Raw genomic sequence first — 57671 nt, forward strand, 5'->3', positions numbered from 1 at the left:
TCCACTGGCTGAAGGGCTGTTTCACAAAGGTATTGTGCAGAGCGCCTACAGCTTGCCGGATATGCCTAGACAGCAGGCACAACAGCTGGGACTGCAGGTTGCCGCCCATTTTGGTTTGCCAGAAAATGCCAGCGCAGAACAGCTGCGCGAACTGGCTGCCGACCAATTTTGGCCGCTAGAACGTCCGTTAGCGCTCGGTCCCGTGCCGATCAGCGGTGATGCCGTGCTGCCCAAACCGATGTTGAATACCTTTATGAGCGGCAAACAGCATCGCATCCCTTTAATGATTGGCAGCAACAGCGATGAGGCTAGCGTGCTGGACTATTTTGGTGTTGATGCCACCGCCGTATTGAAGCAGATGCGCAGCAAAAACCGCGTCAGTTATCGCCTGATGAAATGGCTTTACGACCTCCACGATGACGCGCTGCTAGGACGTGCAGTGGCGCGCGATATGGCTTTTACCGTGTTGCCGTTTATCGTTGCGCAGGCACAGCACAAAATCGGCTTGCCTGCCTGGCGCTACTGGTTTGATTACGTCTCTGAAAATGCCCGTGACCTTTATCCGCATGGCACCTGGCATGGCAATGAAATCCCCTATGTCTTCAACACGCTCGATACGCTTACGCCGGTGGCTGAACGCACTTACAGCGAGCAGGATAAAGCGTTTGCCGTTGAGGTGAGCCGCTATTGGGTCACCTTCGCACGGGAGGCCAGCGAATTTAGCTCGCATTTGCCCGGAGCCGTGGATTGGCCGGTCTGGCGCTCGGGTGAAGATCTGACGCTGGCGCTTGGCGATCGCGGCAGAGCACAAGCGGTGGTAAAGACGCGATTTATGCGTGGCAGGCTGCGCTTATTCCGCTTAATGATGCGCAGTCACGTGAAACTTTAGTGAGGCTGCTAATGGTGTAATTGCGCAAATGATTTTATAAGGCAAATTTGCGCCTATGCTGCTGATAAATCGTAGAAGTGCTTTTTACTCACCTCAATCAGTAAGCAATTAATTAGCTTACAAAACCGTTACATTTTCCCTATCCGATGCCGATAAACGCAATATGCCCGATTTTATCGGGCCTCCTTCGCGTTTCACACCAAGGGATTATGTATGGGTATCTTAAAAAACTTCACCATCCGCGCCGTAATGCTCACCATTCTCGGGCTGTTTTGCCTGCTGTGGTGTGCCGTTGGGCTGTTTAGCGTCCACTCACTGAACGCCCTCGGCGAGGGCAACGAGATTGACCGCCAGCTGGTTAATCAAATGACGGTATTGAGCAAAGGGAATGACCAGTATTTTCGTGTAGTTACGCGTCTGTCGCGCGTGATGGAAGGCCGTGCGTCGGGAGCCGCTGTCAATGGCGATGCTTTCGCACCGGTGCAGCAAGCGCTCGACAATATGAAAAATTTGCTGGCGCAGTTCAAAACCATGGCGCCCGGTCCAATGGACGAAGCGACCGCCAACAGCGTGATTGCCAACTGGCAAAAGCTGCTGGATGAAGGCATCGCCCCGCAGGTTGCTCTGGCGCAACAGGGCACGGTGGATGCGTATCGCGCGCAGGCCAATAACGTTACGCCGCCGCTGAGCCGCGCTTTTGGTGCCAGCGCAGAAGCCTTCAACCAAGCCGCAGGCAACAAACTGGATCAGACGCGCGTCACCGTCGATCATCTCACCAGCATTACCAAAGTGATTATTTTAGTGGCGGTGGTGATTGGCTTGTTCATCCTGCTGTTTACCGATCGTTACCTGGTCGCGATGCTGGTAAAACCGCTGGAGCGCGTGCGCAACCACTTCGCCATCATTGCGCAGGGCGATCTCAGCCAGCCGGTGGCCGAGTTTGGCCGTAACTGCGTCGGCAAACTGGTGCCGTTACTCAGTGCAATGCAGGACAGCCTGCGTGAAGCGGTAAGCGCCATTCGCAGCGGCACCGAGAATATCTATCGCGGCGCCGCAGAAATTTCGTCCGGTAACAACGATCTCTCATCACGTACTGAAGAGCAGGCGGCAGCGCTGGAGCAGACGGCAGCCAGCATGGAGCAGCTCACCGCCACGGTGAAATTTAACGCCGATAATGCGCGTCAGGCCAGTTCGTTAGCAGAAACCGCTACCGGCACCGCGCAACAGGGCGGACGTCTGGTGGGTGAAGTCGTCACCACCATGCAAGGCATTTCCGGCAGTTCGAAGAAGATTGCTGAAATCACCAATGTGATTAACAGCATCGCTTTCCAGACCAACATTCTGGCACTGAATGCTGCGGTGGAAGCCGCGCGCGCCGGTGAACAGGGGCGTGGTTTTGCCGTGGTGGCCAGCGAAGTGCGCAATCTGGCACAGCGCAGCGCCGGTGCCGCAAAAGAGATTGCCACATTGATTGAAGACTCCGTGCAGCGCGTGGAGAGAGGCTCGGAGCTGGTGAGCAGCGCGGGCAGCACCATGCACGATATTCTTAAGTCGGTGCAGGACGTCAATGAAATCATGAAGCACATCGCTGCGGCTTCGGAAGAGCAGAGCAAAGGCATTTCGCAGGTCGGCACCGCCGTCACCGAGATGGACAGCGTGACGCAACAGAACGCCTCGCTGGTTGAAGAAGTGTCTGCCGCTGCCAGCGCGCTGGAGCGTCAAACCCAGGAGCTGCAGGCATCAGTAGCCAGATTCCGTCTGTCGGACAGTACGCCGGTCAGCAGCGCCGTTGTCGCACCGGCGGCCACCGCGCTGCGTCGTCCGGTACTGGCAGGCGCCGTTGGCGCTCAGCCGAAATCCACGACTGACGAATGGGTCTCTTTCTAAACGTCCGATAACCACGCCACCAGTTCCGGCAGGAACGGTGGCGCATCCTGTTCCGCCCGCTGTAACAGGCTGTAGCTCGCGCCGGTTGCCACACTGGCGGCAAACGGCGCAATCAAGCGTCCATGCGCCAGATCATTCTGCACTAAGGTGACATCCGCCACCGTGACACCAAAACCCTGAATCGCTGCGCTGATGGCTAAATCCATGGTGGCGAAATGCTGATTGCGCGCCATTGGCAGCGCCGCAGATTGCTTTGTCAGCCACAGCTGCCAGTCGCGCACATCCTGTGTGGGATGCAGGAAGGTAAACTTCGCCAATTCACTAATCTGTCCAGGCGGCGTGACGCTGCTGGCCATCACCGGCGTTAAACGCTCCTCGAACAGACAAATTGCCCCCGCAGGCGTTGGTCCAAACACAATCGCCGCGTCAAAATTCTCCAGCTGCGAGCCATGATCGAGCGTGGTAGTGAGAGCGACGTGAATGTCAGGGCGCTGCTGCTCCAGCGCCACCAGTCGCGGCACCAGCCAGCGCATCGCGCAGGTCGGTGCCTTGAGCCGAATGGAGGCGTTGCTGCGGCTGGCTTTTTCGGTGGCATTGACCAGCAAGGTGAATCCTTGCTGCAGCTCCGGCAGCAGGGCAGCGCCCTGCTCGGTGAGATGCAATCCGCGGGCATGGCGCGTAAACAAAGCGAATCCTAACCAATTTTCCAGCGTAGCAATTTTGCGGCTCACCGCGCCCTGAGTGATGCACAGTTCGCTAGCCGCGCGCGTTAAATTAAGATGACGTGCGGTAACCAGAAACGCATGAATGGCATTAAGCGGCAGAGCGGAACGGGACATAACAACCTCAAGCTATGATTTTTAATCATGGCTATTATGACAACAATTCGCTTGTCGACTCAAGCCACACGCCGTTGAATAGAAATCTATTTTCATTACGTGGTTATGCAACTTTCCGAGGCAACGATGACCCTGAATAGCAGTGTTAACATCTCTTCCAAACAGCCTGATGTCGGCACGACGATTTTTAGCGTCATTGGCCAGCTGTCGGCGCAACATCAGGCTATTAACCTTTCGCAAGGCGCACCGAATTTCCCCTGCGATCCGCAGTTGGTGGAGCTGGTGAGTAAAGCGATGCGTGAAGGGCACAACCAATACGCCTCGATGACCGGCTTGCCGGCGCTACGTGAAGCGCTGGCCGAGAAAGTCCACACGCTGTATGGCCAGCAATATGATGCTGGCAGCGAAGTATTGATCACCGGCAGCGCCAGCCAGGGCATTTACATGGCGATCTCGGCGCTGGTGCATCCCGGCGATGAAGTGATCTTCTTCGAACCGGCCTTCGATAGCTACGCGCCGGTGGTGCGTTTGCAGGGCGCCACGCCAATCGGCCTGAAGTTGCAGGTACCTGATTTCGCCATCGACTGGGACGAACTGCGCGCTACCATTACTCCGCGCACCCGCATGATCATCATCAACACGCCGCATAACCCTAGCGCACAGGTGCTGTCAGCGGCGGATTTGGATCAGCTCGCGGCGTTGACGCGCAACACCGATATTGTGGTGCTGTCTGATGAAGTCTACGAACACATTCTGTTTGATGGCCGCACGCATTGCGGTATGGCGACGCATCCGGAACTGGCGCAGCGCAGCGTGGTGGTTTCCTCCTTTGGCAAAACCTTCCACGTTACCGGCTGGCGCGTCGGTTATGCGCTGGCACCGGCCGCGTTGATGGAGGAGATCGTCAAAGTGCATCAGTTCATGATGTACGCCGCTGATACGCCGATGCAGGTCGGCTTTGCTCACTATCTGCAACAGCCGCAAAACTATCTGCAGCTATCGCCGTTCTATCAGGAGAAGCGCGATCGCCTGCTGACATTGCTGCAGGATTCGCCATTTAAGCTGCTGCCGAGCGCCGGCTCATTCTTTATGTTGGCCAGCTACGGACATTTCAGTGACGAAAGCGATAGCGAAATGGTAAAACGTCTCATCGTCGATCACGGTGTGGCCACCATTCCGTTGTCGGCGTTTTATATGGACGGCACTGACAATAAATTAATTCGCCTGTCATTCGCAAAAGACGACGCAACACTTCAGGCCGGTGCAGAAGCGCTCTGCCGGGTCAAAGGGTAACTTAGGGGTAAATATAATGAAAAAATTTAACGCACTGTTTGTCGCTCTCGGTATGCTGACCTCGGCGCACGCGCTGGCGCAGGAAACCTTACGCTACGGTCTGGAATCGCAGTATCCGCCGTTTGAAAGCCGCAACGCGCAGGGCGAACTGGAAGGTTTTGATATCGAACTGGGCAAAGCGATTTGTCAGGTTGGCAACTTCGACTGTAAGTGGGTGGAAAGCAGCTTTGATGCGCTGATCCCGGCGCTGCAGGCGAAAAAGTTTGATGCCATCAACTCAGCGATGAACATCACCGAAGCCCGCGCCAAAAGCATCGACTTCACCAAGCCGATTTACCGCATTCCCACCATGCTGATCGTGAAAGAGGGCGAGAAGCTGCAGCCAACGGCGGAATCGCTGAAAGGCAAAAATATCGGTGTGCTGCAGGGTTCGATTCAGGAAACCTATGCGAAGAAACATTGGGAAGCGCAGGGCGTAACCGTTACCTCTTACCAGGATCAGAACCAGGTTTATAACGATATGGTGGCAGGTCGTCTCGACGGTACGTTGGTGATGTCGGCGGCGGGGCAATCGGGCTTCCTGGAAAAGCCGCAGGGTAAAGGCTTCGCCTTTGCCGGTAAGCCGGTTGAGGATGACACCATTCTCGGCACCGGTATCGGTTTTGGCCTGCGTAAAGGTGATGCCACACTGAAGCAAGCGCTGGATGCGGCTATCACCAAGGTGCAGACCGACGGTACCGTTACCAAACTGGCGGCGAAATTCTTCCCAGGCATTGACGTGTCAGCGAGCAAATAATGTAAAAAAGGTCGCCAAAAAAGGCGACCTCCTTTTAATCGTAAGGTCGTCTTTTATGACGACCTTTTTGGTGTTATTTCGCCGCTAAATAACACAGCGCTTCCGCTACCTGATACGACTTCACAAACGATGGAACCGGTAAAAACTCAAAGCGCGAATGGAAATTGTGCGCGCCGGTAAAGAAATTCGGCGTCAGCAGACCTTTCGCTGACAGCGCTGCACCATCGGTGCCACCGCGCATTGGAATCACTTTTGGTTCTACGCCCACTTGTTCCAGCGCGGCAAAAATCAAGTCAATTGCGCGACGATCCTCACCAATTGCATTACTGATATTGCTGTACGTATCGTTAATGGTCAGCGCCACATGTCCGGTGGGATAACGCGCGGCAATCTCATCGGCCACTTCCACCAGTTGCTGCTTCCGCTTATCAAAACCCTGCAGATCGAAATCGCGAATCGAGGCTTTCAGGATGGCGCGGCTGGCATTGGCATGCATATCATTGAACCAGATATAGCCTTCGCGGCCTTCAGTATGCTCGGGTGTTTGCAAGCGATCAAAGCGCGAGATGAAGTCATGCGCCATCAGCAGTGGATTAACTAACACGCCTTTGCCCGACATCGGATGCGCCGGTACGCCGGTGAACACCAATTCAGCGGCGGCGGCGTTGAAGTTTTCATATACCACTTCACCCAACTCGCAGCAGTCGATGGTCCAGGCAAAATCGACGTTAAAGCGTTGCTCCAGATCGAGCGCTTTCGCACCGCGCAGGCCAATCTCCTCATCGGGCACAAAGGCCACCACGATATCACCGTGATCGCCACGCAGGTTTTCCAGCAGCGTCATCACCACCGTCACCGCCGCTTTGTTGTCGGCACCAAGCACGCTGGTGCCATCACTAAAGATAATCTCTTGCCCCAGATAAGGTTGGATTTCCGGGTGTTCCGCCACGCGCAGCCAGATGTCCTGCGTACGATTCAGGCACAGATCTTCCCCGTTAAACGTCAGGGTTTGCGGGTGAATGTCCGGCGACAAGCCCACATCCACGGTATCAATGTGGGTGATAAAGCCAATGCGCGGTGCAGCAGGACGATTGCCGGGTTTGACGGCGGTAACCGTGGCGTGCTGGTCAATCACAATCTCTTGCAATCCCAGTTCGCCCAGCTCCTTTGCCAGTAATTCCGCCATCGCATGTTGGGACGGCGTACTCGGCAGCGTGGTTGATTTGGCATCGCTCTGGCTGGAAACCGCCAGATAACGGTAAAAACGCTGGGTCAATTGGCTGGCAAGTTGGTCTGTCATCACAATTCCTTATTAGCATTGCGGCGTCGGTAGTACGCGTGCTGGTTAAATCATGTTATTTATTAGTCAGATGAACATTAAATAACGAAGCTGACTCATGGAAGTCAATAAAAAGCGAGGATCTTAATGAAAAAAGTGATGGCAAAACTGACGCTGACGGCACTCGGATTAGCGGTAGCAGGCGGCGTTTCGGCGAAAACGCTGGTTTATTGTTCAGAGGGATCGCCCGAGAACTTCAACCCGCAGCTGTACACGTCGGGCACCAGCGTGGATGCCAGCGCCGTGCCGATTTTCAACCGCCTGGTTGATTTCACTCCGGGCACAACCGAACTGGTGCCGAGCCTGGCCGAGAGCTGGGACATCAGCCCGGATGGCACGGTTTACACCTTCCATCTGCGCAAAGGGGTGAAATTCCAGAGCAACAAACTGTTTAAGCCTTCGCGCGACTTCAATGCGGATGACGTGATCTTCTCGTTTATGCGTCAGATGGACGCCAAAAATCCCTACCACAACGTCTCGGGCGGCAACTACGCCAACTTTGAAAGCCTTGAGCTGGCGAAGCTGATCAAAGGCATTGATAAGGTTGATGACAACACCGTGCGCATCACCTTAGCGCATGCCGAAGCGCCATTCCTCGCTGACCTGGCCTGGTATTTTGCCTCGATCCACTCGGCAGAATATGCCGACCAGATGTTGAAAGCGGGTACGCCAGAAAAAGTCGATATGGAGCCCATTGGCACCGGCCCGTTTGAGCTGGTGCAGTATCAAAAAGATTCGCGCATTCTCTATAAAGCCTTCCCGGAATACTGGCAGGGCAAGGCGAAACTCGATCGCATCGTGTTCTCTATCACCCCGGATGCGTCGGTGCGTTACGCCAAGCTGGAGAAAAATGAGTGCCAGATTATGCCGTTCCCCAATCCGGCCGATCTGGAGAAGATGCGCAGCAATCCTGATCTGACCCTTGAGCAGAAATCGGGTCTGAACACCGGCTTCCTGTCATTCAACACCACCAAAGCGCCGCTGGATAACGTCAAAGTGCGTCAGGCGCTGGCGATGGCGATGGCGATTAACAAGCAGGCGATCATTGATGCCATTTTCAAAGGCACCGGCACGGTGGCAAAAAACATTCTGCCGTCCGACGTGTGGAGCGCGGATAAAGACCTGAAGGATTACGACTACGATCCCACCAAAGCCAAAGCGCTGCTGCAGGAAGCGGGAATTAAACCGGGTACCGAAATTGCGCTGTGGGCGATGCCGGTGCAGCGACCATATAACCCGAATGCACGACGGATGGCTGAGATGATTCAGGCCGATTGGGCCCAGGTGGGCATCAAAGCCAATATCGTTAGCTATGAGTGGGGCGAGTACCTTAAGCGCGTGAAGGGCGGCGAACACCAGGCAGCATTGATGGGCTGGACCACCGCGACCGGCGATCCGGATAACTTCTTCGGCCCGCTGTATAGCTGTACGTCGGCGAATGGCGGTTCCAACTCATCCAAATGGTGTTATCAGCCGTTTGAGAAAATCATCACCGAAGCCCGCGCCGAGCAAAATCATGATAAACGCGTCGCGCTCTATCAGCAGGCACAGCAAATGATGCACGACCAAATGCCAGCGGTGATGATTGCGCACTCAACCATTTTCGAGCCGGTACGCAAATCGGTGAGCGGTTATCAGGTCGATCCGTTCGGTAAACACATCTTCTATCCGGTGGATATCAAGAACTAAGCTACGGACGCCAGCGCTGGCGCAGCGGCTTCTCCAGCGCATCCAGCTGCTGTAACAGAAACGAAAGAAACACATTCAGGGCAGCGCTACGGGGCCGCCCTGATTGCGCCTGTAGCTGCAACGTGCGTTGGCTGAGTTGATCAATGCCCACCGAGCGCAATATCAAACCGTGCGTTTCAGCTTCCTGCAGCACGGTAAAGGCGCTGCAAATGGTCACTGCCTGCGGCGTGCGTAGCAGGAATTGAAACAGCATCGAGAAGGTATCGCAGGTCATTACCGGTTCCACCAGGCAGCCGCTCATGTGGCTGGCGAGTTCAAACAGCTGACGTACCGTGGTGTTCTGCTGCGGTAATGCCAGCGGATAGTGGCTGAGGTCGGCCAGCGTGACCTGTGGCGCGGTAGCTAAAGGATGCGACTGATGCATCACAATTAACACCGGTGCCGGCCAGGATCCCATCACTTCCACACCGCGTTCGGCATGCAGGCTAAACTGCAACGCCACATCACACTCGCCGTTGCGCAGCGCTTCGGCCACGCCTTGCGTACTTGCCACTTTTATCTCGAACAACACGCCAGGATTGTCATTACGAAAATCAGCAATCATGCGCGGCAACAGGGTAAACGCCAGTCCATCGGTACAGGCCACGCGAATCAGCGTGCGGCGCACCGCTTTCAGGCCTTTAATTTCCGCCAGCGCATACTCCATATCCAGCAGGTTCTTGCGCACATGATGGGCGAAAATTTCGCCCGCCTCATTCAACACCATGCCGCGCGCGTGGCGGGAAAACAGCGGCACGCCGACCTGATTCTCCAGCCGTTGAATTTGTCGACTAATCGCCGACACCGCCACAAACAGCTGTTCGCTGGCGGCGCTGAGCGAGCCGGTATTCGCGACGGCGAGAAAATAGCGGATTTCACTGCTTAACATGCGGGTGCCTCATCGTGGTGCATGCCTCGAAAGTGGGCAGGCTAGCTTTGCCATAAAAGCAAATCTTACTCGATAAATTGATAATTGTGGCAAAGCAGTGTTTCCGCAAAGATGACTTAACGACAAAACAATAAAAGACAGGGCAAACATGACAGCACACCAGGCGGTTCAACAGGCCAGCGCTTATTTCGACAGCGGAGAATTTCAACGTATTTTGGCGCGTCGTGTGGCGCAACGCACGGAAAGCCAGCGTCAGGATCGTGATAACGAATTACAGCGCTATCTGCAGGACGAAATCGGTCCGCAGCTGATTGCGCTTGGCTTCACGCTGCACTTTATCGACAACCCGGAAGCCGCCAATCGACCGTTCCTCGTGGCGATCCGCATTGAAGATCCGGCGCTGCCAACCCTGCTCAGTTATGGTCACGGCGACGTGGTATTTGGCGATGATGAAAACTGGCGCGCGGGCTTATCGCCATGGCATATGGTTGAAGAGGGCGATCGCTGGTATGCGCGCGGCAGCGCGGATAACAAAGGCCAGCACTGCGTCAATCTGGCGGCGCTTGAGCAGGTGTTTAAGGTGCGCGGCGGAAGTCTGGGCTTCAACTGCAAAATGCTGTTCGAGATGGGCGAAGAGATCAGCTCGCCGGGTCTGGCGCAGCTGTGCCAGCAACATGGCGAACTGCTGCAAGCCGACCTGTTTATTGCTTCCGACGGCCCGCGTCTGAATGCGATTCGTCCAACGCTGTTCCTCGGCTCACGCGGCGCGGTTAACTTCCGTTTGACGATTAACGCGCGCGACAACGCTTATCACTCCGGTAACTGGGGCGGACTGTTAACCAATCCGGGTACGCAACTGGCTAGCGCCATCGCTGCACTGGTTAACGCACAGGGGGTGTTGCAGGTTGCTGCGTTGAAACCTAACTCGCTCACGCCGCAGGTGCGTGACATTCTGGCGGATATCGAGGTCGGCGGCATGCCGGACGATCCCGCTATTGATGTCAACTGGGGCGAGCCGGGGCTGTCACCTACGGAACGCCTGTATGGCTGGAACACGCTGGAAGTGCTGTCATTCCTGACGGGCAATCCGGCTCAGCCGATGAATGCGATACCGGGCAGCGCGACAGCGGTATGCCAGCTGCGCTTTGTGGTCGGTACCGATTGGGAAAACCTCGCACAGCATGTGCGCGCCCATCTGCAACAGCACGGTTTTGGCTATGTTGAGGTTGAATTCATGCGCGGATCGCCCGCCACACGGCTCGATCCGACCGATCCCCTCGTCGATTGGGTATTAACCAGCATGGCGGAAACCAGCGGCAAGAAACCGGCGCTGCTGCCCAATCTCGGCGGTTCGCTGCCAAATGAAGTGTTCTCCGATATTCTTGGTTTGCCCACGCTGTGGGTTCCGCATTCGTACCCGGCCTGTGGGCAGCATGGCGTCAACGAACACATGTTGAAATCGATCGCGCGCGAAGGTTTGCAGATCATGACGCGGCTGCTGTGGGATTTAGGTGAGCAGGGTACGCAACTGGTGGCACAGCATCGTGCGCATGTCGGAGGTGGGCAATGAGTACGCTGAATAGCACCCTGCCGCTGAACACCACCAAGCCCAGCCTGCACAAAACGCTATTTGCCACTTGTATCGGCAACGCGCTCGAGTGGTTCGATATCGCCGTCTACGGCTTTTTCGCCAGCTACATTGCCCATGCCTTTTTCCCTACCAGCGATCCCTCGGTCTCAATGCTGCTGACATTTGGTAGTTTTGGCGTGTCGTTTCTGATTCGTCCTTTAGGCGCGATTGTGCTAGGCAACTATGCCGATCGTCATGGTCGGAAAAAAGCGCTGCTGCTGTCGATCAACCTGATGATGCTTGGCGGTGCCGTCATCACCTTTATGCCAGGCTACAGCAGCATTGGTCTGATGGCGCCGCTGCTGATTTTGCTGGCACGTCTGGTGCAGGGTTTCTCGGCGGGGGGGGGGTTTGGCAGCTCAACGGCATTCCTGGGGGGGCACTTCCCGGAACGTAAAGCGTTTATCGCCAGCTGGCAGTTTGCTACCCAGGGCGCCAGTACCTTGATGGCATCAGCATTTGGTCTGGGATTGACGCAGATCCTGACGGAAAGCCAGATTCAGGAGTGGGGCTGGCGGATTCCCTTCGCCTTCGGCCTGCTGATTGGTCCGCTGGGGATTTACATTCGTCGTCATGTCCACGAACCGGCAAGTTTTGCTGAGCACAAACCGGAAGCCGCGCCGCTGAAAAGCCTGTTTGGTCGCCAGAAGGAGCTAATGCTGTTGGCGATCGGGCTGATGGTGATCTCAACGGCCGTTAACTACATGCTGAATTACGTGCCGACCTATGCCACCAAAAATCTGCACCTCTCTGGCAGCGTCGCGTTCACAGCAACGCTGCTGGCGGGGGTGATTTTGACCGTGGTAACCCCGATTATGGGGCTATGGGCAGAACGCGTAGGACGTGTGCCGCTGATGTGGGGTTCACTGCTTCTGCTGATCGTCACCATTTATCCCGCCTTTAAGCTGGTGGTTGAACACACCACGCCCACCACGCTGATTCTGCTGGTGTGCTGGATGGCGCTGCTGAAATCGATTTACTTCTCGACGGTGCCGTCAGTGATGGCGGATCTGTTCCCGATTGGCACGCGTGCCAGCGGCATGGCAATCAGCTATAACGTGGCGGTAACGGTGTTTGGTGGCTTTGCACCGCTGATTTGTACGCTATTGATTAGCGCCACCGGTACCAGCCTGGCGCCGGGTTATTATCTGATGGCGATGTCGGTATTAAGCGGTCTGGCCTTGCTGCGCAGCCAGAAGCGCGTCTCGTAATGATTTCCCGGTGCGCAGCAATGCGCACCGGGTTTTCCTTATGAGAACTGTAAATAGGCCACGTGCGTCTGTAAAAACTCTTCTAACCCGTGACGTCCATCGGCGCCCCCGATCCCCGACTTACGCCAGCCCGCGTGGAACCCTTGCATCGCCTCAAAATTCTCACGATTGATGTAGGTTTCACCAAACTTCAGCTTACGTAGCGCTACCATTGCGGTGTTCAGATTCTGGGTATAAATCGAAGACGTTAGCCCATATGCGCAATCGTTGGCCAGCGTCACCGCTTCGTCGAGAGTTTTGAAGCGCATTACCGGCAGTACCGGGCCAAAAATCTCTTCCTGCATAATCTCCATATCCTGACGCACGCCGGTGATGATGGTCGGCTCAAAATAGAAGCCTTTATTACCGGCACGTTTGCCGCCCAGCAGCACCTTGCCGCCATCCGCTACCGCTTTTGCGACTTTCTGCTCAACCCGTTCTAATGCGGCCGCAGTGATGAGCGGTCCCATATCAATGTCGTTGTGCTCCGCCGGGTTACCGAACTTCACCTGCTGCATAGCCGAAGTCAGTGCGCTGATAAAGCGATCGTAAATGCCCTCCTGCACGTAAACACGCTCGGCACAGTTACACACCTGTCCGGTGTTGATGACGCGGGAACTAACAATTGCTTTCACCGCTAAATCCAGGTCGGCATCATCCATCACGATAGCCGGCGCTTTGCCACCGAGTTCCAGCGACACTTTGGTGACATTTTTTGCCGCGGCTTCCATGGTGGCGATACCGGCATTAACGCTGCCGGTCAGGCTCACCAGGCCCACTTTCGGGTTGCCTGCCAGCTCCTGACCAATTTCCGGACCATAGCCGTAAACCATGTTGATCACGCCCTTTGGCAGGCCAATGTCATCAATGATTTGCGCGAAGATCGCCGCATTATTTGGCGTCAGCTCACTGGGTTTGATCACGATAGTGTTACCGGTCACCAGTGCAGGTGCCGCTTTACGTGCAATCAGGAAGAAGGGGAAGTTCCACGGCAGAATACCGGTGGTGACACCAATGGCTTTTTTGAAGACAAAAATGTTTTCATTTGGACGGTCACTGTTAATGATCTCTCCATCATAACGACGCGCCCATTCGGCCATATACTCCAGATAGTCGGCAGTAAACAGGACTTCGGTTTGTGCCAGACCCTGCGTTTTACCGCCCTCGGCAACGATAGTGGCGGACAGTTCTGCTTCACGCTGGCGTATCCCAGCGGCAATTTTACGTAACCAGTTGCCACGCTCTACCGCCGGTAGCGCTTCCCAACCCGGCTGTGCCGCTTCGGCGGCGTTGATCGCCTGTGCGGCGTCTTGCTTACTGCCTTCCGGCACGCGCGACAGCAGCGCTTCCGTTGCCGGATTAATCACTTCAATCCACTTGTCGTGGTGATCGGCCACAAACGCGCCATTAATATAATGTTGGTGATGTGTTGTCATTTGCAGGGGCTCCGCGATCTTCTTCGTTAAAAGTTTGTGAAGTGCAGAGTGAAACAGAATGCGGTGTCGCACCTTTTTGTCACTGCCAGGGCGCAGAAAGGGATGGCAAAGAAGGGAAGATCAACACGACAGACGCAGCATTCCTGGCGAAATGCCGCGCTTTCAGCGGGTTAGCAGCAAAATACGCGTGTTAACAGCGTGTCATGAACCGGGCATCGCCGCGCCGCTGGCAATAAACCAGGCCAGAAAACTGATGCCTGCAATGATGATAGCAATGGGGAATAGCAGTCCGATTTTCATAATAATCCCGAGAGTTAGGCGAGCTGAACAATAGCGCGATGGGTTTTCATCATACTAAACAGTTGGAATTGCGTCGCGTCGTCCACCTGACGCAGATGTTCACCTTTCTGATAATGAATATGGTGAACCTGCCCCAACTGTCGCCAGACGACAATCACCGAGGCCAGCAAAGCGCAATTCTCTTCGCTCTGCACGCAATCCAGCGTGGCGTAGTGTGCCTCATCCAATCCATTAATAAAGACGTTTAACGCCTGCGCCGGCACGATAGCGCGGATGTCATCCAGCATCACGCGACTCACTGATTGCGACAGCAGTAGTCTCAATCTTTTGGTATTCATCTCAATCCTTCGTCTTGATGATTTTCCCAACGTTATACGGATTATTTGCCATAGGGGAAAGTCTGGCTGGCGGCTTTGTGTGACTGCCATGTTAATAGACACGGTGGCAGTAAACCAAAAACTGTGCTGATCAACACAACACATTGAGAAAAAATTCCGAATAATAAGCAACTTATGAAAATCTGAACGTGACCTGCCTGCAAATGCGATTTTGTGATCCTTATGTTGACGACCCCCCGAATTTTGCCAGCTACCTGCGCTTTCCGGCAGCCATCCAAAGGCTGAAGAAAAGCTGCCCACCGTAGACTGCCGGTAATCGGGAAACCGCCGGTTTCCTGTTGGCCTCAACCTTACGAAGGAATAACAATGAACAGTGCCATCATTGCAGGTATTTTCTGGCATCTGGTGGGTGCCGCCAGTGCCGCCTGTTTTTATGCTCCATTTAAGCAGGTGAAAAAGTGGTCTTGGGAAACGATGTGGTCGGTGGGCGGCATCATGTCGTGGCTGATCCTGCCGTGGGCAGTCAGCGCGGTGTTGCTGCCAAATTTCTGGGCCTATTACAGCAGTTTTAGCTTCTCCCAACTGCTGCCCGTATTTCTGTTTGGTGCCATGTGGGGCATCGGCAACATCAACTATGGACTGACCATGCGCTACCTCGGCATGTCGATGGGGATTGGGATTGCCATCGGCATTACCCTGGTGGTGGGAACCTTGATGACGCCGCTGTTGCAAGGCCGCTTTGTCGAGCTGTTCAGCTCAGCAGGTGGACGCATGACGCTGCTCGGCGTGTTCGTGGCGTTAATCGGCGTAGCGATTGTTTCACGTGCTGGTCTGTTAAAAGAGCGCGCGCTGGGCATCAATGCGGAAGAGTTTAATCTGAAGAAGGGACTGGTGCTGGCGATCTTATGCGGCATCTTCTCCGCCGGCATGTCGTTCGCCATGGACGCTGCGAAGCCGATGCATGCAGCCGCCGCGAATCTGGGTATCAATCCACTTTACGTGGCGCTGCCGAGCTATGTCGTGATCATGGGCGGTGGTGCGCTGGTGAATCTGGCTTATTGCTTTATTCGGCTGGCGGTGAAAAGCGATCTTTCGGTGCGTCGTGATTTCTCCGTGGCCAAGCCGATGCTGCTTGCCAATATCGCCTTTGCGGTATTAGGCGGCACCATGTGGTATCTGCAATTTTTCTTTTATGCCTGGGGCCACGCCAAAATCCCAGCACAATATGACTTTGTCAGCTGGATGCTGCATATGAGTCTTTATGTACTGTGCGGTGGGTTAGTGGGACTGGTGCTGAAAGAGTGGAAGTCGGTGGGGCAACGTCCGGTACGCGTGCTGTCACTGGGTTGCGTGGTGATTATTATTGCCGCCAACATTGTTGGCCTGGGAATGGCGGCCTGATGAAAAGCCTGACGCATAGATGATGCGTCAGGCTTTGGCCTTCTCAGTTGAGGGTTCGCGCTGCGGCAGGAAACGCTGCCGCCACGCACTTGGCGTTAAACCTGTTTCTCGCGTAAACACCACGGAAAAGTAGTTACTGTCATCAAAGCCGCAGCGCGCGGCCACTTCACTGATTAAGCCATCCTGGGTTCTCAACAGGTACTTTGCCTGGCAGAGCTGTAGTTGTCGCAAATAGTGCCCTACGGTCATACCGGTTTGCTGACGAAAAAGCTGTTTTAACGCCCGCTCGCTCAACTGATTCTGCTGGCAAAACACCGCCAAATCGAATGGTCGGCTGATTGCACCCTGCAATGCTGACATCAGCAGATCCAGCTGCTCGCCCTCCGGCAGTGCCCAGGGGCGGTCGGCGGCATAACCATGACGACGCAAAATCAGCGCAAGCTGTAAAAACAGCGCTTCAGAGAGTTGAACGGATAGCGAATCGCTTTTGCGGCTTTCTCGCTCCAGTTGGCTAATGACACCGCGAGCCAATGCCATACCGCGGGTGGTTAAACGCCAACATGCCGGCGAGTTCTCCTCCTGCGGTGGCAACAACTGGCTCCAGTCGAGCTCAAGACGAAAACGATCGCGGCAGTAAAGAATGTTATCCAGCGCCAAATCGTTGACGCTGTCATAACTGTGGCAATCATTATCGCGGATGTAAAACACGTCGCCGCAGGTGATCAACCACGGGCGATCGTTTAACACGTGCAGGCCGTTGCCACGCCAGACAATCACAATTTCACTGAACTCATGGCGATGCGGAGGGAAGGAGGGCTGCGGCATGCGCTCGGCCACCGCAATCGGCAGATTGGTGGCCGGAAAATAGTCTTCGCGCGTAAGGATCAGCGACATGAGGAAACGCTCCCGTTATAGCATCTGCTGGCGCTCCGCTCTGGGCGCACAGCCAAATTCCCGCCGGAACAGCGTGGAAAAGTGGTTGCTGTCACCAAATCCACACTGATAGGCGATGTCTGTAATGCGCATATCACTATGCCGCAGTAAATGCCGCGCCTGTAGCAGGCGAAGCCGATTGAGGTAGCGCTGCGGCGTATTGCCGGTTTGCTGCTTCATCTGGCGGTGCAGGGTACGCAATGACAGCGAAAAGCGGTCGGCCAGCGCATCCCACACAATATCTTCACTGTAGTGCTCATTGAGCCAGTCGAGCAACCGATGCAACCGCGCTTCCTGATCCTGCAATTGATCGTTATGAGCCGCTTCGCGCAACACAATCAGCAGCTGTAGAAACAGCTGCTCCTGATGCGCGTGCCGCTCCAGTGACCAACCATCCTGCTGCTTCATCTGCGTCACTATCTGCAATGCCTGCGCCATGACTTTGTGATTAATGCGCCAGTGCGAAGCATATTTGTCCTCTTCTTCGCGTGGCAGCAGATCCTGCAAACCCGAGAGAAAACGAAACGCTGCCGGGCTGCGGTAGAGCACATTGGTCAGACACAAATTCTCCGTCTGCTCATAGAGATGGCGATCGTGATCGCGCACAAAGCAAACGCAGCCAGCAGATAACGCCTGCGGCTGACCGTTAAACACATGGATACCTGAACCGTGCTCAACCAACACAATTTCATGGAAATCATGATGATGTTCGGGAAATGCCTGCTGCGGCACGCGCGGCTCAATGGCGATGGCGTAATTCCCTTCAGGGAAGAAATCTGCGCTATGTAAAACGGTCATGATTTGCCTCTCAACTCACTTAACTGCAGCCGAGTCTACGCAGGCGTTCAGCACCTTACCTTGAATTTTGATCTGAGTGACGCAGGAAAATGGCTAATTTTTCAAGATCTCAGCCCGGATTGACGGAAATGCGGCAAGGCTCACAACTCTCTCCTTATGTGGTTCTGTGAGCTTTCTCACGAACTTCTTTGTCAGTCTGCCAGCGACTATTACGCACTGGCAGTAAGGGGAAGGTGGCAAAAAGCAGAGATTTCTAAGCTGTAGCCATCTCATTACAGGAAGAGCACGCCATGAGTATGCGTAACATTGTTGCCATTGATTTAGGCGCATCCAGCGGGCGCGTGATGCTCGCACAATGGAATTCAGCGAATCAGCACATCAGCCTGCGTGAAGTCCGCCGCTTTGCGAATCAGCGGGTGCGCCGTGCCGACTATGATTGTTGGGATTTGGACCGTCTCGAGCAGGAAATTCGTCTCGGGCTGGCTCAGTTAGATGAGGAAGGTATTGTGCCGGACAGCATTGGGATCGACACCTGGGGTGTTGATCTGGTGTTGCTGGATGCCAACGGGGAGCGTGTCGGTGAAGCGGTGAGCTATCGCGATAAGCGGACGGAAGGTCATATGGCTCAGGCCATCAAGGACTTGGGTAAAGGCGCAATCTATCAGCGTACCGGTATTCAATTTTTGCCCTTCAACACCCTTTATCAACTGCGTGCGCTGCATCTGCAGCAGCCGGATTGGCAGGCGCAGGTTAAGCATGCATTGATGATTCCTGATTATCTGCATTATCGCCTTACTGGCCAGATGAATTGGGAATATACCAATGCCACTACTACCCAGTTGCTTAACATTCACAGCGGCGAATGGGATAGCGATTTGCTCGCCTGGGCTGGCGTCCCTGCAACGTGGTTGGGTAAACCGACGGCTCCGGGCAATACCGTGGGTTACTGGACCAGCGCCAGTGGCAATCAGATTCCGGTGGTGGCCGTCGCTACACATGACACGGCCAGTGCCGTGTTGGCTACGCCGTTGATGCAGGATGATGCCGCCTATCTGAGTTCAGGCACCTGGTCGCTGATGGGCATTGAGAGTTTGCAGCCTTGTGTCAGCGCTGCCGCGCTTGACGCCAACATTACCAATGAAGGTGGCGCAGAGGGTTACCGCGTCCTGAAAAACATCATGGGCTTATGGTTATTACAACGTGTCTGCAGCGAACTGCAAATAACCGATCTCTGCACGCTCATCGCCCAGGCCGAAAAAGAGCCTCTCTGCCGCGCATTGGTTAATCCCAATCACAGTCGTTTTATCAACCCAGACAGCATGGTGCAGGAGATTCAAAACGCCTGTGCCGAGCAGCACATGCCGGTTCCGCAAACTCCAGCCGCCCTGGCCCGTACCATTTTCGATAGCCTGGCATTGCTGTATCGCCAGGTGATTGGCGAACTCGGCCAACTGCGTGGTGCGCCGCTGCGTCAGCTGCATGTGGTGGGGGGAGGTAGTCAAAATCCGTTGCTAAATCAACTCTGTGCCGATGCCTGCCAGCTGCCCGTGTTGGCCGGACCCATCGAGGCTTCAACGCTCGGTAACATCGGTTGCCAGCTGATTGCCTTAGGCGAATTGCGTGACGTTAGCGATCTGCGCCGCTGCATTAGCCAAAACTTCCCGTTAGAAAAATTTGAACCGCTGAACAACGGCGCCTTCGCTGCCCATCAGGCACGCTTCGCGGCGCTGAGCCAACCTGCTAAGGAACTTGCATATGACTAAGCTGATTGAACAGGCCTTCGAACTGGCCAAACAACGCTACGCAGCAATTGGCGTAGATGTGGAACAGGTAATGGCACAACTGGATGGCATTCCTGTCTCGATGCACTGCTGGCAGGGTGATGACGTACGCGGTTTCGAAAATCCCAACGGTGAGTTGACCGGCGGTATTCAGGCCACCGGCAACTATCCGGGCCGTGCCCGCAATGCGGATGAACTGCGTGCTGACGTTGAAAAAGCGATGTCATTAATTCCGGGCGCCAAACGCCTCAACCTGCACGCAATTTATCTGGAGAGCGATACACCCGTTGAACGTGATGCGATCGAACCTAAGCATTTCAGCAACTGGGTTGAGTGGGCTAAAACGCATAAATTGGGTCTCGATTTTAATCCAAGCTGCTTCTCCCACCCGTTGAGTGCGGATGGCTTTACGTTATCGCACGCGGATAAAGGTATTCGGCAGTTCTGGATCGACCACTGTAAAGCCAGCCGCCGCATCTCCGCCCACTTTGGTGAGCAGCTTGGTAGCCCTTCCGTGATGAATATCTGGGTGCCGGATGGCATGAAGGATCTTACGGTTGATCGCCTGGCTCCCCGTCAACGTCTGGCCAGCGCACTGGATGACGTGATCAGTGAAAAACTCAATCCCGCGCATCATATTGATGCGGTAGAGAGCAAGCTGTTTGGTATCGGTGCCGAAAGTTACACCGTGGGTTCCAATGAATTCTGCCTCGGTTACGCCAGCAGCCGCCAAACTGCACTAACGCTTGATGCGGGTCACTTCCATCCAACTGAAGTCATTTCCGACAAGATCTCTACGGCAATGCTGTATGTGCCACGCCTGCTGCTGCACGTGAGCCGTCCGGTGCGCTGGGATAGCGATCACGTGGTGATTCTCGACGATGAAACACAAGCCATTGCCACCGAGATTGCCCGCCACAAGCTGTTTGACAAAGTGCATATCGGCCTCGACTTTTTTGACGCCTCGATTAACCGCATCGCGGCCTGGGTTATCGGCACGCGCAATGCCAAAAAAGCGCTGCTACGCGCACTGCTGGAGCCCACGGATCAGTTACGCAAGCTCGAGAGCGAAGGGGATTACACCGGGCGTCTGGCGATGCTGGAAGAGCAAAAATCCCTGCCGTGGCAAGCCGTTTGGGAAGCCTGGTGCCTGCGCCACGATGTCCCGGCTGATGCCAGCTGGCTGAGCGAAGTCCGTCATTACGAACAACAAACACTGCGTCAACGTTAAGGGACAAACTATGCAAAAAATTCTCTCTTCCGCTTTTGTTCAGGGAATGGTTAAAGCGACTAGCGACATGTGGTTAAAGGGCTGGGATGAGCGTAACGGCGGCAACGTCAGCCTGCGTTTATTACCAGAAGAAGTTCAGGATTTCACCACTGATTTCTACGCAGAACCGCGTTGTATCGAATTGACCAAACCAGCTCCGGCGCTGGCCAATGATTGGTTCCTGGTAACCGGTTCGGGCAAATTTTTCCGCAACGTGCAGATCGATCCTGCTGATTGCCTCGCGCTGCTGCAGGTGGATGACAAAGGGTTGTCTTACAAAATCCATTGGGGATTAAGTAATGGCGGCTTGCCCACTTCCGAGCTGGCGGCGCACTTCCAGTCACATAGCGTGCGTAAGCAGATCTCAAACGGCGTTGATCGCGTCATTATGCACTGCCATGCCACCAACTTTATGGCGCTGAGCTATGTGGTGGATCTGGATTCCGCGCGTTTCACGCGTTTGCTTTGGGAAGGCAGCACCGAATGCCTGGTGGTGTTCCCGGATGGGGTAGGGATCCTGCCGTGGATGGTGCCGGGTACCGATGGTATTGGTCAGGCTACCGCCGATGCCATGGCAAATCACAGTATTGTGATGTGGCCGTTCCACGGCATATTTGGTGCGGGTCCAAATCTTGATGAGACCTTTGGACTGATCGATACCGCTGAGAAGTCATCCGAAGTGGTGGTTAAAGCGCTTTCGATGGGCGGCATTCGTCAAAGCATCACGACTGAACAGTTGATTGCGTTGGGCGAGCGTTTCAACGTTAAACCGTGGCAGGCTGCGCTGCAGGCGGAGCGCAGTGATGTTGCGTAAAGCCTTTGTGATGCAGGTACATGCTCACTGCCATGATGAGTATCTGCGTCGTCACTCACCGATTTGGCCGGAGCTGGCAGAAACGCTGAAAGCACATGGCGCGCACAACTACGCCATCTGGCTGGATGAGGAGCGTAATCTGCTGTTCGCTAGCGTGGAAATTGAATCTGAAGCGCGCTGGGATGCGGTGGCGAAAACGGAAGTGTGCCAGCGCTGGTGGGCATCGATGAAAGATTTGATGCCTTCGAATGCGGATCACAGTCCGCTGAGTGCGGCATTGAAACCGATGTTTTTCTTGCCGTAACTCTGATTTGCCTCTGCATGCAGTAAGCGAGCAGAGGCAATATTCAGGCCGGCAATGACGTCGGCCTGAATAATATTAAGCACTTAATTCACAATATCCTGCCAGAGCGGGCCATATCGCCATCTGCGTATCGACAATCTGGTCAAGATCTGCACGATCGGCGCCTTCCCGAGCGCGAACCGACATTCCTTGTAATAAGCAGGCCAGATAGCGGGCTAACGTGGTGCTGTTGGCACATTGCGGCAATTCGCTGCGCTGCTGCCTTGTATCAAGAAAAGCCTTCAAGGCTGATTCCTGCGCATGGTGCTGTTGAGCAAGCATTTGCGCCACTTCTTCTGAGCCTGAAGATAACGCGCTGGACGTACAAATAAAGAAGCAGCCAGCGGGTTTGTCACATTCAGTGAAACAAGCGGCAGTCGCGCGGAAATAGGCTTCAATCGCCGTTTTCACATCCAGAGCATCATCATTCAGCACGGCATTACGCTGCGCGCTAAATGTCTCGATGTAACGCTGCATTGCCGCGCGGAATAAACCTTCTTTATTTTCAAACTCTGCGTAAAGCGTAGGGGCTTTCGCGCCGGTTGCATTGACCAAATCGGACAGCGACGTGCCTTCGTAACCATGCGCCCAGAACAGCATCAATGCCTTATCAAGAGCATCGTTGCGATCAAACACTTTCGGGCGGCCACGCGTTTTACGGTTCACCGCATCGATAATTTCTGTCATTGGGCACCTCAAACTTTAAAAACACTCAATTAAATTACCGATCACTAACTAAATATGCAAGCGCAGCCGGAAATGTGCGGGGAGCACTTTGCCCGTTTGTGCTTTTAACCTGGCAAAGCACCCGAATGGATAAGTCAAAAAGGGCGCGGAAGCCCATAATCACGCCACTTCCCATTAAAATAATGACCGTTAATAAAATGATTGACGCGGCCACCCTTTCGGCAGTAGCATTTAATTAACGGTTGTTAACTTAATCGCAACCGACCCCAATTCATCTGTGAAAGAGAGAAAATTATGAAAAGCATTAAACTGACCCTGGCCGCTGTAGCCCTGTCTTCAATCGCATTTGGTAGCATGGCTGCCGATCTGGTGAACGAGGCTCCACTGAATCAACAACAAGTTGGCGTGATTAGCGCATCAGGCAGTACTAACCTGACATCGCTGGAGAATCAGCTAGCGGAAAAGGCCAATGCTGCCGGAGCAAAGTCTTTCCGCATCACTTCGACCTCTGGCAACAACAAGTTAAATGGCACAGCGGTAATTTATAACTAGTTGATTATTGTGCGAAGCGCGGAAACGCGCGGCGGGCGAGGCAAGTAAAAGGCTTCAGAAGATTATCCTTCTGAAGCCTTTTTTATTATCCGTTAGAACGTAACTGCGGATAGCGGCGGAAGATAGCAATGCACCAGAACAACGCGGCAAGACCAATAATGCCACCCACGTTACCAACATCTGACATATTCATATGCAGGCTAACCTGGTTGCCCAGCAAGGCACCGGCGCCAATACCGATGTTGTAAATACCCGAGAATAGCGACATGGCGACGTCGGTAGCGTCTGGCGCCAGCGCCAGTACGCGCACCTGCATTGCCAGGCCAATCATCATCATCGCCATGCCCCAGATGATGCACAACACGGTGATAGCTGCGGGACGCACCGCAGCAAACACCAGCAGCCCCATGCTGAGTGTGATCATCGCAATTGCGGCGATCAGCATTGCCGAAGGGAATTTGTTGCCCAGGGTACTGAACAATATGCTGCCGATAATCCCAGCCGATCCAAACAGCAGCAGAAGTAGGGTGGTGAAATTAGCATCAGCATTCGCGACCACTTGCATAAAGGGTTCGATGTAGCTGTAAGCGGTGTAATGCGCGGTTACCACGACTGTGACCAGGATGTACATGGCCACCAGCGCGGGTCTGCGGAACAGCATCGGCACGCTGCTCAGCGAACCGGTATGTTCGCTTGGCAGACGTGGCAAGACGCGCATCAGCAAAATCATCAGGACTAATGCCGAAAGACCAATCATGCCAAAAGTCGTGCGCCAGCCAAGATACTGACCAACGATACGACCAATCGGTACGCCCAGCACCATCGCCAGCGCCGTACCGGTTGCCAGCATACTTAATGCCTGGGTTTTCTTACCGGCAGGCGCTACGCGAATGGCCAGCGAAGCGGTAATCGACCAAAACACCGCATGTGCTAAGGCAATACCAATGCGCGAGATTACCAATGAGGTGAAATCCCACGCCACGGAGGAGAGCACATGGCTGGCGACGAAGACGATAAACAGGATTGACAGCAGCAAACGCCGCTCAATGTTGCGGGTCAGCAACATTAACGGTAGCGATAAGAGTGCCACGACCCACGCATAGATAGTCAGCATGATGCCGACATCGGCAGTCTTCATGGCATAACTGGCGGCAATATCCGACAGCAAACCGACCGGAACAAATTCGGTGGTATTGAAAACAAAAGCGGCAATAGCCAGCAGCACGACGCGCAGCCAGGCTGTTTTACGGGAGACGGTAGTAGATTGCATGGAGTTCAAATCTGTCAGACAGCGAGTGAAAGGGCCGGCGTTGCACCCAATTTAAGTGACCGGTGTCACAAATTGCCGCTATTGTGGAGCATTAATGAGCTGAGGGAAACCTTTTGTCGGGCTTTTATTACTGAATATTTTTTATCGCCGAAAGCGTGGTTAATAGCCTGAGGTTATTATTGTTTCTTGCTGCAACGTATCGACCTTAGCGCTGAGAATGGACGGCTGGATCTTACCGCTTAAAAGCTGCAGGAAGATCCAGTGAATATTAAGCTGAATTTTATCGTTATTATGAAACGCCTCAGTACTGCTTAACAAAATGACTTCGCTGTCCGGCCATTCTCAGACCACTATTATCAGAGTCTCACCATATGTTTTAGTGCCACGCTATTCTGGGTTGTCATGTTTTTTTTTAGCCCAATCGGGCAGCAGTGCTCACATCCTAACGCGCTGGCATAAAATTTACGCGCCTGCTGAATAGCCGCGTTGGGCGTGTAGAAGGTACCCAGAAAACGCCGTGCATTATCGGAAGGTAAGAACGGGCATCCCGTTGCATGTACTACATGGTTGTCGTTATAGCCGGCATGCTTATCGACGTAATAATAGAGTTCCATCTTACGGCCTCATTGCTGTGAAATAATAAAAAGTCTAACTATTGTTGGAATGGAATGAATTATAGCGATGAATGGACGTTTTGTTTTATCTGGGACTGGCAGAATGCCGGATGACGTGGGCCGCAGAAGAGAACGGGGCGCTAACGCCCCGCTTAAAAGATGAAAGGTATTACAGTTTTCGGCACTGCAAACGCCAGCCAACCAGCAAAGCCATTAACAATAGCAGGCTAATGAAGGCGGTGACGCCGCTCCAACCATAGCTGTGCCAGAAAACCCCGCCCAGCGTACCCGCCACGCTAGAGCCAACGTAATAACTGAACAGATAGAGTGACGATGCCTGGCCTTTAGCGCGGCGCGCGCGTGGGCCAATCCAGCCGCTGGCCACCGAGTGTGCGGCAAAGAAGCCGGCGGTGAACAGCATCATGCCAGGTAAGATTAGCCACAGCGAGTTGAACGCCGTGAGCAGTAGACCAGCCAGCATGATCGCGGTGGCAGCAATCATTACCGGGCCGCGCCCGAAGCGGCTGGTCATGGCACCGGCTTTCGGCGAACTCCATGACCCCGTCAAATACACCACCGAGAGTAAACCCACCACCGCCTGGCTCAAAGACCACGGCGCGCTGAGCAGACGATATCCGATGTAGTTGAATAGCGTGACGAACGCGCCCATTAGCAGGAAGCCTTCGGCAAACAGCAGCGGCAGACCTTTATCACGCCAGTGCAGGCGGAAATTGATCAATAAACTGCGCGGACGAAGCGAGGCGGGCCTAAAGGGGCGTGATGCCGGCAGAATTTCCCAGACCCCCAGCGCCCCCGCCAGCGCGAAGCAGCCAATCACTCCAACCGCGACACGCCAGGAGAAGAAGTCGGTGAGTACGCCGGTGAGCAGACGTCCACTCATGCCGCCAATCGAGTTACCGCTGATATACAGCCCCATTGAAAAGGCGATAACCCGCGGATGAATCTCTTCACTCAAATAGGTCATGCCAACCGCCGCGACGCCACTCAGCGATAAACCGATCAATGCGCGCATCAGCAAAATGCCTTGCCAACTGCTCATGGTCGCCGAGATTAGGGTACAAATGGCGGCCAGTAACAGAGCGGTGACCATTACCGATTTACGGCCAATCGCATCAGATAATGGACCGGTAAACAGCAATCCCAACGCCATTAAGCCGGTCGAAAGCGAGAGCGAGATGCTGCTTTGCGCCGGGGAAACGCCAAACTGCTGTGACAGCACCGGCAAAATGGGCTGCACGCAATAAAGCAGAGCAAAAGTGGCAAGGCCGGCGGAGAACAGGGCAAGCGTCACGCGCATAAACTGCGGCGATCCGCGTTCAATCCATTCTGAAGGGGTTGCAGTTGAAGCAGGCTTTACCGATATCTCGTCTTCATCGAATATCACCGCCTGGGAAGAGCGACTCACGGAACATCCTCGGTTTGGGAAGCATAGCGTTACTGTAGGAAAGGGCGAATAGGTTGTACAATATATTAATAATCTCAAATGAAACGTTTAACATATGAATATAGAGTTACGTCATTTGCGCTATTTCATCGCGGTCGCCGAAGAGTTGCATTTTGGTCGTGCCGCGCAGCGTCTGAATATTTCACAGCCGCCGCTCAGCCAGCAGATTCAACAGCTGGAGCAGGAGATTGGCGCGCAACTGTTCACGCGCACCAATCGCAGCGTGCAAATTACGCCGGCTGGCGAACTGTTTTTGCAGGATGCGCGCACGATATTACTGCAGGTTGATCAAGCCGCTCGCCGCGCCGCGCGTGTACATAGTGGTCAGGAGGGCGAGTTGCGGATTGGTTTTACCTCTTCGGCTCCTTTTACCGGATTAGTCTCGGATGCGCTCTATCAATTTCGTCAGCGCTGGCCGGACGTGCACATTCAGATGCAGGAGAACAATACGCGTCAGCAGCTGGCGCCTCTGCATGATAACCGGCTGGATCTGGGGGTAATGCGCAATACGCCGTTACCGGCTGATCTGCAGCATCGCGTGTTGCTGCGTGAGCCGCTTTGCGCGGTGGTGCACTGGGCGCATCCACTGGCCGATGCTGAATCGATCTCCATTCAGGCGCTGGCCAAAGAACCCTTTGTGTTTTTCGATCCGCAGGGTGGAACTGCGCTGTATGGTGAAATTCTGGCACTGCTGCATCGCTATCAAATCAAACCCTTTATTACCCAGGAAGTGGGCGAAGCGATGACTATTCTTGGACTGGTGGCGACCGGTCTTGGCGTTTCGATTTTACCCGCTTCATTCCGGCGCGCGCGCCTGGCAGATGTGGTGTGGATTCCGTTACAGGAGAGTGACGCGATTTCTGAAGTTTGGCTGGTGTGGTCAGCAATGCGCGAACCCAGTGCGCAGATGACTCATATGATGTCGTTGATGCTACAAAACGCAGAAATTTGAACCACCTTGCAGGCAGCGGCATAAACTTTATGTGCGATAAATCACATTTCTAATCAAATATTTGACGCTGCCGGTCAATCTGCATCACCATAGCTGCTGTTTATTTAGAAGCGCGAAAATAATGGGAGCAGGGCGTGAATCTGTACAGTCAACCTGGCCATATTGACCAGATAAAACAGACCAACGCAGGTGTGGTTTACCGACTGATTGACCTTTACGGCCCGATTTCGCGTATTGAGCTTTCTAAACGTGCCCAGTTAGCACCCGCCAGTATTACCAAAATCGTGCGTGAAATGCTCGATGCCCATCTGGTACAGGAAACCGAATTTCAGGAGCCGGGCAGCCGCGGTCGTCCAGCGATTGGTCTCATTCTCGATACGTTAGCCTGGCACTATCTCGCCGTTCGCATTCAACCGGGACAGATTACGCTGACGCTGCGCGATCTCAGCACGCGCGCGTTGCAGGAAGATCGTTTGCCGTTACACGCCACCGCTGAAAAACCGCTGCTGCAAACGCTGCATGATGTAGTGAATGACTTCTTTATTCGCCACCAAAGCAAGCTGGAGCGTTTAACGGCCATCGCCATTACCTTGCCGGGATTAATTAACGCCGCATCCGGTGTGGTGCATCGTATGCCAGGTTATGACGTACAGGATATGCCCTTAGGCGAAACGCTGGCAGAGCGCACCGGTTTACCGGTTTTTGTGCAGCATGATATTTCTGCCTGGACGTTAGCCGAAGCGCTGTTTGGTGCCTCAAGCGGTGCACAGCATGTGATTCAGATTGTGATCAATGAAACCGTTGGCGCCGGTGTGATCAGCGGAGGACAGCTGCTGCATAAAAGTGGCCGCACTCTGGTGGAGATCGGGCATACGCAAATCGATCCTTATGGCCAGCAGTGTTATTGCGGCAATAATGGCTGTCTCGAAACCGTGGCCAGCACCGGAAGTCTGTTGAATCTGACGGCGCAGCGCTTGCCATCACAGCCAGATAGCCTCTTGCATCAGGCACCACTCACCATTGACACGCTTTGTGCCGCTGCGCAGCAGGGCGATCGTTTGGCGCGCGACGTCATCGCCGGTGTCGGGCATCATGTTGGCCGCATGCTGGCGATGATGGTCAACATCTTTAATCCTCAACAAATACTTATCGGTTCGCCGCTTAATCAGGCGGCTGATGTCCTGTTTCCTGCGGTGAGCAGTACCATCCGTCAGCAGGCATTGCCGGCTTACAGTAGCGAGATTCAGCTGACACCAACGGCTTTCAGCGATCCTGGCACCTTCGGCGGCGCTGCGCTGATAAAAGACGCGCTTTATAGCGGCCATTTATTGGTAAAACTGTTGCAGGGATAATGACAGCCCGCCTTAAGTTTGCGCTAACGCAATCTGCCGTTAAAAACATTTCCTTAAACTGCCTCCTTCGCACGTTACACATCGCTTTAATGAAGGAGGAGAAAGGTGAAAACGCTTTTTGTCACCGGTACCGACACCGCGGTGGGTAAAACCGTGGTTTCACGCGCGTTGTTGCAGTGCTTTGCCCAAGCGAATGTCTGCGCCGCAGGTTTCAAGCCTGTTGCCAGAAGCGCGCATATCACGCCGGAAGGATTACGCAATAAAGATGCAGTGTTACTACAGCACTCTTCCGGTCTCACTCTGCCTTATCACGCCGTTAACCCTATCATTCTGGAAGAGGATGCGATTAGCACCGGCTCGTCACAGCACGTTGATTATGCACAGCTAAGTCAGGGGTTGAAGGAGTTACAGGAGTGCGCGGCCCGCGTGGTGGTGGAAGGCACCGGCGGCTGGCGCAGTTTAATGAACAATCGGCAGCCTTTATCACAATGGGTGCAACAAGAGCATCTGCCGGTGGTGCTGGTGGTGGGAATTAAAGAGGGTTGCATCAGCCACGCTTTACTGACCGCCGATGCCATTGCGCTTGATGGATTGCAATTAGTGGGTTGGGTCGCGAATCGTATTAATCCCGGCTTAGCGCATTACGCTGAAATCATTGCGGTTTTACGCGAAAAATTGGCTGCGCCACTGCTCGGCGAGTTGCCTTATCTTCCACGCGCCGAACAGCGCGAACTGAGCGGCTACCTGGATATTTCTTTACTGAATACGGTGTTGTCGCACGACGATAGTGCAAAGCCCGCCGCCTGATGAAACAAAATGCAGCAAATGATCAATGGCTGAACCCATGGTTTCATGGCTCGGCCATTCCTACTCTTCAGTTAAATCCTCATGATTTCAATTTCTTATTATAAAAAACGCACTGTTTCTTTCGCGATGGCGTGATTCATGCATCAGCTCCTCTGATGAATATCTTGCCGGAGCCGCGTTATGTCGCAATCAGATGAAAAAGGTTTGTTATATGGGCTGAATGACCGCATCGGTCCATTGCCTGCATTTTGTGCCGCACTGCAGCATGTACTGGCCAGCGTCGTTGGCATTATTACGCCACCGCTGATTATCGGTTCCGTACTGGGACTCCAGGCGTGGATTCCTTACCTGATCAGCATGTCGCTGGTGGTTTCTGGTCTGGGGACATTTCTGCAGGCGCGTCGCTTTATGGGGATTGGCGCCGGGATGATTTGCCTGCAGGGCACCAGTTTTGCTTTTCTCGGGGTAATTTTATCGGGAGGGTTAATGGTCAAGGCACGCGGTGGATCGCCCGAAGAGATCATGGCGATGATCTTTGGTTGCAACCTGGTCGCGGCCATGATTCCGATGCTGATCAGCCGCTGCATTGCGCCATTGCGTAAAGTGCTGACGCCGGTGGTGACCGGCACCGTGATTACCTTAATTGGTATCAGCCTGATTAAGGTCAGCATCACCGATTGGGCCGGGGGACATAACGCCACCAATTTCGGTGCACCCGGCAACCTGGCGCTGGGGGCGCTGACGCTTCTGGTGATTATTGTGTTAAACCGTTCGCAAAATCGCTGGACGCGCCTTGTCGCGGTGGTTGCCGGTATTGCCGTGGGTTGTATCGCGGCAGCGTTAACCGGACATCTCAGCCTGAAGCCGATGGCGGAGACGCCCTGGCTGATGATGCCTGAACTGTTTCGTTTTGGTTTTGCTTTCGACTGGACCATCTTCGTGCCCATTGCGCTGGTCTCTGTGATTGCGGTGATTGAAGCGGTTGGCGATCTCACGGCCAACTGCATGCTGTCGCAACAGCCGATTGAGGGCGAGGAGTTTGAGCGCCGTATGCAGGGCGGCATTTTTGCCGACGGGATTAGTTGCTTACTCGCTGCGGTTTTTTCTGCCTTTCCAAATACCACTTTCGCGCAAAATAACGGCGTCATCCAGATGACCGGCGTGGCCAGTCGCTATGTTGGCATGGTGATTGGTGTGATGTTGCTGCTGCTCGGGATGTTCCCAACCATTGGTTATTTGCTGCAGCAGATTCCGCCGCCGGTGCTAGGCGGAGCAACTATTGTGATGTTTGGTAGCGTAGTTGCGGCAGGTATTCGCGTGATGACGCAAACGCCGCTCGGACGTCGCGAGATGTTGATTGTCGCGGTTTCGTTCGGTATCGGCTTAGGCGTAGAAGCGGTACCTGAAGTGCTGAAACAGTTTCCTTCACTAGTAAGCAACCTGTTTGGTCATGCGGTAACTACGGGTGGGATACTGGCGATTGTGCTTAATGTGATTCTGCCAGCTGAACGTGGTGAAGTGGTTGCAGTTAAAACGGTGGAGGAATCGCCCTAACTAAACGCACCGAGTCAAAGAGCCGAGGGGCATATGGCAGAGGAGTAAAGCATCCCGCGCCAGGGAAGGCGCGGGCTGAGCCTCAGGGACGATTTATGGCGACTTTACTTTCTGCCATATGCCCCTCGGCGACTGCACAAAATTTTACGGATTCAACCGACGACGCGTGCGTCCAGAGCTCAGATAATCAGCAATATAATCCTGCGATATCTCGCCGCTGTAACGCCCATCCTCATCAACAATCGGCATCCACACTGTGTTGTGCTCATAGAGTTTCGATAACACTACGCGCAGGTTTTCTTCCGCTTTGCCCGTCACTTTAAAGGTATGCAGCATCTCTTCGCAGCGGCCCGTTGCGGCACGCGCTTCGCGACGCTTTACAAAACCCAGTGGCTTGCCATCTTCATCCACCACCGTCACCGAACGCATATCGTTATCATCCATGGTGGCGAAAGCTTCCTGCAATGGCGTATTACGCTGCACGGTGATGGTAGGTTGTTGATCGGTGACATCGCCCGCTTGCACCAGCAACAAACGTTTCAGCGTACGGTCCTGTCCGACAAAAGAGCCGACAAAATCGTTGGCGGGTTTTGCCAGCAGCTCATCCGGGCTGGCGCACTGCACAATTTTACCCTGACCAAACACCGCAATGCGGTCGCCGAGCTTCAGCGCTTCATCGATATCGTGGCTTACCAGCATCACGGTTTTCTTCAGCTGACGCTGCATCTCAAGGAATTCGTTCTGAATCACTTCACGGTTAATTGGATCGACCGCACCGAAAGGTTCATCCATCAGCAATACCGGTGGATCAGCGGCCAGCGCGCGAATCACGCCGATACGCTGCTGTTGCCCACCGGACATTTCACGCGGGTAACGATGCAAGAACTTGGTCGGATCGAGTGCCACCATGCTCATCAGCTCCGTGGCGCGTTCGCGGCAGCGCTTTTTATCCCAACCGAGCATGCGCGGCACCACGGTGATGTTCTCTTCGATAGTCATGTTCGGAAACAGACCAATCTGCTGGATGACATAGCCAATGTTACGGCGCAGGGTCACGGTATCCTGTCCGCTGGTGTCTTCACCGTTGATTAAAATTCTGCCGCTTGAAGACGGGATCAAGCGGTTAATCATCTTCAGCGTCGTGGTTTTGCCACAGCCCGATGGGCCGAGCAGCACACACATTTCCCCGGCAGGGACTTCCAGGCTGACGTTATCTACGGCATTTAATGACGTGCCGTTCTTTTGCGTAAAGGTTTTCGTCAGGTTTTCCAGTTTTATCATTATCGAATCCCCTTAGGAGTCAGCGCCGACTGCAAACGGTGCAGTAGCCAATCAAGCACAATCGCGAGCAAACAAATCATTAAAGCACCAGCAATCAACATGCGCACATCGCTGCCGCTGATACCGTCGAGTAGCTGCAGGCCCAGGCCGCCGGCACCAATGACCGCAGCAATCGCCATGACACCTACGTTCATCACTACCGCAGTACGAATACCGCCGAAAATCACCGGCAGCGCCATCGGAATTTCTACCCAGCGCAGGCGTTGCCAGAAGGTCATGCCAATCCCGCGACCGGCTTCACGCAGGCCCGGCGACAAATTCTCCAGTGCGGTATGGGTATTGCGCACAATCGGCAATAACGAATAGAGGAAAACCGCAGTAATCGCGGGAAGGGCGCCGATGCCCTGGCCGATCATCGAAAACAGCGGAATCATCAAGCCAAACAATGCAATGGTCGGAATGGTTAACACAATGGTGGCAATACCCAATACCGGCGTCGCCAGCCATTTGAAGCGCACAATCAAAATGCCCAGCGGCACGCCAACCATGATCGCGAAACCGACCGCTACCAGCACCAGCCACGTATGTTGCCAGGTGAGCGTCATCAAGGTGTGCCAGTTATTCATGATGTAATGCAAGGTATCCACAGCGCCTCCTTACAGCATGTTTTTAGATTGAAGGAAATCACGCGCCACCTGTTGCGGTGACTGATGATCGATATCGACGCGCTTGTTCATCTCGGTGATGGCTTCGTCATTAATCAATGCCGACAGCTGATTGAGCGCGCTATCTAACCCTGGATGGCTCTCAAGCACATCCTGACGCACCACAGGCGTGACGTTGTAACTTGGGAAGAAGTGCTTATCATCTTCTAATACCTTGAGTTCGAAGCCTTTCACCCGGCCATCGGTGGTATAGATCAGGCCGGCATCAACAAACCCATCGCGAATCGCGTTGTACACCAGGCCGGGATCCATCTGGCGAATCTGCGGTCTGTCGAGCGGCATGTTGTAAGCTTTTTGCAGCGGCTTCAGGCCATCGGAGCGTCCTGAGAATTCGAGATCCAAACCGAGTTTCCAGTTGTGGTCCGGATCGTTCTTGCGCACCTCTTCCAGCTTCGCCACCAGCTGCGACATGGTGTTGATGCCTTCTTTGTCCGCGCGGTCACGCTGCATAGCAAACGCATAGGTGTTGTTCATCGGGGCAGGATTGAGCCACACCAATCCCAGTTTGGCGTCCAGCTGTTTCACCGTCTTATAGGCGTCTTCGGTCGACATCGGCTTATTGATGTGATTAAAGATGATCAGTGAAGTCCCGGTGTACTCCCAGGTCATATCAATCTGTTTATTGATCATCGCGTTACGACCAATAGTGGTGGCGATATTGGTCTTCGGAATCACCTGAAAACCTTTCTTCTGCAGCCACAGCACCGTCATCGCAGACAGGATGTGTTGCTCAGTAAAACTTTTGGTCGCCATGGTAATGGGGGTTGCAGCGGCGGCGCTTTGGCTGATTAGCAGCGTCGCGCTCAGTGCCAGCGCAGTACGTTTTACCCAGCGCGCCAGCTTATTGGCAGTGGCCATCACAAAACTCCTTGTGTTAAGCCGCAGAGTGCGGGCTGAGATAACGTCCCAATGCCGCAAGCAGCATGTCGAGAATCAGGGCAACTAGCGCCGTTGCGACTGCGCCCAGAATCAGCGTTGGGAAGTCGTTGAGGTAAATGCCAGGGAAGATCAGCTCACCAAAGCTGCTGGCGCCAATCAGGAAGGCTAAGGGCGCAGTACCCACGTTAATCGCGGTAGCGATGCGTACACCGGCTAAAATCACCGGTAACGCGTTGGGAATCTCTACCTGACGCAAACGCTGAAACTTAGTCATACCTATACCGTTGGCGGCTTCAATCAGCGACGGCGGAACCGCACTTAAACCGGCAAAAGTATTACGCACAATCGGCAGCAGCGAGGCGAGGAACAGGGCAATCAGCGCAGGTCGATCGCCAATACCCACGATCACCATGGCCAGCGCCAATACCGCCAGCGGTGGCAGCGTGTTACCCACGTTGAAGATCTGCATCACGTATTCTGCCCAGCGACGGGCGAAAGGACGGCTGAGTAAAATGCCGCTGGGAATACCGACCAGTAGCGCGAAGAACATCGACCAAAACACTAAAAACAGATGCTGCTGCGCGAGATAAATTAAATCCTCTCGGCGATCGCGCAGCGTATTCAGGCCCAGCCCCCACACCAGCAGGGCTATCACCGCAATGATTGCGAGCAATGCCAGTCCAGCACGGCGGGCGAGCGATGCATTTTGCATAGCAAGTATCTCCCTGATTTAAAAAATCGTTCGATCGGGTTATGTCATTCTCAGGATGACGGCGCAGTGCAGAAACACACACCTACGAAAATCCTTCATCCTTTTAAATTGCAGTTAAAATGACTGTTAGCAGATGCTTTTGCAGCGAATAACTGGAAAGCACCGTAAAAAGCTATAGCAATGCTTGCCGATAAGCGCCAGTTTTTGCGGCAAAATCAGACAGATAGAAACGATAAAAAATTGTGCTTAACCCGCGTGGAATAAGGCATTATCCGACAATAAAAAATTTTCATCGAAATAGGTGACGGCGTCACAAAGTGGCGCACACAGAGGAAACTGCTGCGGTGAATTTTGAGCTAGCCTTGTTAGAAATTAGGGAGACGTATGACTGAAACTGCAGAATTGAACACGGAACATCGTCACTGGATTCTCATCGGCTGCATGCTAGCGATGTTTATGGCGGCGATTGAAGTCACCATCGTGGCCACCGCGATGCCAACCATCATTGCCGATCTTGGCGGCTTTGCGCAGTTCGGTTGGGTATTTTCCATCTATCTGCTGACACAGGCGGTCAGTGTGCCGCTGTATGGCCGCTTAGCCGATATGTGGGGGCGCAAACGGCTACTGTTTATCGGCGTGTCGCTGTTTTTGGTCGGCTCCATTCTATGCGGATTTGCCCACAGTATGACGTGGCTGATCCTGTTCCGTGCCTTTCAGGGATTGGGCGCAGGCGCGATTATGCCGCTTACCTCAACCATCGTGGCGGACGTCTACTCGCCGCGCGAACGCGCGAATGTGCAGGGCTGGCTCTCCAGCGTCTGGGGCGTCGCGGCGATCATTGGCCCGCTCAGCGGCGCCTGGCTGGTGCAACACTTTAGCTGGTCGGTGATTTTCTGGGTCAACGTGCCGATTGGCCTCATCGCCATGCTGCTGCTGGCGCGTTTCCTACCGACACGTGAGCAGAACCAGCAAACCACGCTTAACCTCACCGGCAGTTGCTGGCTGATGATCTGCGTCACGGCGCTGTTGGTGGCGCTGTTGCAAGCCGAGGTACTGGGTTATTGGCTGCTGCCGTTCCTGCTGTTAGCGCTGGTTGCTGCCTGGCGCCTGAAACATCATGAACAGCGCGCCGATGCGCCGCTCTTCCCGCTAGAGATTTGGCGCAGTCGGCTGATTGTCGCCGGCAACGTCGGCAATCTGATTATCGGTGCCAGCATGATGGGCATCAGCGCTTTTTTGCCGACGTGGATTCAGGGGATTACCGGCGGCACGCCGCTGCAGGCGGGTAGCGCATTGGCGATGATGTCGATTGGCTGGCCGCTGGCGAGCACCCTGAGCGGACGATTGATGCTGGTGACATCGTACCGCTTCACTGCGCAAATGGGGGCGTTACTGCTGATCGCTGGTAGCGCATTACTGCTGCTACTGCGCAGCGATAGCTCGATCATGCAGGCCGGTTTAACCGCCTTTGTGATTGGCACCGGCATGGGCATGACCAGCACCACCTTTTTGGTGTCGGTACAGAACCATGCCCATTACGATATTCGTGGCATTTGCACCGCCTCAATCATGTTCAGTCGCATGATCGGCTCGGCAATTGGAACGGCATTATTAGGCGCGGTGCTCAATCTCAACCTCTCGCTGCGTCTGCCGCAGGCCGACGATCCGATGCAAAAAATCATGTCGCACCAGAGCCGCCAGGCGCTGCCGGAGGCGACGCTGCATGACTGGACCGGGCAAATTGCCAGCTCTTTACATTGGGTGTTTGTGGTTTCACTGCTGATTGCGCTGTTAACGCTGTGGGTAGCGTGGATGATGCCGCGTCAAAGGCCGGAAGTGGAGTAAAGCAGGGCGGCCTGAGAGCCGCCCGAAGGTTTACTGCGCTGGCGTATCCTGCGAGCTGCCAGCGCTATCTGGTACGCTGCTGTCGCCGTCACGACCATTTTTCTTGTAGACGATTTTCTGTGTGTCGTTCTCACAATGGCCCACAACCTGACCGCCGACCTGATCGGCTTGATCATTGGCCACGATATCCAGCGTGAAGTCCGATTCGGCAACGCCGTTATTAATAATTTTTTTGCTGATGTCCGCTTTAACACTTTCACAAGATGCCTGCGCCAGAACCGGCAGCGCCAGCATCGCCATCAACAGAACTGCATTACGTTTTTTCATCATTCACTCCGTTGGTCAGAATTCCTATCAAAACTATAGCAGTGATGACCGATTATGGCGCCAGCGGACGTCCGGTACGACGATCAAGGCAGCGCAGCGTATTGGGTTCCCAGTAAGCGTTAACGTTGTAGCTCTTCTCGCAGGAGTCGCGGGTATCAAAGGCTTTATCGGCTTTGTCGAACTCTTTCTCAACGCGCGTATTCACTTTGTTACGCAGGTTTTTGGTATCGTTCCATTGCTCTTTACTTTGGCGAGCGGCTTCGTTGCTGGATGCGCTGCTACCATCTTCAATAATCAGGCGATCGGTTTTGGCGGAAGCCATTGGCGCAGCCAGCAACACGCTGGAAGTCAGCACGGTAGCCAGCAGGGCAGAAAACAGTTTTTTCATTGTCATTTCCTTCAGTTAACACCAGCACAGCCGGGATCGCGGCTGTAACAACCTTAGGCGCTAGTATATCATCGCTGCTTCTTTGCTCACCAGCGGTGAGCACTCTGTTTAGCTTAGTGAGAGATTTACCATGCTGGTGAAAACCACCTTGCTGTTTTTTATCACTGCGATCGCGGAAATTGTGGGTTGTTTCCTGCCGTGGCTGTGGCTGAAGAGGGGCATGACGGCCTGGCTGCTGGTGCCGGCGGCGGCGAGCCTGGCGCTGTTCGTCTGGTTATTGACGCTGCATCCAGCGGCAAGCGGACGCGTCTATGCGGCGTATGGCGGCGTGTATGTGTTGACCGCGCTAATCTGGCTGCGTGTGGTGGATGGTGTGAAGCTGAGTACGTGGGATTGGGTCGGCGCGCTGGTTGCTTTTAGCGGTATGCTGATCATCGTTGCAGGCTGGAGCCGTGTTTAATCACCGACAACATGAAAGTACGATATTAGGGGAAACATCCCGATGAGGTCGTAGCGGCGAAAGCCGCCGGAGCGCCTCACGGGATGGTCGCCCCGGATATCTCGATGGCGCAGCGTGCAACTGCTGTTAGCCTTTATGCACCTTCAAACCTGCGGTGGTTTGCGTTACGGGCATAATCTCGAGCGTATTGATGTTGACGTGTTTTGGCAGTGTGGTCACCCAATATACCGCTTCGGTAACATCTTCGGCCGTCAGTGCGGTGGTGCCTTCATATACCTGTTCCGCTTTGCCATCATCGCCTTTGAAGCGCACGTTAGAAAATTCGGTGCCGCCAACTAAACCTGGCTCAATATCGGTTACGCGCAGCGCGGTGCCGTGCAGGTCGGTACGCAGATTCAGGCTGAACTGACGCACGAAGGCTTTGGTCGCGCCATAAACGTTACCGCCTAAATATGGCCAGCTGCCGGCAATTGAACCGATATTCACAATATGCCCCACGTTGCGCTCAACCATCGCAGGCAGCACTGCGCGCGTCATATACACCAAGCCTTTATTGTTGGTGTCGATCATATTTTCCCAATCTTCAATATTGGCTTTATGCGCCGGTTCAACGCCCAGCGCCAGGCCGGCATTGTTCACCAGCACATCAATATCGCGCCATTCGGCGGGCAGGGCGGCAATCACTTCGTCGATGGCGGCGCGATTGCGCACGTCCAGCTGCACGGTATATAGATTGTCGCCCAGCTCTTCTTTCAACTCTTTTAAGCGCTCAGCGCGACGTCCGCTGGCGATCACCTTGTGACCTGTAGCAATGAAGCGGCGGGTGATACTTTGACCAAAACCAGCAGTTGCGCCAGTAACAAAAATAATCATCTCACTGTTCCTTAAACGATTTCAGGTTATCAGCCACACCTTAGCATTAACCTTGAACCCATGCTCATGAAAACCAAATGCAAGCTGTTGCAGGATTTTGCCTGCACGTTGAGAGTGCAATCGCGCACCACAAAGACGCACGTCCTTGGGTTAAAAACAGGCGTATTGAGGCAAAACTCACCGCAATGTTAAATAGCAACCGTTTGCCACTATAAGCAACCGGTTGCGCATACGATTGCGATGCCAGCTTGACACATAAACCAGTAAAATCAACCTATTATATTGAATTTAAACAGTATTTTTTGTTCTTTGCGTTGGCATGCGCTTTGCAAACTATCTTTAAGCAATTACCTGCACATAAAAAGCACCAAGGAACCGTTATGCCTTACGCATCCGAAACGCTGCTGCGCGCCAGCTTCTTTGATATCACCGCTCTGGCCGCGCAGCCGGACGACATCGCCGCTAACGCGCGCTATCTCGAAGATGGCTTATTAACGCTGCGCGACGGCAAAGTGGTCAGCCTCGAAAGCTGGCAGATCGCGGAAGGGCGCGTCAATCCGGCAGAGGTTACCGATCTGCGCGGCAAACTGATTGTGCCGGGCTTTATCGATACCCATATTCATTACCCGCAAACTGAGATGATTGGTGCCTTCGGTGAGCAGTTACTCGAATGGCTGAATCACTATACCTTCCCGGTGGAAAGCCAATATCACTGTCCCGATCACTCCGCAAAAATGTCGGCGTTCTTCCTGCAGCAACTGTTATCAAACGGCACCACCACCGCGCTGGTGTTTGGTACTGTGCACAAGCAGTCGGTGGATGCATTATTTAGCGCGGCGCATCAGTTGGATATGCGCCTGATTGCCGGCAAAGTGATGATGGATCGCAACGCGCCGGAATACCTAACCGAAACGCCGGAACAGAGCTACCAGCACTCGCGTGAACTGATTGAACGCTGGCATCAACGTGGTCGCCTGAGCTATGCGCTCACGCCGCGCTTTGCGCCCACATCCTCGCCGGCGCTGCTGGACAAAGTGCGTCAGCTGCGCGAAGAGTTTCCGGATGTCTGGATGCACACGCACTTGAGTGAAAACCAGCAGGAGATCGCCTGGGTAAAAACACTGTTCCCGGAGCGTGACGGTTATCTCGACGTCTACCATCATCACCAACTCACCGGCAAACGCAGCGTGTTCGCCCACTGTTTGCATCTGGAAGATAAAGAGTGGCAATGCCTGCACGACACCGATTCGTCGATTGCTTTCTGCCCGACCTCAAACCTGTTTCTCGGCAGCGGCTTGTTCAATATCAAACGCTGCTGGCAGCAGGGCGTGCGCATGGGCATCGGCACCGACGTTGGCGCGGGAACCACTTTTAATTTGCTGCAAACGCTCGGCGAAGCCTACAAAGTCGGTCAGTTACAGCAGTACAAACTCAGCGCCTGCGAAGCGTTCTATCACGCCACCTTAGGCGGCGCGCACGCGCTCGATCTGGATGACGTCATCGGCAACTTTAATCCCGGTAAAGAGGCCGATTTCGTGGTGCTCGACCCGGCAGTCTCGCCGCTGCAGCAGCTGCGCCATGCCAACAGCAAAGATATCTGGGAGCGCCTGTTCGTGCTGATGACGCTGGGCGATGACCGCAACATCGCGCAGACCTGGGTGAGCGGCAAGCCGGTATGGCAGCGCGAAAGTGAGGAGCAAATCGCATGATTCAGTTTTTACTCAACAATCGTTTAGTCACCGAACACGCGCTGGATCCCAATCTCACCGTGCTCAACTACCTGCGAGGTGCGCAGCAGCGACGCGGCACCAAAGAGGGTTGCGCCTCAGGGGATTGCGGTGCCTGCACCGTTACGCTCGGTAAGGTCGTCGATGGCCAGATGCACTATCAGGCGGTCAACAGCTGTCTGACGCTGGTCAGCAGCCTGCAGGGTAAGCAACTGATCACCGTGGAAGATCTTAAACAGGGCAGCGAACTGCACAGCGTGCAGCAAGCGATGGTGGATTGCCACGGATCGCAGTGCGGTTACTGCACACCGGGCTTTGTGATGTCGCTGTTCACCCTGCAAAAAAACAGTGATGGCTGGAATCGTCATCAGGCGGAACAGGCATTAGCGGGCAATCTCTGCCGCTGCACCGGTTATCGTCCGATCATGGATGCAGCGCAGCAGGCATGTGAACGCGCACATGCAGATGCGTTTACGGCTAACGCCGCCTCGCTGGTGCAGCGTTTACAGGCGCTCAGCAACGATGAAGTGCAGATCATCGAAGCCGATGGCAGTCGCTGTTATCTGCCGAAAACCGTGGCGCAGCTCGCCGACCTTTATCAGCAGCATCCCGAGGCGCGTTTAGTGGCGGGCGGCACCGATCTGACACTGCAGATTACCCAGCAGTATCAACGCTTGCCGCTGTTGATTGCGCTGGAGCAGGTTAACGAACTGAAGATTTGCCACCAGGATCAAGATCATATTTATCTCGGTGCCGCCGCGTCCTTACACCAGTGCTACCAGTTTCTGGCGCAGCAGATCCCGGCATTTAGCCGCATGCTGGAGCGTTTTGCCTCGCTGCAAATCCGCAATCAGGGCACGTTAGGCGGCAACATTGGCAATGCATCCCCGATTGGCGATTGTGCGCCAATGCTACTGGCGTTAAACGCGCAACTGATATTGCAGCAGGGTGAACAGCAGAGAAGAGTTCCGCTCGATCAATTCTTTACCGCATATCGTCAAACGGTAATGCAGCCGGGTGAGTTCATTCACAGTATCACTATCCCTAAAGTGACGGTGTCACCCAATTTTACCGCATGGAAAGTGGCGAAACGCCTGGATGACGATATTTCCGCCGTGTTCGCCGCCATCAATCTGCACATCAACGATGAGGTGATTGTGGAAGCGCGTATCGCCTTTGGCGGCATGGCAGCAACACCGAAACGCGCGCTGGCAGCGGAAACAGCATTGCTTGGCCAACCGCTGAATCTCACCAGCATTGAAAAAGCCTGTGCCGCGCTGAGCATGGATTTCCAGCCGCTGAGCGACTTCCGCGCCAGCGCCGATTATCGCCTGCAGGTGGCACGCAATCTGCTGTGCCGCTACTACGCGCAAGCGTCTGGCGAGCTGACCATTACCGAGGTGTCGCGCTATGTCTCATAACCGCCCGGAACTGAATGAAACCCTGCTGAAAACGCAGTTCGCCACCGGCATGCAAACTGGCGTGGGGCGCAGCAACAAACATGAAAGTGCCGACAAGCACGTCTCCGGTGAAGCGCTATATATTGACGATAAGCCCGATCTACCGGGATTACTGCATCTCTGTCCGCGCCTCAGCGAGCATGCGCACGCGCGCATCACCAAACTCGATGTGCAACCCTGCTACGCGGTGCCGGGGGTGGTCAGCGTACTGACCTGGCGCGATGTGCCAGGCCTCAACGATGTTGGCCCGCTGGAACCTGGCGATCCGCTGCTGGCGCAGGACACCATCGAATACTTCGGCCAAATTGTGATTGCCGTCGCGGCTGACTCTCCGGAAGCGGCGCGTGCCGGCGCCGCAGCCGCGATGATTGAGTATGAAGCACTTCCGGCGGTACTCGACGTGCGTGAAGCACTGGAACAGCGCTTCTTTGTGCAGCAGCCACATGTTCATCAACGCGGTGATGCCGAAGCCGCGCTGGCGCGAGCGCCCCGGCGAATTCAGGGCGAGTTTCATATCGGCGGCCAGGAGCACTTTTATCTGGAAACCCAGACGGCGCTGGTGATTCCTGGCGAAGATGACAGCCTGCAGGTGTTCTCCTCCACGCAAAACCCCACCGAAGTGCAAAAACTGGTGGCGGAAGTGATGGGCATCACCATGAATAAAGTCACCATCGATATGCGACGCATGGGCGGTGGCTTTGGTGGCAAAGAGACGCAGGCGGCGGGCGTGGCCTGTTTGTGTGCTATCGCTGCACGCCAGCTGCGTAAACCGGTGAAGATGCGTCTGGCGCGGCGCGACGATATGCAGATTACTGGCAAACGCCATCCGTTTTTTGTGCGTTACGACGTCGGCGTTGAGGCAGATGGCCGCTTCTGTGGCGTGAAAATTGATTTGGCCGGCAACTGCGGCTATTCACTCGATCTCAGCGGATCGATTGTCGATCGCGCGATGTTCCACGCCGATAACGCCTATTACCTGGGCGATGCGCTGATCACTGGCTATCGCTGCCGCACCCACACCGCGTCTAACACCGCTTATCGCGGCTTTGGCGGCCCGCAGGGCATGGTGGCGATTGAGCAGATCATGGATCACATCGCGCGTGAAATGGGACTGGACCCGCTTGAGCTGCGCAAACGCAACTATTACGGCAAAACCGATCGCAACATTACCCATTACCACCAGCAGGTGGAGGACAATCTGCTGGATGAGATGACCGCCCAGCTCGAAACCAGCAGTGAATATGCGGCACGTCGCCGTGAAATTAGCGCGTTTAACGCCAGCAACCGTTTTATGAAACGTGGGCTGGCGCTGACGCCGGTGAAATTTGGCATCTCCTTTACCTCCAGCTTCCTTAATCAGGCGGGCGCGCTGATTTTGATCTACACCGATGGCACGGTGCAGCTCAATCATGGCGGCACCGAAATGGGTCAGGGTTTAAACACCAAAGTGGCGCAGATTGTGGCGGAAGTGCTGCAAATCGATATCAGCCAGATTCAGGTCACCGCCACCGATACCGGTAAAGTGCCGAACACCTCGCCAACGGCCGCCTCTAGCGGCGCCGATCTCAACGGCAAAGCGGCGCAGAATGCCGCGCAAATCCTGCGCGAGCGCATGACCGAGATGCTGTGTCAGCAGCATCAATGTGCTGCTGACGCGGTGAGTTTTAGCAACGGCATTGTGCGCGTCGGTGAGAAGCACTTCACTTTTGCTCAGGTGGCGCAGCTTGCCTGGCTTAACCAGGTGCCGCTCTCTGCCACCGGCTTCTATAAAGTGCCGGGCATCCATTACGATCGTGCTGCCGGACGCGGCAAACCGTTCTATTACTTCTCCTACGGCGCCGCCTGCTGCGAAGTGTTGGTCGATACCCTGACCGGCGAATACCGCCTGCTGCGCGCCGATATTCTGCATGATGTGGGCGCCTCGCTGAATCCCGCTATCGATATCGGGCAAGTGGAGGGCGGTTTCGTGCAGGGCATGGGCTGGCTCACCTGCGAAGAGCTAGTATGGAATGATAAGGGCAAACTGCTCACCGACGGCCCAGCCAGCTATAAAATCCCGGCGATCAGCGATGTGCCGAGCGATTTACGCGTCACGCTGGTGGAGAATCGCAAAAATCCGCGGGACACGGTGTTCCATTCGAAAGCCGTTGGCGAGCCGCCCTTTATGTTAGGCATTGCCGTATGGTGCGCGTTACAGGATGCCGTCGCCAGCGTCGACAACTATCGCCGCCATCCGCAACTGGATGCACCCGCCACGCCAGAGCGGGTGTTCTGGGGGATTCAGCGCTTATCAGGAGCAGAGCATGATTTATCATGACTGGATTAGCGTGCTGCACAGCCTGCGCGAGAAGCGCGAGAGCTGCGTGCTTATCACCGTGCTCAGCGAGCGTGGCTCGGTACCGCGCGATCGCGGCAGCAAGATGGTGGTGAGCGCCAGCGATACGTTTCTGACGATTGGCGGTGGTCATCTTGAATATCAGTGCATTGCGCAAGCGCGTGCCATGCTGCAGCAACGGTGCATGCAACCGCGCAGTGAAGAGTTCGCGCTGGCCGCACGTCTCGGCCAGTGCTGCGGCGGTCATGCCACGTTGCTGTTTGAACCGCTGATGCAGCATCAGCCAGAAATTCACCTGTTTGGCGCCGGTCATGTTGGCCAGGCGTTGGTAAATTTACTGGCAACCTTACCGTGCCATATCACCTGGATTGATAGCCGCGCCGCGCAGTTTGGCGCGGTACCGGCTGGCGTCACGGTGCGCCAGGTCGACGATCCTATCGACTGTGTGCGGGAAGCCGCCCCCGACAGTTACTTTGTGGTGATGACCCACGATCATCCGCTGGATCTGGCGCTCAGCGAGGCGATTCTGCGCCGCGGCGATTTCCGCTATGCCGGAGTGATTGGCTCGGCGACGAAAGCCCAGCGCTTTCGTTATCGGCTAGAGGGCAAAGGCATTGCCACCGAATCCGTTGCGCGCCTGCGCTGCCCGATTGGTTTAGCGGATGTGAAGGGCAAGTTGCCAGCGGAAATTGCGGTGGCGGTGGCGGGCGAAATCATCAGCGTTTATCAGCAGCAGGCGATAAGTTGTTGAGAGAGGTGGAAACTGCCAGGATAGAAACATCCCGCCGCCGCCGTGCGGCGTTGCTGATTATCAGGAGCGATAATGACTTCACGAGCCAATCCGTTTTTCACCACCAGCAGTTTGCCGTATCAAACGCCACCCTTTGATCAGATTCAGGAAGACGATTTTCTGCCTGCGCTGGAAGCGGGTATTGCAGAGAAACGCCGCGAAGTGGCGGCGATTGCCAGCAATCCGGATGCGCCAAGCTTTGCCAACACCTATGAGGCGCTGGAGCGCAGTGGTCAGCTGTTAAAACGCGTCAATCTGGTGTTTGGTGCGATGACATCCGCCAATACCAGCGATCGCTTACAGGAAATCGACGAGCAGATTACGCCACAGCTCACCGCGCTGAATGATGAAATTTGCCTCAACAGCCAGCTGTTTGCCCGCCTCGATAGCGTTTATCAACAGCGCGGTTCGCAGTGTCCGGATGCCGAAGCGATGCGTCTGGTGGAAGTCACCTGGCAACATTTCCAGCTGGCGGGTGCCAGCCTGAGCGAAGCCGATAAAACCCAGCTGCGCGCCTGTAATCAGGAGCTGGCGAGCCTCAGCACCCGTTTCGGCAACAAGCTGCTGGCCGCCACCAAAGCCGGTGCCTATGTGGTGAGTGATGTGGCAGCGTTAGCCGGCCTAAGCGAGGAGGAGCTGGCGCATGCCAAAGCCGCAGCAGAAGCACGCGGTTTCGCGGGAGAATGGTTGATCGCGTTGCAAAACACCACCCAGCAACCGGCGTTGCAATCGCTGCACGTGCGCGCCACGCGTGAAGCGCTGTTCCAGCGGGCGTTGACGCGCAGTGAGCAGGGCGATGATAACGATACGCGCGACATCGTGTTACGCATGGCGCAACTGCGTGCTCAGCAGGCGAGTTTGCTCGGTTTCAAAACCTATGCCGCGTGGAGCATGCAGGACCAGATGGCGAAAACGCCGGATGCCGCGTTTGCCTTTATGCGTAACATTGTGCCTGCCGCGCGAGCGCGCGCCGAACGCGAAGCCGCTGATATCCAGCGCGCCATTGAGCAAGCGCATCACAGTTTCCCGCTGCGCGTCTGGGACTGGAATTTCTATGCCGAGCAGGTACGCAAAGATAAATACGCGCTGGATGAGAGCCAAATCCGCCCTTATTTTGAGCTGAACAACGTGCTGGAGAAGGGCGTGTTTTGGTCCGCCAGCCAGTTGTTTGGCATCCGTTTCAGCCAGCGCCACGATCTGCCGGTGTATCATCCGGACGTCAACGTTTACGAGATCTTCGATGCCGACGACACGCCGCTAGCGCTGTTCTACACCGATTTCTTCAAGCGTGATAACAAAAGCGGCGGCGCGTGGATGAGTAATTTTGTCGATCAGAGCACGCTGCTCGGCACCAAGCCGGTGATCTACAACGTCTGCAACTACACCAAGCCGCAGGCTGGCCAGCCGGCGCTGCTGAGCTGGGATGAGGTGATCACGCTGTTCCATGAATTTGGTCATGCGCTGCACGGTTTATTTGCCACGCAGCGTTATCCGAGCTTGTCCGGCACCGCCACGCCGCGCGATTTTGTTGAGTTCCCGTCGCAGATTAATGAACATTGGGCCAGCAACGAAGCGGTGTTTGCTAACTATGCGCGTCACTACCAAAGCGGCGAGGCGATGCCAGGCGAATTGCGTGACAAGATGGTGCGTGCCGCGAAATTCAACAAAGGCTACGACATGACCGAGCTGCTGGCCGCGGCGCTGCTTGATTTGCAGTGGCATTCTCTGACCACAGATGATAATCCGCAGGACGTCAGCCACTTTGAGCTGCAGGCGCTGGCCGCCGAAAACATTGCACTGGCCGCAGTGCCGCCGCGTTATCGTTCCAGCTATTTCCGTCACATCTGGGGCGGCGGCTATGCAGCAGGTTATTACGCCTATATCTGGACGCAGATGCTGGCCGACGACGGCTATCAAGCCTTTGTCGAGCGCGGCGGATTAACGCGCGAAAACGGCCAGCAGTTCCGCGAGCATATCCTGTCACGCGGCAACAGCACCGACCTGCAGCATCTGTGGCTGGCATGGCGCGGCAAAGCGCCGGAGATCGGTCCGATGCTGAAAAACCGTGGGTTAGAGGAAGCGTAACGATTCTTTGTAGGGTCGCCATTCATGGCGACCCGGTTCACCCGAACGGCCCGCCTTCAATGGTATCGATCATCCCGGCCAGCACGCGCTCGCCGGTTTCGTTTTTCAAATCCGCGTACCACGCCGCAGTCACCTCTGCATCTTTCGCATGCGTCACATCGCAGCGCTTGCGCGCCTTAAGGACCAGATCTTTGGTGCGATCCACGCGCCGCGCTTCGTAGCGCAGCAACGCATCCTCAATCCCCAGCGAATGCGACGCCAGCGTCTGCGCCAGCACCACCGCATCTTCCATTGCCGCACAGCCACCTTGCCCAATATCCGGCGTGGTGCTGTGCGCCGCATCGCCCAGCAAAGCCACACGACCTTTGACGAAACGGCTGAAGGGTTCGATATCGTGAATTTCTACCCGATTAGTGGTTTGCGGATTGAGGCTTTCAATTAAGCGCTGCACCGGTTCGGCCCAGCCGCTGAAGTAGCCTTTAAGATCGTTTTTCAGCGTCGCGCGATCTTCCGGCAGGCCTTTAGCTAGCGGGACATCAAAGAAGAAGTAGAAGCGATTATCGCTGACCGGCATCAGCGACACGCGTTTGCCTTCGCCGACAAAGGTGGTCCACTGATCGGCAGGCGCGATGGTTTCATCAATGGTTACCAGACCGTTCCAGTTCACGTAGCCGGCATAACGTCGCTCAACGCGCTCGCCGAGCACATAGTGACGAATCACCGAATGCGCACCATCGGCGGCAATCAGGAAATCGCCCTCGGCCTGGCTGCCATCATCAAACCAGGCGGTGACGCCTTGTTCGGTTTGCTCTACCTGCGTTACACGCTTGCCGAAGCTGATGCGCGAACGTCCGTAGGTATCGATTAGCATTGCCTGTAACTCAGCGCGCGCCACCGGATAGGGATATTCACCCACCTGCTGCACCAATGGCTTCATGCTGAAACGGGTGAGCGTATGACCGCTGTGCGCATCGTTATAGGCCATAAACGCCATGTTGCCGCCCAGCGCGCGCAGCGGCTCTTTCATGCCTAACGCATTGAGGCATTTGACGCCGTTTGGCCAGATGGAGATGGCTGCGCCCACTGGCTTCATCTCTTTCACCGCTTCAAACACCGCCGTGGTAAATCCCGCCTTTTCTAGCGCAATCGCAGCACTCATACCGCCAATGCCTGCGCCAATCACAATCGCTTTCATAACTGTCTCCTTTGCTATACAGAAGAGACTGCAACTTTTGTACCAAATTGGCGGATTGGCCGAACTGCGGCTATCTACTTGATTTTATATTGAAGCAGCAGCACTCAACCTAGCTATGCTGCACTACGATGGCGCGCAACAATGCACTGGATAAGGGCAATTTATGCGCGATGATGAATCAAATGTTTCAGCATGGTAATTGGCCGCGCAACAGCCATACTCTTTACACCCTTTCTGCGAGGAATCACTCATGAAATGGATCATGGTTTTCGCGTTGCTGTTCAGCACCAGCGTGCTGGCACAACCGCAATGGCAGCCGGAGCGCAAAGCACCGGTGGTGCAACTCACACCGATCGCCGCCAAGTGCGATGTTTCAGCGTGTCAGCAAAACTGCTATGTGCAGCAATCACAGTGCAAAAACGATAACAACGGCGGCTGCGGCTCGCTGGCACAAATTTGTGTACAAAACTGTTCCAGCCAGTGTCGCTAAGTGAAATAAATCTGTCATAACCGATGACTGGTCGCCATGAATGGCGTAATGCCGATCAGTTAAGCACTGAGCGACTTTCGTTCGCCATCGGCTGGGGCAGTTGCAGCCATGCCGTGCGGCGTCCGAGAGGAGGGCGCCTGGCCCGCCCCTCTCCCCGCCCCGACCCGCGCCACCCCACCCCGCCGCTACGCGGTGCCTTCACTCAATCGCGATTCCTGACGGACCGGCGGCGATTCGCTCCTGCTCAGCGCCGCCTCTCGCCGCATCCCTGCGGCTCGCCCTGGAATCCCTCACTCGCTCAGCGGGTTGGGATGCCGCCCCAACACCCACGCTGCAGCATCAATGCCTGGTCCTGAATCATCATCGCTGGAACGCCTGTCGGGTCGCCATTCATGGCGACCAGGTAACCCAAAACCTTCAGCCAGCAAAATTTCAAACCAGATGCGGTAATGACAGGCGATGGTGTTGGGCGCTATCCGCAGCGCCGAGCGCAGAGTGACGGCCAGGATGAGCCGACACGACGTCGGCGAAAGCGCGGCATGAGCCAGGGATGGCGAATCCGCGCGGTCCGTCAGGCCGGAGCGATAAGCGAGGGAACAGCGAGGACGGCGCAGGCGCGGATTGCTAAGGTCCGCGCCTTCGGACCTTAGCCCGGCCGCCGGCTTCACACATTCTGAAACTGCCATATGCATAGCGGGCGGAACCCCCGCAGAGCCAGTACGCTGCTTAACTAACGTGCATTACGCCATTTATGGCGACCCTACGAAATCCGTACCAGCAGGTAGGGTGCGCAAGTAGTTAGGCTTTAATTCGCCGGTCAAGCGTGAAGGGCGCTGAAGTGGCTTGGGCGATAAGGGCTGCAGCGGCGGGATGATCGGGATGCAAAATGGCATTGTCTTCACCGGTCAAAATGCTCGGCACCGTCAGCAGCAGAGGCAATTTACTCTCCAGATTGAGAAATGCCGCGCCAATCGCCTGTGTCTCCTCCTGCTGCTGATATTTGTGCCAGTCGCTGGGCAGTTTGCTGCTGTCCAGCGCCATAATTTCGCTCTCCGGAATCGGCACGGTAAAGATCACAAAGCGACTCTTCTCCAGCATGGCTTTGCCCGTATGCACCACCAGTTCGAGCGTGGCGAGCGCCTTTGAGCTGCTGAGGTAAACCGTTTTAATGCCGGGCGGATTCCAGCGGCCGCCCCATTTTTCTGCGCCAGCGCCGCTAAACGCCTCGCTGGCGTACTCTTCTTTCACTAAACGATAAAACAGTCGGTAGGGAGCATCCGGTTCCTTCCGTTGCGTCATTACACAATCACTCCGTGTTCCAGACGGCCAATCAGCGTTAACACCGCATCACACCCTGCGGGCGTGCTGAGCATATCCATGGGCAAGGCATCATCCAGTGCCAGTGCAGGTTGATACATCCAGTGCATTGCGGCGTCAACGTCGCCCGCAAACAATTGCAGTACAGCATCCAGAATTTCGAACACCTGATAAACCCGCGCGCCTTGCTCGACGGAGAGCTGCGAACCGGCTTTCTCGCGACGACGATAGGTATTGCGATCGATTGAAACCATTTGGGCAACGTCGAGCGGCGTCGCTTTGAGCACCGTGGCAGCGCGTTCAACAATAGCGACATCCAGGCCCTCGGTTATCAGCTGATGTGCTTTCAGCGGATTGCGTGGCAAGCCCATCTGATCCATAAAGGATTGATGGACGTGCTGGATCAGCGTCGGGTCAAAGACGCGCGCGGCATTGCCGTGATGGAAAGGGGATGCAGTTGTCATAACAACCTCCTGTGCAATGTTCATTTGAACATTTTGATAGTTCAAGTGTACAGCACTGCACAGAGGTTGTCATTTTTTGTCCACGCGTAAAAATAAACGGCGATTAATCCACAATAAATAACGTTGCGCCCTGAGTCGTTGAGGAGCGATGTGCTTCCGCATTGTCCGCAACCTGGTAACTGACGCCAGCGGTTAAGGTGAAGGTGCGTCCATCATCCAGCTCGGTCACCATTTCACCCTGCAGGCACAGCAAAATATGTCCTTTACTGCACCAGTGATCCGCCAGATACCCCGCTGAATACTCGACCATGCGCACGCGAATATCGCCGAAGCGCTGGGTACGCCACAGCGCAAAGCCCTGTTCGCCGGGATGCGTTTCCGGTGCGATGTCGTCCCAGGTGGTGATGCCAAAAGGAAGCTGATTGATTTGCATGCGGATACCCTAATGATGTTAAGGCATCCATGATTAGCAGCCAGCGGCCATATTAGCCAGTAAAATCAACTGGCTTCCTGCCACATCTCGCGCATTGCCAGCTCCAGCTTTTTAAACACCCGATAGCGCGAGTCATGGAACGCAAAACGTTCCGCACGCGGCAGCAGTTCGCCAGGATTGATCTGCACCGCCTGCTGCGCGGCTGCGGCGAGATTACGCCATGCGCCCACGCCCACCCCGGCACACAAGGCGGCGCCCAGCGCACCGGTCTCTTTGCACTCTGCCACGCGGATAGGAATGCCCAACACATCGGCAAACATCTGCGGCCAGATACAGCTGCGTGCCGCGCCGCCGGACAAAATCGCATGGGTAAACGGAATGCCGGCCGCACGCAAGCGATCGATATGCGCCCGATGCGCAAAGGTCACGCCTTCAAATAGCGCGAACAGCATATCGGCACGCGTATGCCAGCCGCCAAGACCGTAAAATCCGGCTTTTGCCGGTTCCGATTTGCGCCCGGAATAGAGGTAAGGATGATAGAGCGGCAGCTGCACATTCGGTTGCACGTGGGCCACGATATCGCTGCTGCGCGCGGCGCCCTGACCGCTGCGACCGTCGTCGAATTCACGCAGGAACCAGTCCAGATTGGCCGCGGACGTGGCGCTGGCTTCAATCGCCATATAGCGATCCGTTTCAATAATCGAATTCATAAACACCGGACGCAGATAATCAGGTTTATCCACCACCACCTGATTGATGCTCCAGGTGCCTGCCACAATCGATGCTTCGCCGCTGTTAACCACGCCCGAACCCACCGCGCTGGCCACCACATCGAAAATACCGGCCACGACCGGAATGCCGCCGGGTAAACCGGTGAGCTGAGCTGCCCGTGCGGTGACATGGCCGACCACCTCACAAGATTCACGCAGTGCGGGTAACAGAGCGAGGGCATCTTCGATGCCGTACAGCGCCAGCAGTTCACGGCTGTAACCCCGTTGGCGATAATCAATCAAACCGGCGCCGGCGGCATCCGAATAATCTGCGCTAATGGCACCACTGAGGAAGTGGGCGATAACGTCTTTGGCGCAGAGTAAATGGCCGATCTGCGCCCAGCGTTCGGGCTGATGCTGCTTGATCCAGCTGATCAAAACCGGCGTGGCCGCGGGCCAGGGTTTTTGCAGTGAAATCTGGTAAATGCGCTGGTCTGCGCCGCTGCTTTCCAGCGCCTGCACCGTTTCACTGGCGCGATGATCGATAGACTGAATACCAAACAGCGGCTGCTGCTGTTTATCCAGCGCGTACAAGCCGTTGCCGTGGCCGGCAGCGCCCACCGCGATCACATCACTCGCTGGCGTTCCTGCCTGTTGCAAACAGCGGCTCACGGCATCGCTAACACCATGCCAGATATCCGCGACCGGCCGTTCGGCGTAACCTTCCTGCGGCCGATGCGTTTCGCCAGCGCACTCGGCAACGGACAATACGCGCCCGCTGAGATCAAACAGCACCGCTTTGATCATGGTGTTTCCGGCATCAATACCGACTATCTTCATATCCGACTCCGTTCCATTCGCGAAGACGGCGCACCGCTTAAGCGCCGGTGCAGGTAAGGCTTAACCCTGCTGATAGATTTCCAGTGCGTCCGGGCCGCTGGCACCCTGATGAATAATCGCCATCAGCGCTTTCACCACGCGTGACGGATTATCGTGCTGATAAACGTTGCGGCCATACACCATGCCGCTGGCACCTTGCGCCATCAGCGCGGCGCTTTTTGCCAGCACGCCCGCCAGCTCGCCTTTGCCGCCGCCACGTACCAGCGTGGGGCAGCGCGCCGCTTCGACCACGCGATGGAAATCTTCCACGTGTTCGGTGGGATCGGCTTTGATGATATCCGCACCCAGCTCACGCGCCAGGCGCACCAGCGGCACAATCTTCTCCACATCGCCAAGGGATCCATACGCCGCGCCTTGCCCGGCGGGCGCCATTACCAGCGGTTCAATCATCAGCGGCATGCCATAGCGATCGCACGCCTGGCGCAGGCGGCCAATATTCTCGACGCACATGCGGAAAATACCCGGCTCATCGGGGATAAGATAGAGATTCACCACCACCGCAGCGGCGTCCATCTGCAGCGCGGCGAGAATCGGCTCATCGGGATTGTGCAGCACCGCCCACATTTCACGATGGCGCGCGGCGTTGTAGGCGTTGCCGACATCGGTGCGCATCACCAGCGCCGGTTTGCGCCCGGCGACGCGCTGCAGCAAATCGGCCTGGCCGTAATTCACCTGAATCGCATCCGGCTGTGCGGCGATAAGGTTATCCATCACTGCCTCGATATTCTCCAGCCCGATAAGAAAATCCGGCTCGTTGGCGATGCCATGATCGATCGCCACATCCAGACATTTGCCGTGTTGCAACAGGCGATGCATGCGCACTTTATTGGTGACTGACATGGGGTGTTTCCTCCTGAAAAACGGTGGGGTAAAGACCGGTGAGGCCGTGTAAACGCGCCAGATTGTCGCAGCCGCGTTGCAGCTGCTGCGCGCGTTCGGTGTCGCTCCAGCCTAGCGTGGTCGCCATTAACTGGGCAATTTCCTGCACCAGCAGCGCGTTGAGTTCACCGCAAATCGCCAGCGAGGTGCGGCGCACCAGCAGATCTTCCAACTGGCACACCTGCTCGTGCTCAATCAGATAGCAAAGTTCGAGGTCGCTGTACGCCGCATGATGCTGCAGCGGTTGCTCGCCGTGCTGCTGAATCAGCGCCAGCAGCGGCAGGGCGCGGCTACCGTAGCGTTTAGCCAACTGCCTGACGCGCGGCAGCGGCACGGTAAAACGCTGCGCCAGTTGAGCCAGCCACGGCGTTTGCTCTGAAGGTTGCGGGAAGTCACGGCCACCGCCAATCGGCACCTCGCCGCTGGAGAGCTGGCGCTTTTCCCCCAGCAGACGTAACACCCGATCCGCCGCTTCTTCACCGAACTGGCGGAAAGTGGTCCATTTGCCGCCCACCAGACACAGCGTGCTCCAGGCGCGATTGACGTCGGGCGGCAGCATCACTAATGAGTGATTACGCGAGATTTGGCCATTGAGTTTGGCATCGCTGGCAGGCAGCGGACGCACGCCGCAGAAGGTGTAAACAATGGCGGAATCAGGCACTTCAACCTGAGGAAAGACGAAGCGCAGCGAGTCGAGGATATAGACCTTTTCATCTTCTTCGCACACCACCGCATCAGGATCGTCAACGCGGATATCGGTTGAACCCACCAGCACCTTGCCGAACCACGGGAACATGATGCAGACCCGGCCTTCCTGATTTTCGAAGTAGACCATTTCGCCATCCAGCATATGCAGCAGCTCCGGATGATCGAGGATCAGATGCGATCCTTTGGTGCCGCCAATCAGCTTCGGCAGGTCGTCGCGAGCAGAGAGTCGTTGATTGAGCTGATCGATCCACGCGCCACCGGCATTCACCAGCACGTGCGGTTGCAGGCGAAAGCGCTCGCCGCTTAGCGCATCCTGCAACACCACGGTTTCACCCTCGGCGCTGACCAGCTGCAGATAGTTGAGCGCCAGCGCATCCGGACACGCCTTTTCGGCATCATCAATGAGCTCAAATCCCAGACGTTCCGGCGCGCTGATCCACGCATCGTAGTAACTGGCGCTGTATTTCACCCAGGGCGCGAATCCCGGCCAGCGATCGCGCGTGGCGGCTTCATTACGCACCTGATGCTTCGGCATCGAACCATACTGGCGGGTGTAGATGTCGTACAGGCTGAGCCCGGTTTTAATCAGCAATGCACCGCGCCGCGTGGGTTTATCACTGAGGCGCAGAAAGCGGCGCGTGGCGTTGATTAACCCCCCCGCGAGATTGTCGATCGGCACCGTGGTGCGCAGCGGAAAGACATAGTGCGAGGCATTTTTTAACAGGCGATCGCGCTCGGTGACCGACTCTTTCACCAGCGTGAACTCACCGGTTTCCAGATAACGCAATCCACCGTGGATCATGCGCGACAGCGCACCGCTGGCCGCCTGGCACCAGTCGCCTTTCTCCACCAGTATCGCCGGAATACCTTGCAGCGCCAGTTCACGGAAGGTACTGATGCCGTTAATGCCGCCGCCGACAATCAACACCGGCGTGGAAGACCGCTGGCGCAGGGCGCTCAGACGCTGTTCGCGCGTTTGCCTATTACTCATGGTTCGCTCCTCGGCTGATGGCCAGTTCCAGTACGCCAGCCGCAGTGGATTCATCAGTGACTATCCCTTGCAGCCATTGACCGTGCAGGGCGCAGTGAATCGGGTCGACTTTGTCACGCCCGGCCACCACGGCCATGGAAAAGGGAATGCGCTGCAGTTCGGGCAAGGTCAGTCCGACTAAACGACGATTAGCGTCAAACGGGGCGGGCTGGCCGTTGGCATCCAGCAGCCAGGCTAACAGTTCACTGCGCGCACCGCTGGTTTCGATGCTGGCCGAAGCGTGACGTGCCGCCAGGTTGAGATCGTAATAGCTGGAACTGTCGCTATGAATCGATCCTAATCCCACCACCGCCAGCGTGGCATTGCGCGCTTTATCCAGCACCTGTTCGACGGCGCTGATGCCCATCAGCATGTCGCGTTCGTCGGCAGAATCGGTAAACAGCGGGGCGTGGATCTGCCAGGCGTGCCCGCCAAGCCGCGCGGCCATTTCCGATGCCACATGATTAACATCGGTGTAGTGTTTGCCTTGCACGCAGCCCAAGGCAGGCACCACCTGCACGTCGTATTTGCGCGTCGGCTGCAGGGCGTCAACTAACGCGCTGACGCCTTTGCCACCGGTGATGGCAATCACATCACCATCCTTAAGGCGTGAAAGCAGATACTCTGCCGCCGCCGCGCCAACCATCTGCAGGCTATGGTCCTCGCTGCGCGCCACGTTGGGCGCGACCACCACCTGTTGCAGCTGGCCGAGCGCGGCCAGATCGCTCTCCAGCTGGTGCGCCGACAGCCACGGTGATTTGATGGTGATCTCCACCATACCGCTCTCTTTACCCTGACGAATCAGCCGATTGACGCTGGCCACCGACAGGCCGGTCTCCACCGCGATATCTGACTGCTTCTTACCGTCGAGGTAATACATCACCAGTACCTGGTAAATCTGACGCGCACTATGAAATGCGGGATGTTCGCTAGCAAATTCCATGGGCGATAAGTCCTTATGCAGCACGGTATTTATTCAGTAAGTGATCGATGGACACCGCCGCTAGCAGGATGAGACCTTTGATCAGCTCCTGCCAGTAAACGGAAACGTTAATTAAAATCAGCGAGCTGGTAACAATCGACAGCAGCGCCACACCCAGTACCGCGCCGAGAATCGATCCGGTGCCGCCTTTCAGGCTGGCGCCGCCAATCACCGCCGCCGCAATAACATTCAGCTCCATGCCGACACCAAAGGTGGGCGTGGCCGAGCCGAGCCGCGCCATATAGATGATGCCAGCCACACCGGCGAGCGTTGAGGTCAGTACCGTGACCCACAGTTTGATGCGATTGATATTAATGCCGGAGTAGGCGGCGGCACGTTCGTTGCTGCCGGTATAAAAGACTTTGCGAAAAAGGGTGGCTTTGCGCAGCAGGACGTCAAATAACGCAACCAGGACAAAAAACAGCACGATGACAAACGGAATGCCCCAGATCGCGCCCTGGCCGATGAATTTGAAACTCACGGGCAGAGTAAAGAGTGAGAGCGGCGTGCCCTGAGTCACAATCATGCACAGGCCACGCACAATCACCATCGCCGCCAGCGACGCGATAAAGTGGCTGAGGCCGATTTTGGTCACGGTTAATCCCATCAGCAAACCGACCAGCGCCGCCGCGCCAATGCCGCCCAGGCTTGCCAGCCAGGGATCGATGCCGCTCAGGAACAACTGTCCGGCGACCACCATCGAAAGACAAACCACCGCACCAACGGAGAGATCGATACCGCCGACAATCAGCAGAATGGTCATGCCGATGACGACGATGCCTTCAATGGAAAACGACAGCAGCATCGCCTTCATGTTGGCCCAGGTGAGAAAGTAGGGCGAGGTAAAGCTCATCACCACGAAGATCAGCGCAATGATGACAATCAATCCCACTTCGCGCTGCTTATGTATGCCGCCGAACAGCGACCAGCGGGATTTTTGCAGGGTGGGCAGGGTGGTATTCATGGTCATACGGCCTCCGCTTCGGGAATGATGCCAGCGGCGAGCCGCATCAGGTTCTGTTCTGTCATAGCTGCACCGGCCACTTCGCCGCTGATGCGCCCTTCATGAATCACGATGATGCGATCGCACAGGCCAATTAACTCAGGCAGCTCCGACGAAATCACCACCAGACCCACACCGTTAGCCGCCAGTTTGGCGAGAATGCTATAGATTTCCGCCTTGGCGCTGACATCCACACCGCGCGTTGGCTCGTCGAGAAACACAATTTCCGGTTGCACCGAGAGCACGCGCGCCAGCGCCACTTTTTGCTGATTACCGCCCGACAGCGAAGAGACCGGATCGCTCAACTTGCCGTGCTTCAGTTTCACCTGCTGTGCCAGCGCTTCAGCCTGCTGCCGCTCGCGGCGCGGACTGAGCAGCAGCCGATGATGACTCACCGCATTGATATCCAGCGCCGAGATATTCCATTCGATTGGCATCGCCAGAAACAGCCCGGCATCTTTGCGAT

Annotated in this window: 54 protein-coding genes (2 of these 54 only partly in view); 25 read left to right on the top strand and 29 right to left on the bottom strand. The window is 55.4% G+C overall.

What is annotated here, in order from left to right:
* Together AC790_RS14495 and AC790_RS14500 are read left to right on the top strand one after the other, a co-directional pair.
* Window positions 1-889: the 3' portion of a carboxylesterase/lipase family protein gene (locus AC790_RS14495; protein ID WP_049852230.1), read on the top strand. Its footprint begins 629 nt before the window's first position; only the last 889 of its 1518 coding nucleotides appear in the window; its start codon lies off the left edge, out of view; the stop codon is at window positions 887-889.
* A gap of 213 nt (window positions 890-1102) precedes the next feature.
* Complete coding sequence (locus AC790_RS14500) at window positions 1103-2776, top strand: methyl-accepting chemotaxis protein (RefSeq protein ID WP_049852231.1); 1674 nt, start codon at window positions 1103-1105, stop codon at window positions 2774-2776.
* Here AC790_RS14500 and AC790_RS14505 read toward each other — a convergent pair.
* A complete protein-coding gene (locus AC790_RS14505) occupies window positions 2773-3615 on the bottom strand; it encodes a LysR substrate-binding domain-containing protein (RefSeq protein WP_049852232.1) in 843 nt (280 codons plus the stop codon). The genes AC790_RS14500 and AC790_RS14505 overlap by 4 nt on opposite strands.
* Before the next feature lie 126 nt (window positions 3616-3741).
* Here AC790_RS14505 and AC790_RS14510 point away from each other — a divergent pair, with 126 nt between their 5' ends.
* On the top strand, window positions 3742-4908 hold the full coding sequence (locus AC790_RS14510; protein ID WP_007887956.1) for a methionine aminotransferase: 1167 nt from the start codon (window positions 3742-3744) through the stop codon (window positions 4906-4908).
* Between the two features lie 16 nt (window positions 4909-4924).
* On the top strand, window positions 4925-5704 hold the full coding sequence (locus tag AC790_RS14515) for a transporter substrate-binding domain-containing protein (RefSeq protein WP_049852233.1): 780 nt from the start codon (window positions 4925-4927) through the stop codon (window positions 5702-5704).
* 73 nt (window positions 5705-5777) lie between these two features.
* Here AC790_RS14515 and pepT read toward each other — a convergent pair whose 3' ends face one another.
* A complete protein-coding gene (gene pepT / locus AC790_RS14520) occupies window positions 5778-7004 on the bottom strand; it encodes a peptidase T (protein WP_049852234.1) in 1227 nt (408 codons plus the stop codon).
* A gap of 126 nt (window positions 7005-7130) precedes the next feature.
* On the opposite strand from pepT, the gene AC790_RS14525 reads away from it, so the two are divergent.
* Entirely contained in the window at window positions 7131-8732 is a 1602-nt protein-coding gene (locus AC790_RS14525) for an ABC transporter substrate-binding protein (protein ID WP_049852235.1), read from the top strand.
* Between the two features lies 1 nt (window position 8733).
* Here AC790_RS14525 and AC790_RS14530 read toward each other — a convergent pair whose 3' ends face one another.
* Window positions 8734-9660 carry a LysR family transcriptional regulator gene (locus AC790_RS14530; protein WP_007887952.1) on the bottom strand — a complete coding sequence of 309 codons (927 nt, stop codon included), beginning with the start codon at window positions 9658-9660 and terminating at the stop codon, window positions 8734-8736.
* A gap of 148 nt (window positions 9661-9808) precedes the next feature.
* Here AC790_RS14530 and AC790_RS14535 point away from each other — a divergent pair, with 148 nt between their 5' ends.
* The gene (locus AC790_RS14535) at window positions 9809-11230 is read left to right on the top strand and encodes a M20 family metallopeptidase (protein ID WP_049852236.1); all 1422 of its coding nucleotides are present in this window, start codon (window positions 9809-9811) and stop codon (window positions 11228-11230) included.
* Window positions 11227-12501: an MFS transporter gene (locus tag AC790_RS14540; RefSeq protein WP_049852237.1), complete on the top strand. Its 1275-nt coding sequence runs from the start codon at window positions 11227-11229 to the stop codon at window positions 12499-12501. Before AC790_RS14535 ends, AC790_RS14540 begins: the two co-directional genes overlap by 4 nt.
* Before the next feature lie 38 nt (window positions 12502-12539).
* Here the strand turns inward: AC790_RS14540 and aldA are convergent, their stop codons facing one another.
* The 3 genes from aldA to AC790_RS14550 form a co-directional block, all read right to left on the bottom strand.
* A complete protein-coding gene (aldA, locus tag AC790_RS14545; protein WP_049852238.1) occupies window positions 12540-13976 on the bottom strand; it encodes an aldehyde dehydrogenase in 1437 nt (478 codons plus the stop codon).
* Between the two features lie 201 nt (window positions 13977-14177).
* The gene (locus AC790_RS24760) at window positions 14178-14276 is read right to left on the bottom strand and encodes a YoaK family small membrane protein (protein ID WP_007887946.1); all 99 of its coding nucleotides are present in this window, start codon (window positions 14274-14276) and stop codon (window positions 14178-14180) included.
* A 14-nt stretch (window positions 14277-14290) separates the two neighbouring features.
* Window positions 14291-14614, bottom strand: coding sequence for a hypothetical protein (locus AC790_RS14550; protein ID WP_007887943.1), 324 nt, complete (start codon window positions 14612-14614; stop codon window positions 14291-14293).
* 366 nt (window positions 14615-14980) lie between these two features.
* Between AC790_RS14550 and rhaT the strand changes: the two genes are divergently transcribed.
* Window positions 14981-16015: an L-rhamnose/proton symporter RhaT gene (rhaT, locus tag AC790_RS14555; RefSeq protein WP_049852239.1), complete on the top strand. Its 1035-nt coding sequence runs from the start codon at window positions 14981-14983 to the stop codon at window positions 16013-16015.
* A 27-nt stretch (window positions 16016-16042) separates the two neighbouring features.
* Here the strand turns inward: rhaT and rhaR are convergent, their stop codons facing one another.
* Both rhaR and rhaS read right to left on the bottom strand, forming a co-directional pair.
* Window positions 16043-16909: an HTH-type transcriptional activator RhaR gene (gene rhaR, locus AC790_RS14560; RefSeq protein WP_007887939.1), complete on the bottom strand. Its 867-nt coding sequence runs from the start codon at window positions 16907-16909 to the stop codon at window positions 16043-16045.
* Window positions 16910-16924: 15 nt separating this feature from the next.
* Entirely contained in the window at window positions 16925-17746 is an 822-nt protein-coding gene (gene rhaS / locus AC790_RS14565) for an HTH-type transcriptional activator RhaS (protein WP_007887937.1), read from the bottom strand.
* Between the two features lie 290 nt (window positions 17747-18036).
* Between rhaS and rhaB the strand changes: the two genes are divergently transcribed.
* From rhaB to rhaM, 4 genes are read left to right on the top strand one after another with little or no spacing between them, the layout of a single operon-like run.
* Window positions 18037-19509 (top strand): rhamnulokinase, encoded by a 1473-nt coding sequence (gene rhaB / locus AC790_RS14570; protein ID WP_049852240.1) that lies wholly within the window; start codon window positions 18037-18039, stop codon window positions 19507-19509.
* Window positions 19502-20758, top strand: coding sequence for an L-rhamnose isomerase (locus tag AC790_RS14575; RefSeq protein WP_007887917.1), 1257 nt, complete (start codon window positions 19502-19504; stop codon window positions 20756-20758). The genes rhaB and AC790_RS14575 overlap by 8 nt, the downstream gene beginning before the upstream one ends.
* Before the next feature lie 10 nt (window positions 20759-20768).
* Complete coding sequence (gene rhaD / locus AC790_RS14580) at window positions 20769-21611, top strand: rhamnulose-1-phosphate aldolase (RefSeq protein WP_007887913.1); 843 nt, start codon at window positions 20769-20771, stop codon at window positions 21609-21611.
* Complete coding sequence (rhaM, locus tag AC790_RS14585; RefSeq protein WP_049852241.1) at window positions 21601-21915, top strand: L-rhamnose mutarotase; 315 nt, start codon at window positions 21601-21603, stop codon at window positions 21913-21915. The genes rhaD and rhaM overlap by 11 nt, the downstream gene beginning before the upstream one ends.
* A gap of 75 nt (window positions 21916-21990) precedes the next feature.
* Here the strand turns inward: rhaM and AC790_RS14590 are convergent, their stop codons facing one another.
* A complete protein-coding gene (locus AC790_RS14590) occupies window positions 21991-22641 on the bottom strand; it encodes a TetR/AcrR family transcriptional regulator (protein ID WP_049852242.1) in 651 nt (216 codons plus the stop codon).
* Between the two features lie 294 nt (window positions 22642-22935).
* Between AC790_RS14590 and AC790_RS14595 the strand changes: the two genes are divergently transcribed.
* Window positions 22936-23193, top strand: a complete 258-nt coding sequence (locus AC790_RS14595) for a YdgH/BhsA/McbA-like domain containing protein (RefSeq protein ID WP_007887905.1) — start codon at window positions 22936-22938, stop codon at window positions 23191-23193.
* An 85-nt stretch (window positions 23194-23278) separates the two neighbouring features.
* Here the strand turns inward: AC790_RS14595 and AC790_RS14600 are convergent, their stop codons facing one another.
* The 3 genes from AC790_RS14600 to AC790_RS14610 form a co-directional block, all read right to left on the bottom strand.
* Window positions 23279-24463, bottom strand: a complete 1185-nt coding sequence (locus tag AC790_RS14600; protein WP_049852243.1) for a sugar transporter — start codon at window positions 24461-24463, stop codon at window positions 23279-23281.
* 356 nt (window positions 24464-24819) lie between these two features.
* Window positions 24820-25077, bottom strand: a complete 258-nt coding sequence (locus tag AC790_RS14605; protein WP_007887902.1) for a hypothetical protein — start codon at window positions 25075-25077, stop codon at window positions 24820-24822.
* Window positions 25078-25246: 169 nt separating this feature from the next.
* Window positions 25247-26503: an MFS transporter gene (locus tag AC790_RS14610; RefSeq protein ID WP_049852244.1), complete on the bottom strand. Its 1257-nt coding sequence runs from the start codon at window positions 26501-26503 to the stop codon at window positions 25247-25249.
* Between the two features lie 94 nt (window positions 26504-26597).
* On the opposite strand from AC790_RS14610, the gene AC790_RS14615 reads away from it, so the two are divergent.
* From AC790_RS14615 to AC790_RS14630, 4 genes are all read left to right on the top strand, one after another.
* Window positions 26598-27494, top strand: coding sequence for a LysR family transcriptional regulator (locus tag AC790_RS14615; protein ID WP_049852245.1), 897 nt, complete (start codon window positions 26598-26600; stop codon window positions 27492-27494).
* A gap of 134 nt (window positions 27495-27628) precedes the next feature.
* Window positions 27629-28846, top strand: a complete 1218-nt coding sequence (locus AC790_RS14620; RefSeq protein WP_049852246.1) for an ROK family protein — start codon at window positions 27629-27631, stop codon at window positions 28844-28846.
* Window positions 28847-28951: 105 nt separating this feature from the next.
* Window positions 28952-29653 (top strand): dethiobiotin synthase, encoded by a 702-nt coding sequence (gene bioD, locus AC790_RS14625; protein ID WP_049852247.1) that lies wholly within the window; start codon window positions 28952-28954, stop codon window positions 29651-29653.
* Window positions 29654-29833: 180 nt separating this feature from the next.
* Window positions 29834-31207 (top strand): nucleobase:cation symporter-2 family protein, encoded by a 1374-nt coding sequence (locus AC790_RS14630; RefSeq protein WP_049852248.1) that lies wholly within the window; start codon window positions 29834-29836, stop codon window positions 31205-31207.
* A 144-nt stretch (window positions 31208-31351) separates the two neighbouring features.
* Here AC790_RS14630 and osmV read toward each other — a convergent pair whose 3' ends face one another.
* From osmV to AC790_RS14650, 4 genes are read right to left on the bottom strand one after another with little or no spacing between them, the layout of a single operon-like run.
* Window positions 31352-32488 carry an osmoprotectant ABC transporter ATP-binding protein OsmV gene (osmV, locus tag AC790_RS14635; RefSeq protein ID WP_007887886.1) on the bottom strand — a complete coding sequence of 379 codons (1137 nt, stop codon included), beginning with the start codon at window positions 32486-32488 and terminating at the stop codon, window positions 31352-31354.
* Complete coding sequence (gene osmW / locus AC790_RS14640) at window positions 32488-33135, bottom strand: osmoprotectant ABC transporter permease OsmW (RefSeq protein WP_007887885.1); 648 nt, start codon at window positions 33133-33135, stop codon at window positions 32488-32490. Before osmW ends, osmV begins: the two co-directional genes overlap by 1 nt.
* Window positions 33136-33144: 9 nt before the next feature.
* On the bottom strand, window positions 33145-34071 hold the full coding sequence (locus tag AC790_RS14645) for a glycine betaine ABC transporter substrate-binding protein (RefSeq protein WP_007887884.1): 927 nt from the start codon (window positions 34069-34071) through the stop codon (window positions 33145-33147).
* A gap of 16 nt (window positions 34072-34087) precedes the next feature.
* The gene (locus AC790_RS14650) at window positions 34088-34804 is read right to left on the bottom strand and encodes an ABC transporter permease (protein ID WP_007887883.1); all 717 of its coding nucleotides are present in this window, start codon (window positions 34802-34804) and stop codon (window positions 34088-34090) included.
* Window positions 34805-35188: 384 nt separating this feature from the next.
* On the opposite strand from AC790_RS14650, the gene AC790_RS14655 reads away from it, so the two are divergent.
* Window positions 35189-36649: an MDR family MFS transporter gene (locus tag AC790_RS14655; protein WP_007887882.1), complete on the top strand. Its 1461-nt coding sequence runs from the start codon at window positions 35189-35191 to the stop codon at window positions 36647-36649.
* 30 nt (window positions 36650-36679) lie between these two features.
* Here the strand turns inward: AC790_RS14655 and AC790_RS14660 are convergent, their stop codons facing one another.
* Window positions 36680-36976: a DUF1161 domain-containing protein gene (locus tag AC790_RS14660; protein ID WP_007887881.1), complete on the bottom strand. Its 297-nt coding sequence runs from the start codon at window positions 36974-36976 to the stop codon at window positions 36680-36682.
* Window positions 36977-37028: 52 nt separating this feature from the next.
* Window positions 37029-37364 (bottom strand): DUF1283 family protein, encoded by a 336-nt coding sequence (locus tag AC790_RS14665; protein ID WP_007887880.1) that lies wholly within the window; start codon window positions 37362-37364, stop codon window positions 37029-37031.
* 130 nt (window positions 37365-37494) lie between these two features.
* Here AC790_RS14665 and AC790_RS14670 point away from each other — a divergent pair, with 130 nt between their 5' ends.
* A complete protein-coding gene (locus tag AC790_RS14670; RefSeq protein WP_007887879.1) occupies window positions 37495-37824 on the top strand; it encodes a YnfA family protein in 330 nt (109 codons plus the stop codon).
* A 126-nt stretch (window positions 37825-37950) separates the two neighbouring features.
* On the opposite strand, the gene ydfG is transcribed toward AC790_RS14670, so the two are convergent.
* Window positions 37951-38697, bottom strand: coding sequence for a bifunctional NADP-dependent 3-hydroxy acid dehydrogenase/3-hydroxypropionate dehydrogenase YdfG (ydfG, locus tag AC790_RS14675; RefSeq protein ID WP_049852249.1), 747 nt, complete (start codon window positions 38695-38697; stop codon window positions 37951-37953).
* A 380-nt stretch (window positions 38698-39077) separates the two neighbouring features.
* Between ydfG and guaD the strand changes: the two genes are divergently transcribed.
* From guaD to dcp, 5 genes are all read left to right on the top strand, one after another.
* Entirely contained in the window at window positions 39078-40406 is a 1329-nt protein-coding gene (guaD, locus tag AC790_RS14680; protein WP_049852250.1) for a guanine deaminase, read from the top strand.
* Window positions 40403-41845 carry a xanthine dehydrogenase small subunit gene (gene xdhA / locus AC790_RS14685; protein WP_049852251.1) on the top strand — a complete coding sequence of 481 codons (1443 nt, stop codon included), beginning with the start codon at window positions 40403-40405 and terminating at the stop codon, window positions 41843-41845. The genes guaD and xdhA overlap by 4 nt, the downstream gene beginning before the upstream one ends.
* Window positions 41835-44201 carry a xanthine dehydrogenase molybdopterin binding subunit gene (xdhB, locus tag AC790_RS14690; RefSeq protein WP_049852252.1) on the top strand — a complete coding sequence of 789 codons (2367 nt, stop codon included), beginning with the start codon at window positions 41835-41837 and terminating at the stop codon, window positions 44199-44201. The genes xdhA and xdhB overlap by 11 nt, the downstream gene beginning before the upstream one ends.
* Window positions 44188-44970, top strand: a complete 783-nt coding sequence (gene xdhC, locus AC790_RS14695; protein ID WP_049852253.1) for a xanthine dehydrogenase accessory protein XdhC — start codon at window positions 44188-44190, stop codon at window positions 44968-44970. Before xdhB ends, xdhC begins: the two co-directional genes overlap by 14 nt.
* Before the next feature lie 72 nt (window positions 44971-45042).
* Complete coding sequence (dcp, locus tag AC790_RS14700; protein WP_049852254.1) at window positions 45043-47094, top strand: peptidyl-dipeptidase Dcp; 2052 nt, start codon at window positions 45043-45045, stop codon at window positions 47092-47094.
* Between the two features lie 37 nt (window positions 47095-47131).
* Here dcp and hpxO read toward each other — a convergent pair whose 3' ends face one another.
* Window positions 47132-48289: an FAD-dependent urate hydroxylase HpxO gene (gene hpxO, locus AC790_RS14705; RefSeq protein ID WP_049852255.1), complete on the bottom strand. Its 1158-nt coding sequence runs from the start codon at window positions 48287-48289 to the stop codon at window positions 47132-47134.
* A 250-nt stretch (window positions 48290-48539) separates the two neighbouring features.
* Between hpxO and AC790_RS14710 the strand changes: the two genes are divergently transcribed.
* A complete protein-coding gene (locus tag AC790_RS14710; protein ID WP_049852256.1) occupies window positions 48540-48779 on the top strand; it encodes a hypothetical protein in 240 nt (79 codons plus the stop codon).
* Between the two features lie 798 nt (window positions 48780-49577).
* Here AC790_RS14710 and AC790_RS14715 read toward each other — a convergent pair.
* The 9 genes from AC790_RS14715 to AC790_RS14755 form a co-directional block, all read right to left on the bottom strand.
* Window positions 49578-50078: an RES family NAD+ phosphorylase gene (locus tag AC790_RS14715; protein ID WP_007888418.1), complete on the bottom strand. Its 501-nt coding sequence runs from the start codon at window positions 50076-50078 to the stop codon at window positions 49578-49580.
* Window positions 50078-50560, bottom strand: a complete 483-nt coding sequence (locus AC790_RS14720) for an antitoxin Xre/MbcA/ParS toxin-binding domain-containing protein (protein WP_049852257.1) — start codon at window positions 50558-50560, stop codon at window positions 50078-50080. Before AC790_RS14720 ends, AC790_RS14715 begins: the two co-directional genes overlap by 1 nt.
* Window positions 50561-50663: 103 nt before the next feature.
* Window positions 50664-50993, bottom strand: a complete 330-nt coding sequence (locus AC790_RS14725) for a DHCW motif cupin fold protein (protein ID WP_049852258.1) — start codon at window positions 50991-50993, stop codon at window positions 50664-50666.
* 65 nt (window positions 50994-51058) lie between these two features.
* Window positions 51059-52543, bottom strand: a complete 1485-nt coding sequence (locus AC790_RS14730; RefSeq protein WP_049852259.1) for an FGGY-family carbohydrate kinase — start codon at window positions 52541-52543, stop codon at window positions 51059-51061.
* A 60-nt stretch (window positions 52544-52603) separates the two neighbouring features.
* On the bottom strand, window positions 52604-53443 hold the full coding sequence (locus AC790_RS14735) for a class I fructose-bisphosphate aldolase (RefSeq protein WP_049852260.1): 840 nt from the start codon (window positions 53441-53443) through the stop codon (window positions 52604-52606).
* Window positions 53427-55181, bottom strand: a complete 1755-nt coding sequence (locus AC790_RS14740; protein ID WP_049852261.1) for a glycerol-3-phosphate dehydrogenase/oxidase — start codon at window positions 55179-55181, stop codon at window positions 53427-53429. Before AC790_RS14740 ends, AC790_RS14735 begins: the two co-directional genes overlap by 17 nt.
* Entirely contained in the window at window positions 55174-56163 is a 990-nt protein-coding gene (locus AC790_RS14745) for a sugar-binding transcriptional regulator (protein ID WP_007888411.1), read from the bottom strand. Before AC790_RS14745 ends, AC790_RS14740 begins: the two co-directional genes overlap by 8 nt.
* A gap of 13 nt (window positions 56164-56176) precedes the next feature.
* A complete protein-coding gene (locus AC790_RS14750) occupies window positions 56177-57172 on the bottom strand; it encodes an ABC transporter permease (RefSeq protein WP_007888410.1) in 996 nt (331 codons plus the stop codon).
* On the bottom strand, window positions 57169-57671 hold the end of the coding sequence (locus AC790_RS14755) for a sugar ABC transporter ATP-binding protein (RefSeq protein WP_007888409.1). The gene runs 1006 nt beyond the window's last position; 503 of the gene's 1509 nt are visible here — the last part of the coding sequence; the start codon falls outside the window, past its right edge; the stop codon is at window positions 57169-57171. The genes AC790_RS14750 and AC790_RS14755 overlap by 4 nt, the downstream gene beginning before the upstream one ends.

The sequence above is a fragment of the Pantoea sp. RIT-PI-b genome (assembly GCF_001187905.1).
Classification (GTDB): domain Bacteria; phylum Pseudomonadota; class Gammaproteobacteria; order Enterobacterales; family Enterobacteriaceae; genus Pantoea; species Pantoea nemavictus.

Excerpts from the sequence above, each read along its gene's own strand:
- AC790_RS14500 (WP_049852231.1), top strand. The coding sequence starts at position 1,103 with ATGGGTATCTTAAAAAACTTCACCATCCGCGCCGTAATGCTCACCATT.
- AC790_RS14505 (WP_049852232.1), bottom strand. The coding sequence starts at position 3,615 with ATGTCCCGTTCCGCTCTGCCGCTTAATGCCATTCATGCGTTTCTGGTT.
- AC790_RS14510 (WP_007887956.1), top strand. The coding sequence starts at position 3,742 with ATGACCCTGAATAGCAGTGTTAACATCTCTTCCAAACAGCCTGATGTC.
- AC790_RS14515 (WP_049852233.1), top strand. The coding sequence starts at position 4,925 with ATGAAAAAATTTAACGCACTGTTTGTCGCTCTCGGTATGCTGACCTCG.
- pepT (WP_049852234.1), bottom strand. The coding sequence starts at position 7,004 with ATGACAGACCAACTTGCCAGCCAATTGACCCAGCGTTTTTACCGTTAT.
- AC790_RS14525 (WP_049852235.1), top strand. The coding sequence starts at position 7,131 with ATGAAAAAAGTGATGGCAAAACTGACGCTGACGGCACTCGGATTAGCG.
- AC790_RS14530 (WP_007887952.1), bottom strand. The coding sequence starts at position 9,660 with ATGTTAAGCAGTGAAATCCGCTATTTTCTCGCCGTCGCGAATACCGGC.
- AC790_RS14535 (WP_049852236.1), top strand. The coding sequence starts at position 9,809 with ATGACAGCACACCAGGCGGTTCAACAGGCCAGCGCTTATTTCGACAGC.
- AC790_RS14540 (WP_049852237.1), top strand. The coding sequence starts at position 11,227 with ATGAGTACGCTGAATAGCACCCTGCCGCTGAACACCACCAAGCCCAGC.
- aldA (WP_049852238.1), bottom strand. The coding sequence starts at position 13,976 with ATGACAACACATCACCAACATTATATTAATGGCGCGTTTGTGGCCGAT.
- AC790_RS24760 (WP_007887946.1), bottom strand. The coding sequence starts at position 14,276 with ATGAAAATCGGACTGCTATTCCCCATTGCTATCATCATTGCAGGCATC.
- AC790_RS14550 (WP_007887943.1), bottom strand. The coding sequence starts at position 14,614 with ATGAATACCAAAAGATTGAGACTACTGCTGTCGCAATCAGTGAGTCGC.
- rhaT (WP_049852239.1), top strand. The coding sequence starts at position 14,981 with ATGAACAGTGCCATCATTGCAGGTATTTTCTGGCATCTGGTGGGTGCC.
- rhaR (WP_007887939.1), bottom strand. The coding sequence starts at position 16,909 with ATGTCGCTGATCCTTACGCGCGAAGACTATTTTCCGGCCACCAATCTG.
- rhaS (WP_007887937.1), bottom strand. The coding sequence starts at position 17,746 with ATGACCGTTTTACATAGCGCAGATTTCTTCCCTGAAGGGAATTACGCC.
- rhaB (WP_049852240.1), top strand. The coding sequence starts at position 18,037 with ATGAGTATGCGTAACATTGTTGCCATTGATTTAGGCGCATCCAGCGGG.
- AC790_RS14575 (WP_007887917.1), top strand. The coding sequence starts at position 19,502 with ATGACTAAGCTGATTGAACAGGCCTTCGAACTGGCCAAACAACGCTAC.
- rhaD (WP_007887913.1), top strand. The coding sequence starts at position 20,769 with ATGCAAAAAATTCTCTCTTCCGCTTTTGTTCAGGGAATGGTTAAAGCG.
- rhaM (WP_049852241.1), top strand. The coding sequence starts at position 21,601 with ATGTTGCGTAAAGCCTTTGTGATGCAGGTACATGCTCACTGCCATGAT.
- AC790_RS14590 (WP_049852242.1), bottom strand. The coding sequence starts at position 22,641 with ATGACAGAAATTATCGATGCGGTGAACCGTAAAACGCGTGGCCGCCCG.
- AC790_RS14595 (WP_007887905.1), top strand. The coding sequence starts at position 22,936 with ATGAAAAGCATTAAACTGACCCTGGCCGCTGTAGCCCTGTCTTCAATC.
- AC790_RS14600 (WP_049852243.1), bottom strand. The coding sequence starts at position 24,463 with ATGCAATCTACTACCGTCTCCCGTAAAACAGCCTGGCTGCGCGTCGTG.
- AC790_RS14605 (WP_007887902.1), bottom strand. The coding sequence starts at position 25,077 with ATGGAACTCTATTATTACGTCGATAAGCATGCCGGCTATAACGACAAC.
- AC790_RS14615 (WP_049852245.1), top strand. The coding sequence starts at position 26,598 with ATGAATATAGAGTTACGTCATTTGCGCTATTTCATCGCGGTCGCCGAA.
- AC790_RS14630 (WP_049852248.1), top strand. The coding sequence starts at position 29,834 with ATGTCGCAATCAGATGAAAAAGGTTTGTTATATGGGCTGAATGACCGC.
- osmV (WP_007887886.1), bottom strand. The coding sequence starts at position 32,488 with ATGATAAAACTGGAAAACCTGACGAAAACCTTTACGCAAAAGAACGGC.
- AC790_RS14645 (WP_007887884.1), bottom strand. The coding sequence starts at position 34,071 with ATGGCCACTGCCAATAAGCTGGCGCGCTGGGTAAAACGTACTGCGCTG.
- AC790_RS14650 (WP_007887883.1), bottom strand. The coding sequence starts at position 34,804 with ATGCAAAATGCATCGCTCGCCCGCCGTGCTGGACTGGCATTGCTCGCA.
- AC790_RS14655 (WP_007887882.1), top strand. The coding sequence starts at position 35,189 with ATGACTGAAACTGCAGAATTGAACACGGAACATCGTCACTGGATTCTC.
- AC790_RS14660 (WP_007887881.1), bottom strand. The coding sequence starts at position 36,976 with ATGAAAAAACGTAATGCAGTTCTGTTGATGGCGATGCTGGCGCTGCCG.
- AC790_RS14665 (WP_007887880.1), bottom strand. The coding sequence starts at position 37,364 with ATGAAAAAACTGTTTTCTGCCCTGCTGGCTACCGTGCTGACTTCCAGC.
- AC790_RS14670 (WP_007887879.1), top strand. The coding sequence starts at position 37,495 with ATGCTGGTGAAAACCACCTTGCTGTTTTTTATCACTGCGATCGCGGAA.
- ydfG (WP_049852249.1), bottom strand. The coding sequence starts at position 38,697 with ATGATTATTTTTGTTACTGGCGCAACTGCTGGTTTTGGTCAAAGTATC.
- guaD (WP_049852250.1), top strand. The coding sequence starts at position 39,078 with ATGCCTTACGCATCCGAAACGCTGCTGCGCGCCAGCTTCTTTGATATC.
- xdhA (WP_049852251.1), top strand. The coding sequence starts at position 40,403 with ATGATTCAGTTTTTACTCAACAATCGTTTAGTCACCGAACACGCGCTG.
- xdhB (WP_049852252.1), top strand. The coding sequence starts at position 41,835 with ATGTCTCATAACCGCCCGGAACTGAATGAAACCCTGCTGAAAACGCAG.
- xdhC (WP_049852253.1), top strand. The coding sequence starts at position 44,188 with ATGATTTATCATGACTGGATTAGCGTGCTGCACAGCCTGCGCGAGAAG.
- dcp (WP_049852254.1), top strand. The coding sequence starts at position 45,043 with ATGACTTCACGAGCCAATCCGTTTTTCACCACCAGCAGTTTGCCGTAT.
- hpxO (WP_049852255.1), bottom strand. The coding sequence starts at position 48,289 with ATGAAAGCGATTGTGATTGGCGCAGGCATTGGCGGTATGAGTGCTGCG.
- AC790_RS14710 (WP_049852256.1), top strand. The coding sequence starts at position 48,540 with ATGAAATGGATCATGGTTTTCGCGTTGCTGTTCAGCACCAGCGTGCTG.
- AC790_RS14715 (WP_007888418.1), bottom strand. The coding sequence starts at position 50,078 with ATGACGCAACGGAAGGAACCGGATGCTCCCTACCGACTGTTTTATCGT.
- AC790_RS14720 (WP_049852257.1), bottom strand. The coding sequence starts at position 50,560 with ATGACAACTGCATCCCCTTTCCATCACGGCAATGCCGCGCGCGTCTTT.
- AC790_RS14725 (WP_049852258.1), bottom strand. The coding sequence starts at position 50,993 with ATGCAAATCAATCAGCTTCCTTTTGGCATCACCACCTGGGACGACATC.
- AC790_RS14730 (WP_049852259.1), bottom strand. The coding sequence starts at position 52,543 with ATGAAGATAGTCGGTATTGATGCCGGAAACACCATGATCAAAGCGGTG.
- AC790_RS14735 (WP_049852260.1), bottom strand. The coding sequence starts at position 53,443 with ATGTCAGTCACCAATAAAGTGCGCATGCATCGCCTGTTGCAACACGGC.
- AC790_RS14740 (WP_049852261.1), bottom strand. The coding sequence starts at position 55,181 with ATGAGTAATAGGCAAACGCGCGAACAGCGTCTGAGCGCCCTGCGCCAG.
- AC790_RS14745 (WP_007888411.1), bottom strand. The coding sequence starts at position 56,163 with ATGGAATTTGCTAGCGAACATCCCGCATTTCATAGTGCGCGTCAGATT.
- AC790_RS14750 (WP_007888410.1), bottom strand. The coding sequence starts at position 57,172 with ATGACCATGAATACCACCCTGCCCACCCTGCAAAAATCCCGCTGGTCG.